The organism is Alcaligenes sp. MMA, from assembly GCF_020907215.1.
In the GTDB taxonomy this organism is placed as follows: domain Bacteria; phylum Pseudomonadota; class Gammaproteobacteria; order Burkholderiales; family Burkholderiaceae_B; genus Alcaligenes; species Alcaligenes aquatilis.
This window is the reverse complement of the sequence record NZ_JAJJPP010000002.1, coordinates 1-57,671: the sequence shown is the minus strand read 5'-3', so window position 1 is coordinate 57,671 and position 57,671 is coordinate 1. Positions and strand designations below refer to the sequence as shown.

Annotated in this window: 51 protein-coding genes (1 of these 51 running past the window's edge); 37 read left to right on the top strand and 14 right to left on the bottom strand. The window is 57.8% G+C overall.

What is annotated here, in order from left to right; translation table 11 throughout:
* Together LNA76_RS08715 and LNA76_RS08710 are read right to left on the bottom strand one after the other, a co-directional pair.
* Positions 1-2,115, bottom strand: the 5' portion of a protein-coding gene (locus tag LNA76_RS08715) for an SUV3 family DEAD/DEAH box RNA helicase (protein WP_230018875.1). 1,086 nt of this gene lie to the left of the window's left edge; only the first 2,115 of its 3,201 coding nucleotides appear in the window; its start codon is at positions 2,113-2,115; its stop codon lies off the left edge, out of view.
* 386 nt (positions 2,116-2,501) lie between these two features.
* Entirely contained in the window at positions 2,502-3,257 is a 756-nt protein-coding gene (locus LNA76_RS08710; RefSeq protein WP_230018874.1) for an alpha/beta hydrolase, read from the bottom strand.
* 143 nt (positions 3,258-3,400) lie between these two features.
* Here LNA76_RS08710 and LNA76_RS08705 point away from each other — a divergent pair, with 143 nt between their 5' ends.
* The 25 genes from LNA76_RS08705 to LNA76_RS08585 all read left to right on the top strand — a co-directional run bounded on the left by LNA76_RS08705 (position 3,401) and on the right by LNA76_RS08585 (position 30,214).
* Positions 3,401-4,453: a FecCD family ABC transporter permease gene (locus tag LNA76_RS08705; protein WP_094195385.1), complete on the top strand. Its 1,053-nt coding sequence runs from the start codon at positions 3,401-3,403 to the stop codon at positions 4,451-4,453.
* Between the two features lie 3 nt (positions 4,454-4,456).
* Complete coding sequence (locus LNA76_RS08700) at positions 4,457-5,242, top strand: ABC transporter ATP-binding protein (RefSeq protein WP_125277331.1); 786 nt, start codon at positions 4,457-4,459, stop codon at positions 5,240-5,242.
* A gap of 14 nt (positions 5,243-5,256) precedes the next feature.
* Entirely contained in the window at positions 5,257-6,390 is a 1,134-nt protein-coding gene (locus tag LNA76_RS08695) for an ABC transporter substrate-binding protein (protein ID WP_230018873.1), read from the top strand.
* Between the two features lie 6 nt (positions 6,391-6,396).
* Positions 6,397-7,176, top strand: coding sequence for an alpha/beta hydrolase (locus tag LNA76_RS08690; RefSeq protein ID WP_230018872.1), 780 nt, complete (start codon positions 6,397-6,399; stop codon positions 7,174-7,176).
* A 164-nt stretch (positions 7,177-7,340) separates the two neighbouring features.
* Positions 7,341-8,423: an NAD/NADP-dependent octopine/nopaline dehydrogenase family protein gene (locus tag LNA76_RS08685; protein ID WP_230018870.1), complete on the top strand. Its 1,083-nt coding sequence runs from the start codon at positions 7,341-7,343 to the stop codon at positions 8,421-8,423.
* On the top strand, positions 8,423-9,439 hold the full coding sequence (locus tag LNA76_RS08680) for a 3-hydroxybutyryl-CoA dehydrogenase (RefSeq protein WP_230018869.1): 1,017 nt from the start codon (positions 8,423-8,425) through the stop codon (positions 9,437-9,439). Before LNA76_RS08685 ends, LNA76_RS08680 begins: the two co-directional genes overlap by 1 nt.
* Positions 9,440-9,513: 74 nt before the next feature.
* Positions 9,514-10,488: an ABC transporter substrate-binding protein gene (locus LNA76_RS08675; RefSeq protein WP_230018868.1), complete on the top strand. Its 975-nt coding sequence runs from the start codon at positions 9,514-9,516 to the stop codon at positions 10,486-10,488.
* On the top strand, positions 10,485-11,249 hold the full coding sequence (locus LNA76_RS08670; RefSeq protein ID WP_094195378.1) for an ABC transporter ATP-binding protein: 765 nt from the start codon (positions 10,485-10,487) through the stop codon (positions 11,247-11,249). Before LNA76_RS08675 ends, LNA76_RS08670 begins: the two co-directional genes overlap by 4 nt.
* Entirely contained in the window at positions 11,246-12,031 is a 786-nt protein-coding gene (locus tag LNA76_RS08665; protein WP_230018867.1) for an ABC transporter permease, read from the top strand. The genes LNA76_RS08670 and LNA76_RS08665 overlap by 4 nt, the downstream gene beginning before the upstream one ends.
* A 40-nt stretch (positions 12,032-12,071) precedes the next feature.
* Entirely contained in the window at positions 12,072-12,848 is a 777-nt protein-coding gene (locus LNA76_RS08660; protein ID WP_230018866.1) for an ABC transporter permease, read from the top strand.
* A gap of 128 nt (positions 12,849-12,976) precedes the next feature.
* The gene (locus tag LNA76_RS08655; RefSeq protein WP_094195376.1) at positions 12,977-13,438 is read left to right on the top strand and encodes a MarR family winged helix-turn-helix transcriptional regulator; all 462 of its coding nucleotides are present in this window, start codon (positions 12,977-12,979) and stop codon (positions 13,436-13,438) included.
* A 252-nt stretch (positions 13,439-13,690) separates the two neighbouring features.
* Positions 13,691-14,893, top strand: a complete 1,203-nt coding sequence (locus tag LNA76_RS08650) for an ABC transporter substrate-binding protein (protein WP_230018865.1) — start codon at positions 13,691-13,693, stop codon at positions 14,891-14,893.
* A complete protein-coding gene (locus LNA76_RS08645) occupies positions 14,890-15,771 on the top strand; it encodes a branched-chain amino acid ABC transporter permease (RefSeq protein ID WP_230018863.1) in 882 nt (293 codons plus the stop codon). Before LNA76_RS08650 ends, LNA76_RS08645 begins: the two co-directional genes overlap by 4 nt.
* Positions 15,772-16,710, top strand: a complete 939-nt coding sequence (locus LNA76_RS08640) for a branched-chain amino acid ABC transporter permease (protein ID WP_125277325.1) — start codon at positions 15,772-15,774, stop codon at positions 16,708-16,710.
* Entirely contained in the window at positions 16,707-17,465 is a 759-nt protein-coding gene (locus LNA76_RS08635) for an ABC transporter ATP-binding protein (RefSeq protein ID WP_230018861.1), read from the top strand. The genes LNA76_RS08640 and LNA76_RS08635 overlap by 4 nt, the downstream gene beginning before the upstream one ends.
* On the top strand, positions 17,462-18,178 hold the full coding sequence (locus LNA76_RS08630) for an ABC transporter ATP-binding protein (protein WP_230018859.1): 717 nt from the start codon (positions 17,462-17,464) through the stop codon (positions 18,176-18,178). The genes LNA76_RS08635 and LNA76_RS08630 overlap by 4 nt, the downstream gene beginning before the upstream one ends.
* Position 18,179: 1 nt before the next feature.
* Positions 18,180-18,857, top strand: a complete 678-nt coding sequence (locus LNA76_RS08625) for a 4'-phosphopantetheinyl transferase family protein (protein ID WP_230018857.1) — start codon at positions 18,180-18,182, stop codon at positions 18,855-18,857.
* A 50-nt stretch (positions 18,858-18,907) separates the two neighbouring features.
* Positions 18,908-20,554 (top strand): (2,3-dihydroxybenzoyl)adenylate synthase, encoded by a 1,647-nt coding sequence (locus tag LNA76_RS08620; RefSeq protein WP_125277321.1) that lies wholly within the window; start codon positions 18,908-18,910, stop codon positions 20,552-20,554.
* The gene (locus LNA76_RS08615; protein WP_108728279.1) at positions 20,551-20,796 is read left to right on the top strand and encodes a phosphopantetheine-binding protein; all 246 of its coding nucleotides are present in this window, start codon (positions 20,551-20,553) and stop codon (positions 20,794-20,796) included. The genes LNA76_RS08620 and LNA76_RS08615 overlap by 4 nt, the downstream gene beginning before the upstream one ends.
* A gap of 21 nt (positions 20,797-20,817) precedes the next feature.
* Positions 20,818-24,741 (top strand): non-ribosomal peptide synthetase, encoded by a 3,924-nt coding sequence (locus LNA76_RS08610; RefSeq protein ID WP_230018856.1) that lies wholly within the window; start codon positions 20,818-20,820, stop codon positions 24,739-24,741.
* Between the two features lie 3 nt (positions 24,742-24,744).
* Positions 24,745-25,995 (top strand): enterobactin transporter EntS, encoded by a 1,251-nt coding sequence (gene entS / locus LNA76_RS08605; protein ID WP_094195366.1) that lies wholly within the window; start codon positions 24,745-24,747, stop codon positions 25,993-25,995.
* Positions 25,996-26,092: 97 nt separating this feature from the next.
* Positions 26,093-27,490 (top strand): Vgb family protein, encoded by a 1,398-nt coding sequence (locus LNA76_RS08600; protein WP_230018855.1) that lies wholly within the window; start codon positions 26,093-26,095, stop codon positions 27,488-27,490.
* A gap of 69 nt (positions 27,491-27,559) precedes the next feature.
* Complete coding sequence (locus tag LNA76_RS08595) at positions 27,560-28,765, top strand: isochorismate synthase (RefSeq protein ID WP_094195364.1); 1,206 nt, start codon at positions 27,560-27,562, stop codon at positions 28,763-28,765.
* Positions 28,766-28,779: 14 nt separating this feature from the next.
* The gene (locus LNA76_RS08590; protein WP_230018854.1) at positions 28,780-29,418 is read left to right on the top strand and encodes an isochorismatase family protein; all 639 of its coding nucleotides are present in this window, start codon (positions 28,780-28,782) and stop codon (positions 29,416-29,418) included.
* A gap of 13 nt (positions 29,419-29,431) precedes the next feature.
* Entirely contained in the window at positions 29,432-30,214 is a 783-nt protein-coding gene (locus LNA76_RS08585) for a 2,3-dihydro-2,3-dihydroxybenzoate dehydrogenase (RefSeq protein ID WP_230018853.1), read from the top strand.
* A 1,014-nt stretch (positions 30,215-31,228) separates the two neighbouring features.
* Here the strand turns inward: LNA76_RS08585 and LNA76_RS08580 are convergent.
* The 7 genes from LNA76_RS08580 to apaG form a co-directional block, all read right to left on the bottom strand.
* Positions 31,229-32,806: an alpha/beta hydrolase gene (locus LNA76_RS08580; protein ID WP_230018852.1), complete on the bottom strand. Its 1,578-nt coding sequence runs from the start codon at positions 32,804-32,806 to the stop codon at positions 31,229-31,231.
* A 109-nt stretch (positions 32,807-32,915) separates the two neighbouring features.
* On the bottom strand, positions 32,916-34,448 hold the full coding sequence (locus LNA76_RS08575) for a methyl-accepting chemotaxis protein (RefSeq protein ID WP_230018851.1): 1,533 nt from the start codon (positions 34,446-34,448) through the stop codon (positions 32,916-32,918).
* A gap of 178 nt (positions 34,449-34,626) precedes the next feature.
* The gene (locus LNA76_RS08570; RefSeq protein WP_230018850.1) at positions 34,627-36,243 is read right to left on the bottom strand and encodes an EAL domain-containing protein; all 1,617 of its coding nucleotides are present in this window, start codon (positions 36,241-36,243) and stop codon (positions 34,627-34,629) included.
* Positions 36,244-36,555: 312 nt separating this feature from the next.
* Entirely contained in the window at positions 36,556-37,287 is a 732-nt protein-coding gene (locus tag LNA76_RS08565; RefSeq protein ID WP_094195358.1) for a DsbC family protein, read from the bottom strand.
* Between the two features lie 39 nt (positions 37,288-37,326).
* On the bottom strand, positions 37,327-38,520 hold the full coding sequence (locus LNA76_RS08560; protein ID WP_230018849.1) for an FAD-dependent monooxygenase: 1,194 nt from the start codon (positions 38,518-38,520) through the stop codon (positions 37,327-37,329).
* Positions 38,517-39,812, bottom strand: coding sequence for a murein transglycosylase A (gene mltA / locus LNA76_RS08555; protein ID WP_230018846.1), 1,296 nt, complete (start codon positions 39,810-39,812; stop codon positions 38,517-38,519). Before mltA ends, LNA76_RS08560 begins: the two co-directional genes overlap by 4 nt.
* Before the next feature lie 15 nt (positions 39,813-39,827).
* Positions 39,828-40,202 (bottom strand): Co2+/Mg2+ efflux protein ApaG, encoded by a 375-nt coding sequence (gene apaG, locus LNA76_RS08550; protein WP_094195355.1) that lies wholly within the window; start codon positions 40,200-40,202, stop codon positions 39,828-39,830.
* Positions 40,203-40,319: 117 nt separating this feature from the next.
* Here apaG and rpe point away from each other — a divergent pair, with 117 nt between their 5' ends.
* Entirely contained in the window at positions 40,320-41,015 is a 696-nt protein-coding gene (rpe, locus tag LNA76_RS08545; protein ID WP_094195354.1) for a ribulose-phosphate 3-epimerase, read from the top strand.
* A 55-nt stretch (positions 41,016-41,070) separates the two neighbouring features.
* Here the strand turns inward: rpe and LNA76_RS08540 are convergent, their stop codons facing one another.
* Entirely contained in the window at positions 41,071-42,873 is a 1,803-nt protein-coding gene (locus tag LNA76_RS08540; protein WP_094195353.1) for a GGDEF domain-containing protein, read from the bottom strand.
* Positions 42,874-43,083: 210 nt separating this feature from the next.
* Between LNA76_RS08540 and LNA76_RS08535 the strand changes: the two genes are divergently transcribed.
* From LNA76_RS08535 to LNA76_RS08495, 9 genes are all read left to right on the top strand, one after another.
* Entirely contained in the window at positions 43,084-43,764 is a 681-nt protein-coding gene (locus tag LNA76_RS08535; RefSeq protein ID WP_230018843.1) for a phosphoglycolate phosphatase, read from the top strand.
* A 216-nt stretch (positions 43,765-43,980) separates the two neighbouring features.
* A complete protein-coding gene (gene trpE / locus LNA76_RS08530) occupies positions 43,981-45,501 on the top strand; it encodes an anthranilate synthase component I (protein WP_108728293.1) in 1,521 nt (506 codons plus the stop codon).
* A gap of 37 nt (positions 45,502-45,538) precedes the next feature.
* Positions 45,539-46,102: an anthranilate synthase component II gene (locus LNA76_RS08525; protein WP_123050834.1), complete on the top strand. Its 564-nt coding sequence runs from the start codon at positions 45,539-45,541 to the stop codon at positions 46,100-46,102.
* Positions 46,103-46,106: 4 nt separating this feature from the next.
* On the top strand, positions 46,107-47,141 hold the full coding sequence (gene trpD / locus LNA76_RS08520) for an anthranilate phosphoribosyltransferase (protein ID WP_094195349.1): 1,035 nt from the start codon (positions 46,107-46,109) through the stop codon (positions 47,139-47,141).
* Entirely contained in the window at positions 47,138-47,938 is an 801-nt protein-coding gene (trpC, locus tag LNA76_RS08515; protein WP_042488673.1) for an indole-3-glycerol phosphate synthase TrpC, read from the top strand. The genes trpD and trpC overlap by 4 nt, the downstream gene beginning before the upstream one ends.
* Positions 47,935-48,393, top strand: coding sequence for an HIT family protein (locus LNA76_RS08510; protein WP_230018842.1), 459 nt, complete (start codon positions 47,935-47,937; stop codon positions 48,391-48,393). Before trpC ends, LNA76_RS08510 begins: the two co-directional genes overlap by 4 nt.
* A gap of 443 nt (positions 48,394-48,836) precedes the next feature.
* On the top strand, positions 48,837-50,681 hold the full coding sequence (locus LNA76_RS08505) for a ribonucleoside triphosphate reductase (RefSeq protein ID WP_230018840.1): 1,845 nt from the start codon (positions 48,837-48,839) through the stop codon (positions 50,679-50,681).
* 180 nt (positions 50,682-50,861) lie between these two features.
* Positions 50,862-51,044, top strand: a complete 183-nt coding sequence (gene nrdD / locus LNA76_RS08500; RefSeq protein WP_094195346.1) for an anaerobic ribonucleoside-triphosphate reductase — start codon at positions 50,862-50,864, stop codon at positions 51,042-51,044.
* 17 nt (positions 51,045-51,061) lie between these two features.
* Positions 51,062-51,811, top strand: a complete 750-nt coding sequence (locus tag LNA76_RS08495; protein WP_230018838.1) for an anaerobic ribonucleoside-triphosphate reductase activating protein — start codon at positions 51,062-51,064, stop codon at positions 51,809-51,811.
* Between the two features lie 7 nt (positions 51,812-51,818).
* On the opposite strand, the gene ubiT is transcribed toward LNA76_RS08495, so the two are convergent.
* From ubiT to ubiU, 3 genes are read right to left on the bottom strand one after another with little or no spacing between them, the layout of a single operon-like run.
* Positions 51,819-52,307, bottom strand: a complete 489-nt coding sequence (gene ubiT, locus LNA76_RS08490; protein ID WP_230018836.1) for a ubiquinone anaerobic biosynthesis accessory factor UbiT — start codon at positions 52,305-52,307, stop codon at positions 51,819-51,821.
* A gap of 24 nt (positions 52,308-52,331) precedes the next feature.
* The gene (ubiV, locus tag LNA76_RS08485) at positions 52,332-53,234 is read right to left on the bottom strand and encodes a ubiquinone anaerobic biosynthesis protein UbiV (RefSeq protein ID WP_094195344.1); all 903 of its coding nucleotides are present in this window, start codon (positions 53,232-53,234) and stop codon (positions 52,332-52,334) included.
* Between the two features lie 18 nt (positions 53,235-53,252).
* Positions 53,253-54,248: a ubiquinone anaerobic biosynthesis protein UbiU gene (gene ubiU, locus LNA76_RS08480; RefSeq protein WP_230019176.1), complete on the bottom strand. Its 996-nt coding sequence runs from the start codon at positions 54,246-54,248 to the stop codon at positions 53,253-53,255.
* A 248-nt stretch (positions 54,249-54,496) separates the two neighbouring features.
* On the opposite strand from ubiU, the gene LNA76_RS08475 reads away from it, so the two are divergent.
* Together LNA76_RS08475 and LNA76_RS08470 are read left to right on the top strand one after the other, a co-directional pair.
* Complete coding sequence (locus LNA76_RS08475; protein ID WP_094195343.1) at positions 54,497-54,718, top strand: DUF2249 domain-containing protein; 222 nt, start codon at positions 54,497-54,499, stop codon at positions 54,716-54,718.
* Between the two features lie 4 nt (positions 54,719-54,722).
* Positions 54,723-56,090 (top strand): hypothetical protein, encoded by a 1,368-nt coding sequence (locus LNA76_RS08470; protein ID WP_230018834.1) that lies wholly within the window; start codon positions 54,723-54,725, stop codon positions 56,088-56,090.
* Here LNA76_RS08470 and LNA76_RS08465 read toward each other — a convergent pair.
* On the bottom strand, positions 56,029-56,799 hold the full coding sequence (locus tag LNA76_RS08465; RefSeq protein WP_094195341.1) for a Crp/Fnr family transcriptional regulator: 771 nt from the start codon (positions 56,797-56,799) through the stop codon (positions 56,029-56,031). The genes LNA76_RS08470 and LNA76_RS08465 overlap by 62 nt on opposite strands.
* Between the last annotated feature and the right edge of the window lie 872 nt (positions 56,800-57,671).

Here is a 57,671-nt window from a genome sequence, read left to right as displayed (position 1 = left end):
GGTAAACTCCAGCTCCATGGTCTCTTGCATGGAGCGCACCAGACGCTCACACGGACGCAAAACCGAAGCGTCACCACAGACAAACAGAGTACGGGCTGGCACACCGACCAAGGCCGCCGTCCAGGCCCAGCCACGTTGCTCGTCTTGCAGCATTTGAATCTCGTCCAGGACGGCCACGCGTACTTCCATCGTGGGGTCCATCATCTCGACCGTGCAGGCAGTGTGCTGGGCACCGGGCACCATCACACGTTCTTCGCCCGTCACCAGATTGCAGGGGATACCGGCATTCATCAAGCGGTCGCGCACTTCCATGGCCAGCAGTCGCAACGGCGCCAAATACACGCCGGACCGGGCTTCCATCAGGGCCTCCAAGGCCTCGTGCGTCTTGCCCGAGTTGGTCGGCCCCAAACGGAACACCAGATGGCGACGGATGCCACGGGCCAGGCTGAACATTTCCGGGAAATCGCCCAGGCGCATCAAATCCTGGGCACGTTGCTGCTCCACGCTTTCCAGAATGCGACGCACCGGGCCATTGAGCAGACGTTTCTCAAAATCTCCAGCTTCAATTTCCTTTTGCTCGATGCCCTCTTCCAGAGCCATGCGCAAGGCTTTGGCCAGTTCCAGAAAGGACGAGCCATCAATCAAGGGGCGCTGGGTTTGCAAAAATGCCTCCAGCGAATCTTCCAAGCGCTGGGACAGACGGTTTTGAGCCGCCGTATTGAACAAGACCGTGACACGGGCGGGTAATCTGTCCAGCTCCGAGCCGGTACGTGGCAAAGGCACGGCAGCCTGCATACGCACATTGGCACGCCAGTGCTGGCGCTCCCCCGCTACGGACACATTCACGGCCAGCCACAAATCCTTGTGCCACCACAGGCGCTGCGGATCTTCCGGATCAATGTCGTAATCGCATGCCTCTTGCGTCTTGATCTGATTCAGCACTTGTTGCTGACGCCATTGCGTGCGAGCACGGTCAGCAGCGCGCTGATACTGCACACGTTCACGATTGCTCAAGGTGCTGGCGTGCTGATCGCGCCATTGCTCAATCTGGTTCTGGTCAATGGCCACCAGCAAATCCGGATGATGGGCAATACGATCACGCCCGCCAGCGGCTGCGCCACGCACTTCCAGCTTGGTGCTGGGCAAGCGGCGATCAGCCAGCCACAGCTCGTATTCCTGACGGGTAATACCCAGCAAGGCCATGGTTTCTTCCGAACCGATGCACTCCTGCTCCCAGGCCCAACGCTGCTGGCGTTGCTCGCGCTGACGTTCCTGACGTTGTGCTTGGGCCTGCAACAGAAACTCCTGCTGCTCGGCATCCAGCTTGAACTCTTGAGTCAAGACAGCGGCACTGGCATTGCGGCCATACACGGTCATGAACCAGTGGGCAGGTTCACCGGCTTGCAGGCCCTCAAAGGCCTCCAGGGTGATGCGCTGCGGCTCGCAACCCTGCTCTTTCAGCCAGGCGGTCAACCGCGCCTGGGCTTGATCGAACTTGCGCTGCTTGTCGTTTTGTTCTTTTTGACGGGCTTGCTCACGTTCTTTCTGAGCCTGCTCCCAGCGCTGGGCACGTTGATCGCGATCGCGCTGTTCGGCCTGTAACTGCCACAAATAGGTTTGCGCCAAAGGCAAGGACTGCCAGGCCTGTACCAAAGCCTGCAAGCGCGGACCGCGTTCGGCGTCGGGCCAGTTCTCGCTTAAAGGTAAAGACTGGGAAGCAATCGCTCCGGCCAATTGGCCGCGCTGTTCAAGCAGTTGCTCGCGCAAGGTTTCATACACATCCGCCTCCAGCTTGTCTGCACTCATTTGATAGAGCAAACGCAGGGTACGAATCACGACCTCAGGCACCCCTTGGGACTGCAGGCGCTGGTCCGCATCCTTCAAACCCAGTTCAGCAGCAATGATCTGATTGAAAAAAGCGGCATCCTGCGGCAAGCGCCAGGCTTTCAGCCACAGGCGTCGTATGCCTGCCCGGTCCTGATAACGCGCTTTTTTGGCGACCTGACGAGCCACACCCTCCAGACGCGGATAATCCAGCCATTGGGGATGGAGCAGCAAACCCGCTTGAGTGGGGACGGGGGAATCGGAAACAGACGAAGCGCAACGCGCAGCCATAGGGCGGGGACCTGAAAATACGGGAAGAGGAGAACGAGAAGGGCAGAAAAGCCGGTTCAAGCCAGCATGAGCAGCATTATACGGGTCTGCTCCGGTACGGTCAGAGGATACATGCCATCACCGTGCTGAACGTCTTGGTGGACAAAAAGAAACCGGGCCATCCCAGCACACGATCAAGAAGGAAGCGAGTCAACGCAGGCAGAACAAGTAAACCAAAGCCGAATCGGATGGCTCAGAGCCAAGCACATACGCGGTCAGCCTCGACGCAACCGCAGCGGCGTGTCCAACCAAGTCGGGATAAAAGGTCGCCCAAGGCGTCAGAGACGGCCCCATCGCCTAGCGCGGTAGCAAAACAGCGACACATCTAAACAAAGCCAGCGATACCACTAATCAGCCAACCATTCCAGACAGCCTTGCGGCAAGGCGACCAAACCGGACTGACTGTGATTGCAGCCCGGCACGATGCGAAAACGCGGTTCACCACCTTGTTGTTGCGCCAAAACCTGCGCCAGTTCGCGTGTGCCATCGACCATGCGGCGCGCTTGCAAACGCAAGCGACGCAGCTCGCGCTTGTCCTCGGGCATGGCTTTCTCTGCCGGGCCCAGGCTTTGCTCGAACTCGCCAACGGAGAACTGCACAGGCATCGTCAAAGCGGCTTTGGGCAAGGGTTGAGCAAGCAGTCGAGCCAGATAGCCCTCCCCCCACCAGACCGAGGGGCTGGACACCACCAGCGCATCGAACAATTCCGGCTGCTGATACAGCAGTTGCAAGGCAAACAGGCCTCCCAGGGAATGACCGCCAAGCAAACGCCGTTGCACATTCAAGGGCGCTTGTGCGTAGGCCCAAGGCAAGAACACGTCTTGCATCATGGCCAGAAAATCCGGCGCGTGGCCCGCTTCTCCATTTAGCGCGGGCGTGAAGTCCTGGTCGCGCCAGACCTGCCCGCCATAACCGATCCCCAACACCGCACAGGCTTGTGGAGCCTGCTTTTCACAGGTGGCCAGCACCGCATCAAATTGCGGTAGATCAAGCACACACAGCAATGGCCAGCCATCCGCAGGCGCTGGCGTGTCCGGCCAGGCCAAAGTCAGACGATACTGTCGGCCCAATGGGGAAAGAAAATCCAGGTGTTCAAGCGGCATAAAAGAATCGCGGTCAGCACGTTAAAGGCATCGGTCTACAAGCACAAACAGCCGGCCCGAAGCGGGCTGCTTTTAGTGTTAACAGACCCTAGCCAATGAACTATACTTTCTTTCTATGTAAACGGTTATCATTCAGACTCTTAATGTCCACATCCGCTGTTCCGGCCCCTGCCCTGGCCGACTATCAACATATCCTCAGACGTCGCTGGCTCCTGGTAGGTGCGCTGGTCCTTGTGATTTTGGCCTCGATTGTGGCCGACTTCATGTTGGGGCCGTCGGGCCTTAGCTTGGGTGAGCTAAGCCACGCTCTGTTCTATCCGGAACAGTCCGACCCAACCACCCGCGTCATCGTCTGGGAAATCCGCCTGCCTTACGCCCTGATGGCCATGGCCATTGGTTTAGCGCTGGGGCTGTCCGGCGCGGAAATGCAGACCATCCTGAATAACCCGCTGGCCAGCCCCTTTACCTTGGGGATTTCCTCGGCGGCGGCCTTTGGCGCGTCCTTGGCCATTGTGCTGGACTTGTCGATTCCTGGCATTCCGCAAGCCTGGACCATTGCCGCCAACGCCTTTATTTTTGCCTTGCTGTCCGCCTTTTTGCTCGATGCAGTGGCCCGCTGGGGCGCCATGAGCACCGCCAACCTGGTGCTGTTTGGCATTGCACTGGTGTTCTCCTTTAACGCGTTGGTCTCGCTGGTGCAGTTTGTGGCCAGCGCCGAGGCCCTGCAGGGGCTGGTGTTCTGGACCATGGGTAGCCTGTCACGCTCGTCCTGGGGCAAGGTCGGTATCATGCTGGCGGTGTTTGCGCTGATCCTGCCGCTGTCCCTGCGTGATACCTGGAAGCTGACCGCTTTGCGTCTGGGTGAAGACCGCGCCACCAGCTTTGGTATCAACGTCTCGCGCCTGCGTCTGGTGTCCCTGCTGCGCATCAGCTTGCTGGCCGCGCTGGCCGTTTCCTTTGTGGGCACCATCGGCTTTGTGGGCCTGATTGCCCCGCATATTGCCCGCCGTCTATTTGGTGAAGATCACCGTTTCTACCTGCCCGGCAGTGCGCTGGTCGGGGGGGTGATTCTGTCGCTGGCCTCGATTGCCTCAAAAAACATTGTGCCGGGCATCATCATCCCGGTCGGCATTGTCACCTCGCTGGTGGGTGTGCCCTTCTTCCTGGGCGTTGTGCTGCGCCGCCAAATAAAGTGAACCATGCTTGAAGTCCACGATCTGAGCCTGTCTTACGGCAAACGCGAAATCCTGTCCAAGCTGACCATCGAGCCTTTGCAGCCCGGTCAGTTGGTGGCTTTGCTGGGCCCCAACGGCAGCGGCAAATCCACTCTGCTCAAGTCCCTGGCAGGGTTGCTCAAGCCCACCACCGGCAAGATCTTGCTGGACGGTCAGGAGCTGAGCGGCATCAGCTTCGAGCAGCGTGCCCAAAAAGTGGTGTACCTGCCCCAGTCCCTACCGGCATCGGTCCACCTGCGGGTATTTGAATCCGTGCTGGTGGCGGCCAATGCCTCAGCCCCCGGCGGGCATGCCCGTGATGTGGACCATGAGCACATCATGCATATCCTACAGCGTCTGGGCATTGCACACCTGTCCATGCACTATCTGGACCAGCTCTCAGGCGGCCAGAAGCAACTGGTGGGCCTGGCACAAGCCTTGATTCGCAAGCCGACTTTGCTGCTGCTCGATGAACCCTTGTCCGCCCTGGACCTGAACTATCAATTCCACGTCATGGATTTGCTGGCCCAGGAGACCCACGACAATAATCTGATCACCCTGATCGTGCTGCATGACCTGAACGTGGCCCTGCGCCATAGCGACTATGCGCTGATGATTGAAGGCGGTGGGCTGCTGGCGCAAGGGGAACCGTCCAAAGTCATTACCCCCACCTCGCTGGCCCAGGCCTATGGCGTACGTGCCCGCGTGGAGAGCTGCTCACAAGGCACCTTGCAAATCATCATCGACGGGCTGCAAGAGCCTGTGCTGTGACCTTCGGAGAACCCATGAACATCCTGCGCCACCTACTGTTGTCGCTGACCTTGCTCTTGCCTTTGGGTGTGCAAGCCCAGCCCATCGAAGTTACCGATGCCATGGGTCGTACCGTTACCCTGCCCGGCCCGGCCAAACGTATTGTGCTGACCCAGGCGCGCCATTTTCCGGTATTGGCTTTGGTCCACCCCGAACCCGCCACGCTGATTGCCGGTTGGTCGGACGAATTCAAGACCTCCTTCTCCAACGAATACAACACCTACCTGAAGCGCTACCCACAACTAGCCAATATCCCTATTGTGGGTCGCCATACGGCAGATACCTTTTCGGTCGAGCAAGCCTTGGCTCTGCGTCCGGATCTGGTGGTGCTGACCGCCGCCTTTGCGGGTCTGACACCCGGCCAGGACACACGCGACTCGGCGCTGATCCAGCGCCTTACTGCCGCCAAAGTGCCCGTCATCGTGATCGACTTCTTTGTCAATCCACTGGAGAACACCGTACCCAGCCTGCGCGCATTGGGCTACGCCGTGGGTGAAAAAGAACGCACCGACGATTTCATCCAGTTTTACGAAGAACACATGCAAGGCGTGGCCCAGCGACTGGCTGATCTGCCCAAGGAAGATCACCCGCCCGTTTTTGTCCATGCCCATGCTGGCAGCACGGACTGCTGCAACTCGCCCGGCGCAGGCACCTTCAACGACATGATCACCTATGCAGGCGGCCACAATATTGGTGCCGATGTCCTGAAAAGCGCCACTGGCAAGCTGAACTTTGAATACATCCATTCCCGTGCCCCGGTGGTCTATGTGGCCACCGGCACAGGCGCAGGCAAGCGCACGACCTCCGGTGGCCTGACCATTGGCACGGGCGTCAGCAAAGAGCAGGCTCGTAAAAGCCTGCAAGCCATTATTGACGGCAACCGTCTGCAGGCCTTGCCTGCCGTACGCAGCGGCAATAGCCACGGTATCTGGCACGCCTTTAACGATTCGCCTTTGCACATGATCTTTATCGAAGCACTGGCAAGCTGGATTCACCCGGATCGTTTTGAAGGTGTCTCGGCCCTGAAAACACTAGAGGAAGTGAATCAGCGTTTCCTGACCGTGCCGATGGAAGGCACCTACATGATTGATCTGAAGCCCGCCTCCTAAGCCTTCATGTCTCGTCTGATTCCACTGGAACTGCCGCCTGCGGGCGGCCATCCACATCACGTCTTGCTGCGCCTGCCGGACGAAAAGCCTGCACAAGGCCCCCTGCCTTTGCTGTGCCTGCTCGATGGTCAGTGGACCTTGCCCTTGCTGGAAGAAAGCGGTCACCCCGCCCTGGAACGCTGCGCCATTTTGTCGCTGGGCTATCAAGGCGAACGCGATCAGATCACCCGCTATCGCGCTCTGGATTACACCCCACCCGGCCCGGATGGCGGCTTATGGGAAGACCCGCGTGTTCCTCAGTGGCAAGCCGGTGGCGCCCCAGCCATGATCGAACAAGTACGCATGGCGCTGGCATTGGCCCAAAGGGTAGAACCCGCACTAACCCGTTCGCGTATCAGCCTGTACGGTCATTCCTACGCCGGCTTGTTCGTGCTGTATACCCTTAGCCAGCACAGCCTACCCATTCATCATTACCTGTGCGCCAGCCCTTCTTTGTGGTGGCACAATCCCCTGATCTGGACCTTGCTGGAGCAATTGGGCAAGCCGGTGCAGGTAGATATTCTGGCCGGTGCCTCAGAGGCCTGGTATCCGCTGAGCGCTCAGGCAGCAGGGCCGGACGGACGCAAAAATGGCGTGCCTACCCTGCCCACCATGCAAAAACTGCAAGCGCACCTGCAAGCCCAAGGCATGCAGGCCAAGTTGCATGTTCTGCCCGGAGCCGGTCACGGCCATGTGCTGGCACAAGCCACCCTGCGTGCGCTGGAACTGGCCTGCGGCGCGGCTTAGCCGATTTTTTCTTGCGGGCACTGGGTGCCTTTTCACTTCGTATCCAAGTTTTCCCGCCCTAGGGTAACTCCCCCCATTCGTCCTCTTGTTTTAGGCCTCAACTTCTTTTAGTCTGTATTTATATGCAAGTGCATAGAAATCAAAAAAAGAGATTGGAGACGAATATGAAGGTAGCGGTATTAGGTGGCGGGCACGGTTGTTATGCAGCAGCGGCAGACTTGAGCGAGCAGGGCCACGAAGTACGTTTGTGGCGCCGTGATACGGCTCAGTTGCAGCCCTTGCTGGACCGCCCAGTCATAACACTGAAAGACGAAGCAGGCGAGCGTGACATCCCCATTGCCAAGGTCTGCGCGGATATTGGCCAGGCGATCGCCGGTGCCGATCTGGTACTGATCCCTTCGCCCGCCATTGCACAAACCGATATTGCCCGCGTCATGGCCCCTCACCTGACAGACGGCCAGGTCGTGTTCCTGCCACCGGGCACCTTTGGCTCCTTCATCATGAGCGAGATCGTGCGCGGCACCGGCAACAAGGCCGATGTCAGTTGGGCCGAAACCGGCACCCTGCCCTGGCTGGCCCGCAAGCATGGCGATACCGTCATCAACATCACCACCCGCGCCACCCGCCTGCCTACCGGCGTGTACCCGGCGCGCAATACCGATCACGCCCTGGAGGTGATTGGCAAAGTGTTCCCCAGCGTGGAGCGCTGCGAAGACGCCCTGTCTGGTGCCTTGATGAATGCCGGCCCCATCATCCACCCCCCGCTGATCATGATGAACGCAGGCCCGCTGGAGCATTTCCCGGCCTGGGATATTCATAACGAAGGCACTCAGCCCTCGGTACGTGCCGTGACCACGCAGTTGGACAACGAGCGCATGCGCATTCGTGAAGCGCTGGGCTACGGTGCCCCGCACTTCCCCCTGTCCGACCACTACGAAAACGACCAGTGGATGTATGGCGACCGTTCCTCGCACTCCAAGCTGGTGAAAAGCGGCGACTGGCGCGAGAAGATCGACCTGCACGAGCACCGCTACATGCGTGAGGACACCATGTTGGGTCTGGCCTTCTTCGCTTCCGTGGCGGACTGGGCCGGTGTGGACGCCCCCGTAACCAAGGGCTTGCTGGCGATTGCCGGTGCCATCGTGGGTGAAGATCTGCGCCAGGGCCAACGTACACTGGCCAGCCTGGGTCTGGACACGATGAGCCGCGAGCAATTGCAAGAGATGCTGCACGCCGGGAGAGCCTGATGAGCACGCCCGCCCCGATCCAACGTATCGTTGCGGTGGGCGCAGGTCGCATGGGGCGGGGCATTGCCCTGGCCTATGCGCTGCGCGGCCAAGCCGTGACCTTACTGGATTTCAAACCCCGGCAGCCTGCCGATAGCGCCCGCCTGGAAGCCGAAATACGTCAGGAGTTACGTGCCACGCTGGAACAGTTGGCCGACCTGGGCATGTTCGCCGCCGAGCAAATCGACGGCTATCTGGCCTGCATCGGCGTCGCTCCCTTGAGCGAAGCGGCGCACGTGTTGGGCCAGGCAGATCTGATTTACGAAGGCGTGCCCGAAACCCTAGCAGCCAAGACCGACGCTCTGGGTCGTATCGGTGAACTGGCCCAGCCCGATGCGCTGATCGCCTCCACCACCTCCACCATGCTGGCCTCGGATCTGGCCCCCATGTTGAGCCATCCCGAGCGTTTCCTGAACGCGCACTGGCTCAACCCGGCCTTCCTGATTCCGCTGGTTGAAATCAGCGCCCACCCCGGCACCAGCGAGCAGACCTTGAACCGTCTGCAAAGCAATCTGGAGTCCATCGGCAAAGTGCCCGTAGTCTGTGGCTGCCACCCCGGTTTCATCGTCCCGCGTCTGCAAACCCTGATCATGAACGAGGCCGCTCGCATGGTGGAAGAAGGCGTGGCCAGCGCGGCGGATATTGATAAAGCCACCCGCTACGGCCTGGGCTTTCGCTTTGCCAGCATCGGCGTGCTGGAGTTCATCGACTACGGCGGCAACGACATTCTGTATCACGCCGGACAGTACTTGTCGCAGAACCTGGACCCGGAACGCTACGCCGTACCCGACATCATCACCCGCTATATGGAAAGTGGACGTAACGGTCTGCGTAGCGGACAGGGCTTTCACGAATACCCAGTGGACCAGCAACAGGCATACCGCCGTGACGTGCTGGCCCGCGTACTGGGAATGCTGGATCACATCGGCCTGGCCCCTGCCCGCGCCGAACACCTTGCCAAGGAGACACAGGAATGAAAAAAGACACCCACGCTGCGCCTTCGGCTTGCTGCCCTCCAAGAGGGCACCTTTCATCTTGGGGCGGCCCGGCGATGAAAAAAACCGCTGCGTTGTTGTTTGCCCTGATGAGTTGTCACGGTCTGAGCCAGGCTCAGGAAGTCCCCACCCTGCGGGTAGGCTGGACCATTCCGGGCGAGGAAGCCAAGTATCTGATGGCCAAGCGCCCCGAGCTGTTCCCGCAATTGGGCAAGAAATATCAAATCCAGTGGACCCAGTTCCAGGGCACCTCGCCCATGGTGCAAGCCATGCGGGCCGGTGTATTGGAGTGCTCCACCATGGCCCCCATGTCGCTGGCCAATGGCGCGATTGAAAGCGGTCTGGAAGCCTATATCGTGGCCCAGCACGTGCACTCGGACGATAAGCACTTCTCCGTCTATTGGGCCGTGAAAGAAGACAGCCCGATCAAGACGGCAGCGGACCTGAAAGGCAAGGTCATCGGCACCAACGCCTACGGTGCCGGGGTGTACTTCGACATGCTGCTGTGGCTGCGTCAAAACGGCATTGACCCGGACAAGGATGTGAAAATCGTTGAAACCGGTTTTCCGCCTGCGGCTGACGCCGTTCGCAGTGGCCGCATTGATGCCGGTCCCATGGCCCAACCCTTTGCCCTGCTGAATGAAAAGAAAGGCGGCTTGCGCAAGCTGTTTTCCCTGTCCGAAGTGGCCAGCCCGTCGGTACAAATTTTCGAGGCCTGCAGCAAATCCTATAGCGATGCCAACCCCGAAGTGGTACGCGCCTACGTACAGGATTTGAAAACTGCCATGAGCATGCTCAGCAAGGATCCAGCATTGGCCGTGGAAGTCACCGCCCAAATCACCCGCGCCCCCAAGGACTTGCTAGCCCAATACCTGTTCACCGACAAGGACTTTGCACGTGTGCCCGACATGCAGCCCGATCTGGAGTCCATTCAAGGCACCTATGACCGCTACCACAAGGCCGGTTTCCTGAAAGAAGCCTTGAACGTGCAGGATTTTTACCGGGCTGATTTACGCGAGGCCAAACCATGATTGAACTGGATGGTGTCGGTAAAACCTTTAACACCCGGCAGGGCCACAGCCATACGGCCCTGCAAGACATCGCCCTGAGCATTCCGGCAGGGCGCTTTGTGTCTATTCTGGGACCCAGCGGTTGCGGCAAAAGCACCCTGCTCTATATGTTAGGGGGCTTTGAGTCCTGCTCCAGCGGCCAGATCCGCGTCAAGGGCAAGCCCATTACTGGCCCAGGTCCAGACCGGGGCCCGGTGTTTCAGGAATATGCTCTGTTTCCCTGGAAAACCGTGTTGGGAAACGTGGCCTACGGCATGCGCGAACAAGGCATGCCTAAAGCCCAGGCCGAACAACGCGCCAGCGAATGGTTGGACAAGGTCAAGCTGGGGCCTTACGCCGCCTTCTATCCTCGTGAACTGTCCGGCGGCATGCGTCAGCGCGCGGCCATTGCCCGCACCCTGGCCTATGAGCCGGACATTCTGCTGATGGACGAACCCTTCGGGGCGCTGGATGCCCATACGCGCGTCACCCTGCAAACGGAACTGCTCAGCTTGTGGGAGCAGTTGCGCAATACCGTGGTCTTTGTGACACACGGCGTGGACGAAGCGGTCTTTCTGTCCGATACCGTGATTGTCATGACTGGCTCGCCTGGCCGCATCAAGGAAGTGGTGGAGATTGACTTGCCCCGCCCCCGCATCCGTAGCGAGCTGTTGCGCAATCCGGTCTATCAGGAAACCATTATTCGTCTGGAGCAATCCTTGATGGCGGAGGCCCACCCATGACGCCACAGCACTGGTATGAACATCGCTGGGCCTCTTTGGTCATGGCGGCCATTCTGGTGCTGCTGGCCTGGGCAGGACTGGCCCGTTGGGTAGAGCTGGACTCCTTCCCCAGCCCCTGGGCGGCTCTGGGTGAACTACCCGCCCTGATCAGCGACCCGATGGCCTGGTCGGCCATCCTGCAGTCAGTAGGCCGCATGTTTACGGGCTATGCCCTGGCGCTGGTCGTGGCCGTACCGCTGGGTTTGGCCATGGGCCGCAGCCGCCTGGTCTATACCGCCTTCTATCCCTTGGTGGCCCTGGCTTATCCCATGCCCAAAGCGGCCTTGATGCCAATCTTGATGCTGTGGTTCGGTCTGGGGGATTTCTCCAAAATTCTGGTCATTGCGCTGGGCGTGTCCCTGCCTTTGCTCTATCACAGCTATCACGGTGCAACCCGTATCGAGCCCAAGCTGATCTGGGTGGCCCAGTCCATGGGTATGGGTCCACTGGCCCGTCTGGGCAAGATCGTACTGCCCGCCTCTTTGCCGGAAGTCATGATTGGCTGCCGCGTCGGCGTGGTCATGGCGCTGATCGTGATGGTCTCCTCCGAGATGATTGCGCGTCAGGAAGGCATCGGCAATCTGCTGTTCACCTCCATGGATATGGCGCAGTACTCCACGGTGTATGCAGTCATCATGCTGCTGGCCGTGCTGGGCATTGCCTGCGATGCGCTGTTCGAGTTTGTCCGCAAACGCTGCACGCACTGGCATGACTCCACCCAGGGCCTGATGGACAAAGGATGACGCGATGACCACTAAAACCTTAGCCTCATCGGGACAAGCTATGCGTTCTACTGAAACCCGCCCGGCCAGGCGCCGGGACCTGTCCGGTCTGTCTTTGTGCATCAGCCCGGCCATCTTGCTGATTATCTGGGAGCTGTGTACCCGCTCGGGCTGGGTCAGCCCGCAGTTGTTGCCTGCCCCTTCTGCCATTTTGATGCGGGTATTGGAGCTGGCCGGTCAGGCTGACTTCTGGCAGAACCTGGGCATCACCGTCTACCGTCTGATCAGCGGTTTGCTGATTGCCTGTGTGGCCGGGGTCGCCCTGGCCCTGATTGCCCAACTGACACGCTGGAGCTCGTTTCTGCTGGATGCACTGATCCGTTTGCTGGCCCCTATCCCCAAGATCGCCCTTTACCCGGCACTGATCCTGATCATGGGGTTTGAAAGCGCATCGAAAATTGCCCTGGTGGTTTCAGACGCCATTTTCCCTGTGCTGATGGCCAGTTGGGTGGCGGCGCAAACGGTGGACCGCAAGCTGATCTGGTCGGCACGTGCCGCAGGCACCTCCCGCAGTGCCTGCCTATGGAAAATCATTTTGCCCGCCATCAGCCCGACGGTGCTGGCCGGTGTGCGGGTGGCCGGCGTGATTGCCTGCGTAGTGGTCTTTCTGGCCGAGATGATTGCCTCCACCGACGGTCTGGGCCATATGCTGACCGCCGCCGCTCGCAGTTACCGCACGCTTGATATGTTTGTACCCTTGGTCTGGATCTGTGTGCTGGGCTTCGCACTGAACCTGACCATTGCCGCTTTGCAACGCAAAGTGGATCATGCAAACTAAGTTCCACTCACCGTAAAAACCACCACTTGCCCGGTCTGCTTACAGCGATGACCGGGCTTTGGCAGGCTATCTCAATCATCTGGAACGAGTAGCCTGCTTTTTTTCTGCATCAAGGAAGCCGCTTCACTATGGCCAGCCCCCCTCTGACCGACGCCTATACCGGGCACGATACCTTTATTCCCTATCTGCTCAATCGCAGTACCTCGGCCTTAAATGCTGACTTTCAAACCTTGCTGCGCAGCCATGAACTGACCCTGCTGCATTGGCGCGTGCTGGCTTTTCTGAATGAAACCGATGGACTGGGCGTCAGCACCCTGGCGCAATATACCGATGTCGACCAAACCACCTTGTCACGCGCCCTGGTGGTGATGGAAAACGCGGGCCACCTGTCCCGCCAGCCCGATCCGCTGGACCAGCGTCGTGTGTTGATCCATCTGCATGAGCAAGGTCGGCAGCACTTTTTGCGCGTCCTGCCCGCCGCGCTGGATATTCATCACCGCGCCATTCAGGGCTTTTCGGCTGAGGAACTGGCCCAGCTACGGCAGTTTTTGAACCGCATTCGCGCCAATATCAACGGGGATGGGCGCTAAGCACCCCGCCCCTGCGCCTTTCCTGCAAAGCGTCCACGTGGCCGCTTTGACCTGCCTCACCCCCTGAATCTGCCCCCAATCGAGGCCTGCTGCCCTTGAAGGCCCACGCTTGAAATGGACATTCAAGGGCGATGAGCCTTTATTTACATCAGGAAAGACCATAAAATGATAATGATTAACATTTAGTAGTGCAGCCTCCTGCCTGAAATGTCTACCCAGGCGAACTTGGCTCTCTTACGGAAACAAGCTCTCGTGACTCTCTCCCCTACCCGTGCTGGACGTCGTCAGCTTTTGCTGGCCGCTGCGGCCAGCCCTTTGCTATTTGGCGTACCCCGCCTGCTTCGTGCCCAAGACGGTCCCCTGAAAATTGCCTTGCTGACATCCTTGTCCGGCCCCTTCGCCTCCTTGGGCGAGAGCATGCGCGCCGGTCTGGAGTTGATGCTGCAACAGTGCAATAACGAGATGGGCGGACGCAAGGTGCAGTTGCTGGTCGAGGACGACCACGGCAAACCGGACGAAGCCATCCGTAAAGTGCGCAAGCTGATCGAGCGCGACAAAATCGATGTGTTGGGCGGCGTTATCAGCGCCAATATCGCGCTGGCCATTCGTGACATCGTCCACGATGCGCAACTGCCTACCTTTATTTCCAATGCCGCTGCCAATGGCCTGGCCCGTGAAGCCGCCAGCCCCTACGTGTTCCGCCCCACCAAAACGAGCTGGATGCTGGGTCATACCGGCGCCTTGTGGACCTTCGAGCACGTCGAAAAATCCGGCGGTATCACGCTGGGTTCGGACTACACCGCAGGCCGTGAATACATTGAGGACTTCGCCAACACCTATCAGGAACAAGGCGGCACACTGGGCGAGCGCATCTGGACTCCTTTGGGTACCCCCGACTTCGCGCCTATCCTGATGAATCTGGCCGCCAGCAACCCCAAGTTTGTCTACACATTCCTGGCTGGTGCCGACGCCGTTCGTTTCCACCAGCAAATGCAGGATTACCAACTGCACGGCAAGATCCAGATCGTGGGCCCCGGTGCCCTGTTCGACCAGGAAGATGTGATCACTGCGGTGGGCGAGGCCGCATTGGGTGGCGTCAGTACCTTCCACCAGTCCCCCGACGCTCCGGCTGCCCAGGACTTTGTGGCCGCCTACCAAGCCAGCCGTGGCCGTTTGCCCGGCGAGGCCAGCACCTCCGGTTACGTGACCGGCCAGGTCATCAAGGCCGGTCTGGATGCGGTTAAGGGCGATCTGTCCAACAAGGCCGCCTTCAAGCAAGCCCTGCTGGACAAGCCTATCGACACCGCCTTTGGCCCCATGGCGTTTGACCCACGCAATAACCAGTCCATTCTGGATATTTACGTCAACCGGGTGGAAAAAGACGCGCAAGGTCGCCCCTTTAACACCGTGGTTCATACTTACCAGCGTATCCAGGACCCCGGCCCGCGTTCTTGAGCCACACCTTGTCTTACTACCTGCTTCAAATCCTCAATGCCCTGTCCTTCTCGGCCCTGCTGATGTTGGCGGGGCTGGGGCTGTCTTTAGTGCTCAGCCTGATGAACTTCATCAACCTGACACACGGCTCTTTTTTCCTGCTGGGCGGCTACATCAGTGTCCAATGGCTGGCATCTGGCGCGCCCTGGTGGCTGGCCTTTCCCGCCGCGTTTGTACTGTGTGGACTGATGGGCTTGTTACTGGACCGCTTTCCCTTTCGCCAGTTCTATCAACGCACTCACCTGATGCAGGTGCTGCTGACCTACGGCCTGTCCGTGATTCTGGCCGATTTGATGCGCTGGGGTTTCAGCGCCGACACGCTCTCGCCCATGCTGCCGCAAGTGCTGCGTGGCGGGGTGTGGATCATGGGCCTGCCTTTCCCCACCTATCGCCTGTTCCTGATCGTCACCGGCCTGACACTGACTTTGTTGTTCTGGTTCCTACTGGATCGCACCCTGTGGGGTGCGGCCATTCGCGCTTGCGTACAAGACGCCCAGATTGTCGAGACCCTGGGCCTGAATTCGCGTCGCCTGTTTGCCATCGGCATGGCGCTGGCCGCCGGTCTGGCCGGTTTGGGTGGCGCCTTGGGCGCAGGCATGTTGTCGGTCTACCCCGGTCTGGATGAAGAAATCCTCTTGCTGGCCTTGCTGGTGGTGGTCATTGGTGGCTTGAACTCAGTGCGCGGGACCTTGCTGTGCGCGCTGATTCTGGGTTTCGTCACCACTTTTGCCCGCGTCTGGGTCCCTGCTTTTGCCAATGCCGCTACCCTGGCCGTCATGCTGGGCCTTCTGCTTTGCTGGCCCAATGGCCTGAGCAAATCCGCTACGCGTCAGGTTTAAATGAACAAGCTCAACACCTGCCTGCTACGCACTGGACTTTGGCCCGCTTTGGCCTGCCTGGTCTTGCTCAGCAGCTATTTCTGGGGCGACGCCTTCTTATGGCGCTTTGGCACCGAAGCCCTGCTGATCGGTTGCGCCGTCCTTAGCATCAACCTCTTGATTGGTTACGGTGGTCTGGTCTCTCTGGGCCACGGTGCCGTCTTTGGCTTTGCCGCGTACGCCACTGCCGTCAGCAGTCAATACTGGGGCGCATCCTTGCCCTTGATGCTGCTGGTCGGCATTGCGGCAGGCACCCTGCTGTCCATGTTGATGGCGCTGATCAGCTTGCGCAGTTCCGAGCTGTTTTTCATGGTGGCCACGCTGGTTGCCGGTCAGTTGATCTGGGAAGTGGCATTTCGCTGGCGTGACGTCACCGGTGGTGCAGACGGCCTGCGCGGTTTCCCGCGTCTGAGCCTGGGCGAGTTGCCCCTGAGCGCCCCCTACACCCTGATGATTCTGGCCCTGGTACTGGCGGTGGTCTGCTGGTTGTTGCTGCGCTCCTTCAGCCGCGCCCCGATCGGGTTGGCCTTGACCGGCCTGCGCGACCAGCCCTTGCGCATGGCCGCCCTGGGTTATCAAGCATGGCGCATTCGCCTTTACACATTCATGATTGCGGGTGCGGTAGCGGGTGCGGCTGGCGGCCTGTATCCCTTTGCAAACCAGTACGTCAGCCCACAACAAGTGCATTGGAGTTTCTCGGCCACGCTCATCATCATGGGTGTGATCGGTGGCATACGCACCTGGCGCGGCGCATTCATCGGCGCTACGTTTTATCTGTTTGCCCAGACCTACCTCAGCTCCTACACAGATCGTTGGCAGTTGTTGGTGGGGTTGATCTTTGTGCTGACGGTTCTGTTCATGCCCAACGGTCTGGCTGAGCGGCGCAAGAGGTCCACATGAGCGTGTTACTAAGCACTCGCGAACTGGCCCTGCATGTGGGTGGCCTGGATATCCTGACAGATGTCAGCCTGGAGCTGCGTGCGGGCGAAACCCTGGGGCTGATTGGCCCCAATGGTGCAGGCAAAACCACGCTGTTCAATATCATCAGCGGTTTGACCACGCCATCCAGCGGCCAGGTTTTTCTGGAAGGCAAGGACCTGCGCAGTCTGGGGCCTATTGAGCGCGCCAGGCAAGGTCTGGTGCGCAGCTTTCAGACCAGCCGCATTTTTCCCGAACTGAGCCTGCTGCAAAACCTGGCCCTGGCCGTGCGCATCAAAAAAGGCTGCGGCTATCACTGGTGGGGCCGCAAGTCTGCCCGCAGCGCCAGTCAACAGGCGGCCGAAGCATTGCTGGAGCACAGCGCCCTGGCCGGTCGCGGGCATTTGCTGGCCCGCTCCCTGTCCTATGGCGAGCAACGCATTCTGGATTTGCTGATTGCCCTGGCGCAGCAACCCCGCGTACTCTTGCTGGACGAGCCAACGGCTGGCCTGTCCGAATCCGAATCCCGTGAAGTCATGGCGCTGGTCCATGCCATGCGCGGCCAATGCGCCGTGCTGCTGATAAGCCACGACATCGATATTGTTTTCCAGGAATGTGACCGGATCGCCGTGCTGTCGTCCGGCACCTTGCTGACCTGCGATACCCCGGACGCCGTGCGCCAGCACGCTGGCGCGCGCCAGGCCTATCTGGGTGAACTGGCTTTGGAGACCGCATGAGCACAGCGCTGAACATCTCAGGCCTGCATGCACACTACGATCGGGCCGACATTTTGCAAGAAATTTCGCTGGATATTCCCGTCGGACAAAGCGTAGCCCTGCTGGGCCGCAACGGTGCCGGAAAAACCAGTCTGCTGCACTGCCTGTTCAATATGGGCCCGCAATGGAGTGGGCAAATCCATGTGCATGGTCAAAACATTACGGGTTGGCCTACCCACAAAATCGCCCTGCTAGGCATGGCGCTGGTGCCACAAGGCCGGGGCCGTTTTCCGACATTGACGGTACAGGAAAGCCTGCGTCTGGCCGGGCTGGCCCGCCGTCCACGCTCGGATGATCGCTGGACGCTGAACAGCATTTATGAATCCATGCCGCGTCTGTACGAGCGCCGCCAGTCCTCCTGCTCCGCCTTGAGTGGTGGCGAACGGCAATTACTGGCACTGGCCCGCGCCCTGCTGACACAGTCCTCCATTATTGTTCTGGACGAACCCAGCGAAGGCCTGGCCCCCATGACGATTCAGGACACCTTGCTGCCGCAGTTGCAAGCACTGAACGAACAAGGCATTACCGTGCTGATTGCCGAACAGAATTTAAGCCTGGCTCTGCAATTGGCGGATCGAGCCTTGTTGCTGGGCAATGGTCAGTTGGTTTACGACGGCCCTGCCGAACAGTTGCGCCAGGACGCCGCCCTTTTGCAACGCCATTTGGGACTTTGACATGCTGGCTGTGTACAGCTTGTCGCTTCCCCTGCCTGTAGGTATGGAATCCTGGTTACGAAGCCAGATCCCGGACAGCACCCTGGCCGTGATTGCCCGCCGCAAGCGTCAGTCAGATCAGCACTTAAGCCTGCTGGCCCACGGTGCCCTGCGCCATTTTCTGGCGCCTTTGCTGGGGTGTACGCCACGCGCCGTCCCCATTACTACGCTGGAACATGGCAAGCCGGTGCTGGATCTGGACGATACCGATCTGCACTTTAGCCTGTCGCACAGCGGCGAGCGCGTGCTGATTGGCATGGCCGACCGAATCATCGGCGTGGACATAGAAGCCATGCGCCTGCCCGTCAAACCAGGGTTGGTCGAACATTGCAGTGTGCCGTCCGAACGCAGTTGGTTAAAATGTGATCTGGATTTTTATGCGCTGTGGTGTGGAAAGGAAGCAGCCCTGAAACAGGCGGGCACCGGTTTTCATATTCAGCCTCAAGAGTTATCCTTGAACGGCCATCCGGATTACGGATGCACCGTACAATCCCCCCATCCCATCTTGCAAGATTTGGTGGTGCACAGTCACCGGCCAGTAGAAAACTATGCCGCTGCGATCTGCCTGAACACCCCTTTTGCTCCGTGGACGGTCAGCTTGCTGGACAGTGTTGAACTGCCTGACACCAAGCTGACTTAGCACGAGTAAATCTGACAAGCCTACTTATTTATGTAATAGTTCTCATTACCATGATGAAATCTATTCCTGTTGAACAAATTTGGCCTGACGCCTTTGCCCAGCGCTATCGCGATGCCGGACACTGGCAAGGGGAAACGTTTGGGGCCTTGTTGCGCACGCGCGCACAAAACCACCCGGAACGTGAAGCCGTTGTTGGCGGCACCCAACGCTGGACCTATGGCGCGCTGGATCAGTACGCCAGCCAAATCGCAGCGGGCCTGCTGCAAGCCGGTCTGCGCAAGGGTGATCGGGTTCTGGTACACCTGCCCAACATCCCTGAATTTGTCAGCGTGATCTTTGGCCTGTTCCGTGCTGGTCTCCTGCCCGTGTATGCCCTGCCAGCGCACCGCATTACCGAAGTCGAGCATTTTGCCAATACCGCCCAGGCACGCGCCTATATCGGTGTCGATACGCATGCCGGTTTTGACTATCTGCCCTTGGTGCGCGAGCTGCGTGAACGCTGCCCGCATGTAGAACAGGTTTACATCGTGGGCGATGCGCAGGAATACACCTCGCTTGCCCAGTTGCAAAGCAGTGCGGCCAATGTGGACGTGCCCGTATCAGCAGCCCAGCCTTCTGACGTGGCTTTCCTGCAAATTTCAGGTGGCAGCACCGGCTTGTCCAAGCTGATTCCCCGCACGCACGACGACTACATCTACACCTTGCGTGAAAGCGCCAAGATTGCCGGTCTGAACGAAAACAGCGTGTTCCTGGGCGCCTTGCCCATTGCACACAACTTCCCCATGAGCTCACCCGGTTTCCTGGGTGCGCTGTACGCCGGTGCCAAAGTGGTGCTCAGTCCCGCCCCCAGCCCGGACGTTTGCTTTGAGCTGATCGAACGCGAAGGCGTGACCGACACCAGCCTGGTCCCCCCACTGCTGATGCTGTGGATGGATGCGGCCACCAAGACCCATGCCAATCTGGAGTCGCTGCAAGTGATTCAGGTGGGCGGTGCCAAGCTGAACGCCGAAGCCGCCAAGCGCGTGCGCCCCACGCTGGGCGTGACCTTGCAGCAGGTGTTTGGCATGGCCGAAGGTCTGGTGAACTACACCCGCCTGGACGACCCCGAGGACATCATCATCAACACTCAGGGCCGCCCTATCAGCCCGGACGATGAAATCCTGATCGTAGACGACAACGGTGACCCGGTCGCCCCTGGCGAAACCGGCTACCTGCTGACTCGTGGCCCCTACACGATCCGCGCCTATCACAACAACCCGTCGGCCAATGCCCGCTCCTTTACCAAGGACGGTTTTTACCGCACAGGCGACGTGGTACGCATGACGCCCGAAGGCTATTTGATGGTTCAGGGCCGTGCCACTGACCACATCAACCGCGCTGGCGAGAAAATCTCCGCCGAGGAAATTGAAGATCATCTGCTGGCCCACCCGCAGGTCTTTGACGCTGCCGTGGTGTCGGTGCCCGACGAGTTCCTGGGCGAGCGCAGTTGCGCCTTCATCATTCCCAAGGATGACAAGCCACGCGCGATTGAACTGAAGAAATGGATACGCAGCCGTGGTCTGGCCGACTTCAAAGTACCGGACCAAATCGTGTTTGTAGATCGTTTCATGGAAACGGCGGCCTTGAAGATCAGCCGCAAAGAACTGCGCGCCCAGTTGCGCGAGCAATTAGAAAACACAACGCAAGAATCATCATGAGTACTCCCCTTACCCTGGAACGCATGCGGCAAGACATTGCCGCCATGTTGCATGAAGACCCGCAGGACATCCTGGACGACGACAATCTGATCGATCTGGGCCTGGATTCCATGCGCGTCATGACCCTGGCCACCCGCTGGCGCGAGGCCGGCGCTCCTATCGAGTTTTCCGAAATGGCCTCGGTTGTCACCCTGGGCCAATGGTGGTCGCTGATCGAGCGTGCCCAACAAAACGGCCGCTGATTTTCTTACTGCAACACGCTTATGTTTAGCTCCCCTTCCGAACTGCCATTGCGCCCCCTGACCGAAGCACAAGAAGGTCTGTGGTACGCCCAGCGTTTGGACCCGCTCAACCCGATTTTCAACACCGGGCATTGCACCCATATCCACTCGGCGCTGGACACCGCGCTGTTTGCACAGGCCATCAATCTGACGCTGACCGAAGCCGATGCCTTGACCTTGCGCATGGTGGACACACCCGATGGCCCGGCCCAGTACTTGCGCCCGCAAGAGCCAATTCAGCTGGAAATTGTGGACCTGTCCGCTCACCCAGACGGTGCCGAACAGGCTCAAACCCAGTTGATGGCGGACCTGCGCACACCGCTGGACCCGACCATTGCACCGCTGGCACGGCACATTCTGTTTGTGTTGGGGCCCAAACACCATCTCTGGTATCAGCGTATCCATCACCTGGCCGCTGACGGCTATGGCATGGCGCTGATCGAGACGCGGGTAGTCAAGCTCTACAAGGCCTTGCTCAATGGCCATGAAGATCATGGCCATAAGCTGGAATCGTTCGCCCTCTTGCAGGATGACGATCAAAGCTATCGGGAGAGCGAGCGCCGCAGCAAAGACAGACAGTTCTGGCTGGACACCTTGAGCGATGCAGAACCCGCCCAAAGCCTGAGCGAATCCCAGGCCTTGAGCGACCATCATTTCCTGCTGGCACGCCGCGCCGTCAAGCCCGAGCTGACAGCCAGCCTGCAAGCATTGGCACAAAGCAGCGATATCAGTTGGCCAGACATTCTGACGGGCCTGACCGCCGCCTATGTGCGCCGTCACACCCGCCAGGACGAATGCACGGTAGGCGTGCCCTGGATGGGACGTCTGGGCCATATCAGCGCCCGTATCGTCTCCACCGTGATGAACGTGGCTCCGCTGCGTTTGCAGATCGACGAATCCCAGCCTTTGAATCAATACCTGGTTCAGGTTTCCAAGGCACTGCGCCAGGCGCGTCGTCATGGCCGCTACCGCAGTGAACAACTACGTCGTGATCTAGGCTTGCTGGGCGGTATGCGCCGCCTGCACGGCCCCATCATCAACGTCCTGCCTTTCGATGCACCCTATGAACAAGCAGGCCTGACCGCCAGCCAGACCGTGCTGTGCGCTGGCCCCGTGGAAGACCTGAACTTCACCTTCCGCGCCCAGCCCGATGCCAGTGGCCTGCGTCTGGAAGTCGAGGCCAACCCACGTCTGTACACCGAAGAGCAGATTCAAACCCATCTGACCCGTCTGGAACAGTTTCTGCTGCGTGCTTTGCAAGCCGACACCCTGTCTGCTGTGCCTACGCTGACGGACGCGGAACACCACCACTGGATTGAGACCGTCAACCAGACTGCTCACCCGGTTCCTGAAACAACGCTGTGGGCACTGATCCACGCCCAGTTGCAGGCTCACCCGGAACAAAGCGGCCTGGAATTTGAAGGCAAGAAGCTCAGCTACGCCCAGATCAACGAGCAAACCGCCAATCTGGCCGCGCAACTGCGTCTGGCCGGTGTGCAGACCGGTGATATCGTCGCCGTGGCCCTGCCCCGCTCGCTGGAACTGGTGCTGTCCTTGCTGGCTATCCACCGTGCCGGTGCCGCCTACTTGCCGCTGGATCTGGACCAGCCTGCCGATCGCCTGAACACCATCTTGCAGGCCGCTCAACCGCGCCTGCTGGTTGGCCAGCCCGATTGCACGCTGAACGCCACCCTGCTGGTTCCTCAGCCTGAACAGGCTTGCAGTGCAGACGCCTGGACAGCCGCTGGTCCGCATGACCCGTCTTACCTGATCTACACCTCCGGCTCTACCGGCACACCCAAAGGCGTGCTGGTCAACCACGACGCCATCGTCAACCGGCTGGTGTGGATGCAAACCCATTACGGCATTGGCACGGGTGACCGCATTCTGCAAAAGACCCCGGCCACCTTTGACGTGTCGGTGTGGGAGTTCTTCCTGCCCTTCCTGTCCGGTGCAACCCTGGTCGTGGCCCCACCACAAGCCCACCGCGACCCCGCCCATATTGCCCGCCTGATGCGCGAACAGTCCATCACCGTGCTGCACTTTGTGCCCTCCATGCTCAGCGCCTTTCTGGATGAGCCTGAGGCTCGTGGGCTAGCGCCGCGTCTGGTGTTTTGCAGTGGTGAGGAACTGTCGGCCACTACCCGCGACCGCTTCCACTGCCTGCTGAACGCCGAACTGCACAATCTGTACGGCCCAACCGAAGCCGCCGTGGACGTGTCCTACTGGCCTGCTTCGCGCGAGGACAAATCCCAGCCTGTGCCCATCGGCTTCCCTGTGTGGAACACCGCTCTGTACATTCTGGACGAGCAATTGCAGCCTGTACCGCCGGGCGTGGCCGGCCACCTGTACCTGGCTGGCAGACAGTTGGCGCAAGGCTACTGGGGCCGCCCGGACCTGACTGAAGAACGCTTTGTACCCGATCCTTACGCCCTACATGGCGACCGCATGTACGCCACTGGCGATGTAGCCCGCTGGCGTGACGATGGCGCAGTTATTTTCCTGGGCCGCTCGGATCACCAGATCAAGCTGCGTGGCCAGCGTATCGAGCTGGGCGAAATTGAAGCCTTGCTGGCGCGCCACCCCGATGTGGCCCACGTCGCCGTGATTGCCCGTGAAGATGTACCCGGTCAAATGGCGATTGTGGCTTACTGGGTGCCGCAAGCAGGCAGCCAGTGCACGGACAACACGCTGGCCGCGTATGTCGGCGAGCACTTGCCGTCCTACATGGTGCCCAGTGCCTGGATCAGTCTGGACGCCTTGCCCGTAACGGCCAACGGCAAGCTGGACCGCAAGGCTCTGCCCGTACCGGCCTTGCAAGCACGCTCTGCTGGTTTGCCACTGGAAGGGGCCACTCAACACCAAATCGCCGCTGCTTTCGCCACCGTGCTGGAAAGCAGCGACGCGTTTTACGCCGACGACGATTTCTTCGCCCTGGGCGGACATTCGCTGCTGGCCGCCAAACTGGCCTTGCTGCTGCGCGAAGCACGCAGCCAGACCGTCTCGATTGGCACTATTTTTGAGTACCCCACCATTGCCCGTCTGGCCAAGCACCTGGATCAGGCAGGCAGCACGACTGCCGATGGTTTTGGCCCCATCATCACCTTGCGTCCAGGGCAGAGCGATCAGCCTGCGCTGTTCGTGATTCACCCAGCCGGTGGCTTGTCCTGGTGCTATGGCGCGCTGGCGCGTCACCTGCCCCCAGGCCGTGCCGTCTACGGCCTGCAAGCCAGTGTGCTATCTGACGCCTCGCTGGGTCTGGATAGCAGCCTGGATGCCATGGCCAAGGTGTATGTGGATCGTATCGAGCACGTTCAGCCACAGGGCCCCTACCATCTGGCCGGCTGGTCCGTGGGCGGCATTATTGCGCAGGCCATGGCCGTCGAACTGCGTCGTCGCGGGCAACTGGTGGGCATGTTGTCCTTGCTAGACGCCTACCCCAGCGATGCGTGGCGTAACGAACCGGCTCCCGAACCCAACGCCATCTACAAGGCGCTGCTGCATATTGCGGGCCATGATCCGGACAGCTTGCCCGACGTTTCCCTGACCCGTCAGGGCGTGGTGGACTTCCTCAAGCGCAGTGCTCACCCGCTGGCCGAACTGCCTGACACGCGTCTGGACAGCGTATTTCAGGTGGTGGAGAACAATAACCGTCTGGTGCGTCTGTACGAGCATCACGTCTATGACGGCCCCATGCTGTATTTCCGTGCGGCTCTGGACCACGCAGGCACACAATTGCATCCCAATTTGTGGCAGCCCTATGCAGAGCAGCTAGATGTGCACGATATTGCCTGCCTGCACGCTCATTTGACCGGTACTGAAGCCGTGGCCGTCATGGCCCCGCTCATGGACTCGGCCATGGCTTTTGCCGAACAGGCACAAGCTCAACCTGAACTCGATGTATAAGCCATGTCTGTAAGACGTTTCTTTCTGGATATCTCGCCGCTGATCGAAAGCCGGGCCTTCCGCTTTGCCTACTTCGCTCGGGCCGCCACGGTGCTGGTCACCGGCATGTTGATGGTGGCTGCCAGCGTACAGCTTTATGATCTGACTAAATCCAGTGTGGCCGTTGCTTTCCTGAACGTGTCCATGGCCACCCCCATGGTGCTGGCACTGATTGCGGGCGGTGTCTTGTCCGACCGCATGGACAGGCGCAGTCTGATGGTCTGGTCGCGCAGTGTCTACATCCTCAGCGTGCTGCTGTTCCTGATCAATACGCTGCTGCCCAACCCGCAGGTCTGGCTGATCTATGTAGCCGCTGCCATTGGTGGCGCGGCGGGCGGCATCAGCGTGCCGGCCATGATGTCGGCCACCCCGGCCCTGGTCGGTCGAGACAAGCTGGCCGCTGCCGCTGCCCTGTCCGGTTTGGCCATGCAGTTGGGCGGCATTATCGGCCCCGCACTGGCAGGCGTTCTGATCTCTGGCCCTGGCCTGATTTTCTGCTACGTGATCGTGCTGTGCGGTGTCATTGTCACCCCTTTGCTCTTGCGCGCTCTGCCGCCCTTGCCTCCGCAAGCGGGCAAGCAGCCCCAGAAAAACGCCTTCCAATCCCTGCGCGATGGCCTTGCCTTTGTAGCCAGCCACCCTTTGCTGCGCGCCCTGTTGCTGATTGATCTGGCCGCCTTGATTTTGGCCACGCCCTTGGCCTTGATGCCCGAGTGGGGCGACACCATTCTGAACATGGGCGCTACCGCCACCGGCTATCTCTACGCCGCCCCGGCGGTAGGTGCCACGCTGGCTGCCCTGTCCAGTGGCTGGTGCCGCCAAGTGTCCCGTCCCGGTGCCGCCATTGTGCTTGCCGTACTGATCTGGGGTCTGGCTGTTGCCGCCCTGTCCCTGCAAACCACCTTATGGTGGGCACTGATCTGCCTGGCCATCATGGGCGCAGCCGACACCATCTCCAAAATCATGCGTATGGCGCTGGTTCAGCACCACACCCCCGATTACCTGCTGGGCCGTGTTTCCAGTCTGTGGATGACGCAATACTCCCTGGGCCAGGCCCTGGGCAATATGCAAATGGGCTATCTGTCCCGCCTGCTTGGACCGGCAGTCGCTGTGGCCGTCGGTGGTCTGGCTTGCGCTGCGGTCGCAGGTGGTTTCGGCGTGTTCAATCAAGGTCTGCGGTCAGCCCGCAAACAGGATGGTCCACCCCATGCCTGACATCTCGATTTTGTTCTATCCACGCCTGCTGCACGCCTGTAGAAAGAGCTCCTACATGGACCGTCTTGTCGACCGAACTTTTATTTAGGATTAAAAGATGCTAATCAATGTCAATTGCATTCGTCGTACCCCCGCTGCCCTGCTACGCAAGGCCGGCCTGAGCGCCGCCGTCCTGTCCCTGTCTCTGGCCAACGCCTTTGCCGCTCCTGCCTTTGACCAGCCTGACGCTGACTTCCGTGGTTCCATGAATGCTGCTGGCGTGGTCTACGCAGGCACCGAAGCTCAACTGGCAGGCCGTGGTTTTACGCCCGGCCAGGAAGTGATTCTGCTGCAAAACGGCCACACCCTGACCCCCAAAGCGCTGGTTGCTGACAAGGAAGGCAATCTGAGCACCACCCTTGCCATTCCAGCCGAAGCCGCCGTTGGCGTGCATCCCGTGGTCATGCAGGTCAGCAAGCCATCGACCGCTGGCATCTTCAACCTGAAGGTTTCCCCTAAAGTTGAGCTGAGCGGTCAGGACAAATTTGAACTGCAATCCCAGCACCTGGTGCCCGGCTTGTACCAAAGCGCCTACAGCCCCAAGAACAAAGTGCTGTTCGTGACTTCTGCCGTGGGCCGTCCACCCGTCAAGCAATCGCAATTGCTCAAAGTTAACCCCAAGACCCTGGCCGTTGAAGCCAGCGTGACCCCCGCCGCTCAACAAAGCCGCAATGATGGCCAGGTTCAAGCTGTTTATGGCGTGGACGTGGACGATGCGCACGGCCATGTTTGGGTCACCAACACCCGCAGTAATACAGTCGCGGTCTACAGTCAAAAAGACCTGAAACTGGTGAAACAGTTTGAGGATGGTGCCGCCAGCCACGCCCGTGACGTTGTAGTGGATCAGAAAAACCAACGCGCCTATGTCTCCTCGCCCGGCTCCAAGCTGATTTCTGTTTTTGACACGAAGAAATTGGCGACACTGGACCCCATCGAACTGAAATCCCAAACTCGCGGCCAGCTCAGCCCCATGAGCCTCGCCCTGGATGACGAGAATGGCCGTCTGTACACCGTCAGCGCCAGCACCAATGAGCTGCTTATCATCGACCTTAAAGACGGCAATGCTCAGACCGTCTATGCCCTGCCAGGCTCACGTGGCGCGGCCGGTGTGGCCGTGGATAGCAAAAACGGACAAATCTACGTGGCCTCCCAGGGCAGCGACAACCTGCTGATCGTCAACGCCAAAGACGGCTCCGTCCAGCACGACATCAAAATCGGCGCTGGCGCTTTGAACGTAGCCTTCGATCCCAAGACATCCTTGGCGTACGTGGCCTCCCGTGGTGCGGGCACCGTGACCGCCGTGAACGGCAAGGGCGAAATCGTTGCCAACCTGGACGGTGGCAGCTTCCCCAACCACGTTTCCCTGGATGGCGACGGCAATGCCTACCTGGTCAACAAATCCAAAGGTAAGGATGACCAGACTGCTGACCGTATCACTCGTATCCACCTGAAGTAAGCCGCCTGACGCGCCCCTTTCATAAAAAGGGGCGCAAAGGCAAAACCCTTGCCCTTAAAAAGGACTCCTATGAACAGCCGTATAGCCGACCAAGTCCGCCCCGCCACCATTGAAGAATGGTTAAGGCATTACCGGGCCGACAGCAGCGTATTTGCCTCTCCCACCGTCAGTTTGATGGCACACGGCACGGCACTGGAGCGGCATACCCATAATGCCCAAGGACAATTGCTGTCAGATGCCCAGACCTTGCTGTCACAAGCCGCACAACAAGGTCTGGACGCCCCCCTGCTACTGGGTGTGATTCCCTTTAACCCGGCCCGCGAAGCCTATTTACGCGTGCCCAAGGAATACCGACGCGATCCCGTCTTGCTGCGCCCGGTCCAGCGCCCACCGCTGGCCAAATCCGGCAACAGCATTGCCAGCCAAAGCCTGCTGCCCAACGGTGCGGGCTACGAAGACAGCGTCAGCCGCATCCTGGCAACGATGCGCGAACAGAACATTTCCAAAACCGTGATGGCCCGTACCGTGACCATCACGCTGAACGAAGCCCTGGACCGTCAGACTGTGTTGAGCAATATGCTCCACAGCAATCCGGCTGGCTACACCTACGCCCTGCCCTTGCCAGGTGGCAAGGCCCAAGACCCGGATCTGTTTTTTGGAGCCAGCCCCGAGCTGCTAGTGCGCCGCCAAGGCGATCTGGTTACCGTCAACCCGCTGGCAGGTACAGCCCCGCGCTTTGCCGATCCGCAACGCGATCAGGCCAGCGCAGAAACCTTGATGGCGTCCAGCAAAGACCTGCGTGAACATGCCTACGTGATCCAGGACGTAGTACGCATCCTGTCCCAGTTCTGCGACTGCCTGGACGTACCCGACGGCCCCAGCCTGACCAGCACCGCCAATCTGTGGCACCTGTCCACGCGTATCAGTGGCCGTTTGCGTGACCCATCCGTCACCTCTCTGGAACTGGCATTGGCCATGCACCCCACACCGGCCGTGTGCGGTTTGCCCACCCAGCCCGCCATGCAGGCCATCGAAGCCACCGAGGTCTTTGATCGCGGCTACTTTGCGGGTGCCATAGGCTGGAACGACCACGAAGGCAACGGCGAATGGGCCGTGGCCATCCGCTGTGGCCACTACACCCAGCAAAATCTGACCTTATCGGCTGGCGCTGGCATTGTGGACGGCTCCGTCCCTGCCCTGGAGCGTCAGGAAACCGGCAATAAACTCATGACCCTGATCAACTCCCTGGGTCTGGCACAAAACATCACTCTTTAACGGAGACACGGTTCATGACCATTCACGCCTTGCCCAGCTACGAGCTGCCTCAAACCCCCGTAGCCAACCGCGTCAATTGGCGGCCTCAGGCCAATCGTGCCGCCCTGCTCATTCACGATATGCAGACCTACTTTCTGCAGAAATACGATATGAGCCAGGCTCCGATCCCCATGTTGATCGAACGCATCGCGGCCCTGCGCGAGGTCTGCCACACGCTGGGCATTCCCGTGTTCTACACCGCCCAGCCTACCGAGCAGCCCGAGAAAGACCGTGCCCTGCTCAACGATTTCTGGGGCCCTGGCCTGACCGCCACCGAATTTCACACTCAACAAGCCGTCGTGCCCGAGCTGGCACCGGCCGAACAGGACATCATGCTGACCAAATGGCGCTACAGCGCCTTTCAGCGCTCCGACCTGCGCGAGCAACTGCGTCACCTGGGCCGCGACCAACTGATCATCACCGGCGTCTACGCCCACATCGGCTGCATGACCACCGCTCTGGAAGCCTTCATGCAAGACGTGCAGCCCTTCCTGGCCATTGACGGCGTTGCCGACTTCTCGCTGCAAGAACACCACATGGCCATCCGTCACGTCTCGCAACGCTGCGGCGTCAGCCTGACCTGCGCCGAAATCCAGGACAGCCTGCAACGCTAAACAGGGAGTACACATGAGCACACAAGAATTTGCAGGTGAATGCGTTGCCGTCACGGGCGCGGCCCGTGGCATCGGCGCCTCTGTGACCAAACTGCTGCTGGAGCGAGGCGCCAGCGTCATCGCCCTGGACCTGGACGTAGAAGGCCTGACCCAACTGAGCCAATCCGAATACAGTGATCGGGTTTCCTGCCACCTGGTCGACATCAGCCAGGCCGATGCCGTTGATGCAGCGCTGGCCCAAGGCCAGGAAAAACTGGGCCCCATCCAGCGCCTGGCCTGTGTCGCGGGCGTCCTGCAAATGGGCCGCATCACCGAACTGAGTAACGAGCAATGGGACCGCACTTTCGCCATCAACACCACCGGTGTCTTTAACGTCTGTCGCAACGTGGCCAAAGGCATGATAGAGCGCAAACAAGGCGCCATTGTCAACGTCAGCTCTAACTCCGCCGCCACTCCCCGCATCGCCATGGGCGCCTACGCCGCCTCCAAAGCTGCCGTCACCCAACTGAGCCGCTGCCTGGGGCTGGAACTGGCCCCACACGGTATCCGGGTGAACATCATCTCTCCCGGCTCCACCGACACCCCCATGCAACAAGCCATGTGGGCGCAAGGTAGCTCGCGCGAAACGGTTATCGCAGGCTCCGGCGAGAACTACCGTCTGGGCATCCCCCTGCAGAAAATTGCCACCCCCGAAGAAATTGCTGAAGCCGTGCTGTTCCTGCTCTCGGACCGCGCCAGCCACATCACCCTGTCTGACTTGCGCGTGGACGGCGGTGCCACACTGGACCAAGGCTAAACAGCCAGACGCAAAAAAGGGCGGATTCTCCGCCCTTTTTTATTACCCTTGACCCGTCCTGAATTAAGTTGACACTTTTTCTCCTTATCGAAGGAGAGTCAATGGAGACAAGGCATTCGACACAGCCAAGGTGATTACAGCTTGGCTTTTAAATTGCGGGGGGTCGAGCAAGTTGGCCTACAAGCAGGCTCAGCAACGCTATGGTACTCAAGGTCACTCAACCGTTTTAGTATAGTGCCGTCAACACGGCTTGCAGGACTGACCCGTCCTGAGCGACATTGACACTTTTTCCCTGTCAAAAAAGCATGAATTGAGACACTGAATCCGAAGTCACCAACGTGATGACTCGTCTGGCTTTTAAATCACCAAACGAAAAACTCCAGATAACAGCATGCCCACATCCACACGAGTGATCACGCCAATAAGAACGGATCACAGCATGCCAAGCCAAAGAAAAACACCAGCAAACCGAATTACGAGGAGTGTGGCCAAGTGGAGCCAGACTCAGTCAGATCAAATCGGATCAGATCAAGTCAGGTCAGGTCAGGTCAGGTCAGGTCAGGTCAGCATCAGATTAGCCCACATTGCCGACAACACCCTACGGCATCATCCCCTAGCCCAGTCAAATCTTCTGCAGTAGATCGAGCCACTCCAGTATTCCAAACGCCCCACCAACGACTGTTGAAAGCCGGTTCACTCAAGAGCACGGCTGCCATGCTGTTCGGGTCGGGGCAGGCTCAGGCGGGGCGGATCAGAGTGCTTGCCGCGGGCCTGAGATTGCGTAGGGATGCAAGGGGCCTGCTGTTCGAGTCGGACGCTTGTACTTGGTCCGGGGACCAAGTACCCGGCGAGTTCAGGCCCCGCCCGTAGCAATCTCATGCCAAGGGTACTGGTGCGCAGCACCAGCAAACGCTCAGCCCAGCCGGAGCCTGCCCCGACCCGAACAGCCCCCGGTCCACTCTCCTGAGCCTGTCTGTATGTAGCCCGTCCCTCACAGCTTAAGTCCAGATGCAGCTACTTCTTCTCCTCAGCCGGAACCTCACCCTGCTCAATCCCAAACAAATGCTCCAGCCCCAACGCCAACGCATCCCGCCAAGCCACAAAATCATGTGCCGTCGCACTTTCCACGTAACGCACGTCATACCCTCGCGCCCGCAGCACATCATCCAAATGGCGATTAGCCTGCACCAGGCTGACATCCCGGCTGGAGCCAGAGGACTCAAATACCCCAGCACTCATGTAAATCTTCACTGGCACAGCAGGCGAGTCCGCCATCTGCCGCGTCAGCCACTGCCCGCGCGCCTGACCGGCGGGAGCCCACCAGAACGAGCCTGACATGCTCAAAACATTGCCAAACAACTGCGGCAATCGCCAGGCCGCATGCATGGCAGCCAAACCACCATAACTGGAACCACCAATCGCCGTCTTGTCTGCTGTCGATTGCACACCCTGAGCATTCAACCAAGGCATCAGCTCCTTTTCCAGAAACTGAATATAAGCCTCATTCGGCGGCAACTCGCGTGCACGCTCCGCCATGCCTGGATTGTCCACCAGGACCAACCACATCGGCGCCACACGCCCCTGCGCAATCAAGGAATCCAGCATGGCAGGCGCGCGCGCCAAATCCCGATAGTCACGGCCATCAAACAAAATCAAGGTGTGATCAATTTCCTGAGCCCGAGTACCAGCAGGCTGATAAATCTGCACCTGCCGCTCCACACCCAGAGCCTCACTGGGCAAGCGTTCCGTACGCCATTGCCCCTGCCCCAACTGCTGCGGCTCCAGATTCACCACCTGGGCCGGTGCCTGCGTCAAACGCAAGACCGAATCGCCATCGAACAGATCCTTGCTGTTCTCCGGCAACACCCTGAAATTGTGAGGATCCCGCTGCAAGGCCGCACGCAACACTTCACGCGCCAGATTCTGGCCTACATAAGGCACATCCGGTGCCATGCGATAGGCAAAGCGGGCATCACGCGGCAAATCGTAGGTGATGTACCAGATATCGGACTGGCCCAAACGATGCATGCGATCGCTATAAGAGAAGGGGCCACCATGCAGACGAACCTCGTTTTGGGCCCCGCGCCAGACAAACGTGACGCGATCATGCGTATTGCTGTAGCGTTCCACCAAAGGCGAGCCGACACGCTGCACATAGTCCCAGAAACCGCGAGACGACTCACCCGCCCGCAAACGCATGCTCCACTGACGGATCACATCACCTTGCAAAGGCTCGGCCTGAACGGGAGCTTGAGGCGCCGTGACGGATGCCACCTGCCACTGGTACTCGCCCTGCCCCAGCACACGCAAACGATACTCGCCCGCCGTGCTGGCAATAAAACCAAAAGAACCACCTCGCTCCGGGGCATCCGCCCAATGACGAATCGCCTTGCCATCCGGGCCGAACAGCTCCAGCATCACATCACCACTGTGCTGCCAACTGCCTTGCACCAGATCATTGTGCTGCAAGCTCAATATGCGTTCATGATGTTCGTGCGGCTGAACCTCACCCTGAGCCGAGGGCAGCGTAGCCGCCCAAGCCGACCCGAGCATTCCCACCATCAATACAGCAACAACAGGTGCGCGCAACATACATCCTCCTAAACGCCGGTTTGCCGCAGGACAATCCCAGTACCAAGAAGCAGTATACGATCAAAAATAATCAGCGCACCCCTTGGCTGACGCGAGATGGCGCCATTGATCACTCCAGGCGGAAAGCCTGAATCAAACGATCCAGCTCTTGCACCTGGTCCTGCAATTCGCTGGAGGTGTGTGCCACCTGGTTCACCATCTCCGCGTTTTGTTGAGTAGCCGAATCCAGTTGCCCCACAGCCACGTTAATCTGCTCGATACCAATCGTTTGCTCGCGGGTAGAAGCGGCAATCTCATGCACAATCGTCATCACTTGCGAACTGCCCGTGACCATCTCATCGATCACCTCACCCACCTGCCCCATCAATCTGGCCCCTTCCCGAGTACTGTCGGAGGATGCTTCCACCAATTGAGCAATCTCCTGAGCAGAGGCCGTGGTACGCTGCGCCAAGGCACGCACCTCACCGGCCACCACCGCAAAGCCTCGACCTTGCTCACCGGCCCGTGCCGCTTCCACAGCCGCATTCAACGCCAGAATATTGGTCTGGAAAGCAATCGAGTTGATCACAGTCGTAATGTCTGCCACCTTGCCGCTGGAGTCACGAATCGCATCCATGCGGTCCACCAGCTCGCTGACCATCTGACCACCATGCTGAGCGGTTTTCTGCACCTGGCTGGAGACTTCCTCGGCACGCATGGCGTTCTCTTCGCTCATACGCACTGTGCCGGTCATCTCTTCCATGGCCGATGCCGTTTCCTGCAAGGCCGCCGCCTGCTGAGTGGTGCGGCTGGACAGCTCCAGATTGCCAGCGGACAGTTGCGAAGTATCGTCCGCAATCACTCCGCTGCTGTGCTGCAAGGTGCGCATGACGTCATTTAGCTTCAAACGCATCTGCTCGATGGACGCCATCACGCTATTGTCCGGAATCGAACGCAGGGAGTGGGCAACCCGCAAATCACCATCGGCAATTGCTTGGGCAGCGCCATGTAAAACGGTGGGTTCGGCACCCAGCTCGGCCAAAATCTGGCGCGCCAGAAACACCGTCACTGCCGACACCAGCACAATAATCAACAAAAACACCACCGAGGAACTGAGCAGGCGGCTTAGAAAACTGTCCTTGATGTTATCGATATACACGCCCGAGGTCAGCACCCAGTCCCACTGGGCCACCCCTTTGCCATAGGCCAGTTTGGGCGCATTGCTTTTGTCAGTGAGTTTGGGCCAGTGATATTCCAGAAACCCTTCACCGCCATTGCTGGCAATACGGCTCATCTCGGCAAAGGGATGTACCCCATTGCTATCGACCACGGCACTGACGTCCTGGCCATCAAGATCTGGTCGCGTGGGGTTCATGATGGACACGACGTCAGTCGATAAAACCGACACATAACCTTCCTGTCCAAAGCGGATACTGGCAATGCGTTGCAGCGCCTGTTTTTGCGCCTCTTCCTTGCTGAGGACGCCTTTGCTGACCAATTGCTGGTAGTCCTGCGTAATGCTCACTGCAATATTGACGATGTGCTGCAAACTGCTTTTTCGCTCTTGCATCTGTGCCTGATAGAGCTGGTAGTTCACAAACGTAAAAACCGCCGCCAACGCCATCAAACACAAGATCAATGGCAACCACAATTTCTGTTTCAAACCCAAACGCATCATATTCCCCGAGCAGCACTGAAAAGACAGGTCCCAGGTATGCAAAAACCGACCGTGTCAAAACGGTCGGCCTGCCAGGAGGCCCCATCGAACAAGCTGGGTAACGGCCTCGGGCTTAAAATACTTAATCAAAGTTACATATAGAGATAATTGATACTAAGGCGGCTTATGAAACACTTCCGCTTACACGTCGGGAAGCGTCATGACCTTGGCCAAAAGAGGGCTCACTGCTGGCTAACGTCAGCAAGAAACCGTCTTCAGACATTAACTCCGAGGTCAGACGGCCTTGGTAATGGCCCAATTCCAGACTCAGCGCCAGATCACGCTGCTCCAGGTTATCGACGCCTTTAATAACCAGTTCAAAACCCTGTTCGCTCAGCAAATGGCACCCGGTTTCCAGCAAAGCCTTGAAGGTGGGCTCACGGCAGGCGCGCTGAATGACCTCGGCTTCCAGCTTGACGCCACTAATCGGCCAGCCCCGCAAGCAGCTAAGCTTGTGGTTTTCAATGTCAGTGCTGGTCAGCCAGACCTGAATGTCCTGCTCTTTCAGGAACTGCAAGGCCTGCATCAGTTCCGGCGTTTCTTCCAGCTCCTGGTCGCTGAACAAATCCAGCTCCACGCAGCAAGGCTGCAACTCAAACTGACGCAACATAGCCGGCATGCGCTTATAGATAGGAAGCACCATATCGATAGGCAGTTTCAGGCCAATATGGCTGGCGCGCAGCGAATAGTCTTGCCACCAGCGACGCACATCGGCCATCAAGGTGCGCAGCATCCACTCACACAAGGCCTGGCGGTGAATCGAGTCCGGCATATGACGCAGCACCAGATCCGAGGACAGGCGCAAGCCGGTGGGCGCTGTCCAAAACACCTGGGCATCCACGCCACTGTACTGGCCAGTACTCGTGGCCACACGCAACTGATAAGAAAAAGACAGCGCGTCGCTAGCCTGGGGATCGAGCACATCCAACGTTTCCAGCGCGTGCAGCAATTCCAGCGGCGTAGGCTGGGACGCTTCCTGCTCGATGCGCGGAGTGTAAAACTCCATAATCTCGGTGTCTTGCAGCTCTTGCTGGGCAATTAATTTACCCGTAAAGGTATACCCCCAACCATGCACCGACTTGATCGGCAAAGCCACGCCCGCCTGACTGGCCTTGCGGCGCAAACGGCTGATCAAAGAATCCACGGCACGGCTGTCGCTAGCCGCCAGACCCTTGTCACGCATCAGGTCTTCACGGCTGAAACGGGCATCCGCATGCCGTATGAATGCATCCATTAATTGACGCTCGCTATGCGTCAGCTCCAGGCCCACACCATTAGGAGCTACCAGGGTCCAGCCCTTGTCACGCAGGATCCACTCCTGCTGCCCGCTATGTTCCTGAACCTCTTGCATCGCCTGGGAGGCACTCACGGCAGCATAAACATTACGGCGGCGCACGGCATGGCACCAGGCCATCAACTCGGGAACTTGCACATCCAGTGCCAGACAAGCATCCGCCCCCGTCAGCAACAACTGTACTCGCGCACTGGCAGACAGGCCGGACTGAACGGCCACAATACCCAAAGAGCCAAAGTCATTGCGCAATTTGGCCACCATCAACGGTACGTAGCCCGCCTCAACGGGGAACAGCAGCAGATCAGCCTGGCTCAGGCGTGCCTCGGCGACCTGCTCCAAGGAGCTGACAACGCTTGTTTTGGTACCGAAAACCCGCAGTTGCTCCAGCCAGTAGTGCAAGCCCTCGCCTTCTTCCAAAACAATCAACACGCAGCGTGCATGTTCCATAAGCGCCTACTATTTAATTATTGCCAGCGCTGCGATGATCCAAGTGCAGGCCGACAATACTATTTTTTATCAATAGTTGGAATTATCACTTCTAGAATACAGAGCACAAAGTAAAGAATGGTCAAATGTGGCGTTTGAAATTTTTTGTCTTCAAAATAACGCCTGCCTTACCCTCTGAACCAGAGCGGGATTATTTTCCAACACTGATTTCTTAAAATACCCATCTCACAAATAATTATAGTTTTCATAACACAAGGGTATAAAAAACCCGCTCGAAAGCGGGTTGCTCTAGCTCAAGACTGGCTGGAATAGTTATTGGGCAGCGGCCTGCAGACGGGACTGCAACTGGTCAACAGGCAACCAGCCATCCACACGACTGCCATCAGCAAAATAAATAGCCGGTGTACCTTGGATGCGCAGTTTCTGCCCAGCGGCCAGTATTTGATCCAGGGGATGTTCACACGAGGCTTTCTCAGGCCGGGCTCCACCCCCCATCCAGTCGCTCAGAGTTTTAGCCGGGTTCTGTGCACACCAGATATCCTCGGCTTTACGGCGGCTATCGGGGCCCAGAATGGGGAACATCAGACTATAAACCGTAATATTGTCGATCTCCTGCAAAGTGGTATGCAGACGTTTGCAATAACCGCAATTGGGATCTTCAAAAACCACCATTTGGCGACTCCCATCGCCTTTCACCAGCTTAATGGCTTTATCCAGCGGTAAGTCATTCAGTGAAACACGGCTGAGCTCCTGCATGCGTCGCTCGGTCAAGTCAATTCGATTTTTACTATCCAGCAAAGAACCCTGCATCACAAAATTGGCCTGCGGATCGGTATAAAGCAAGGTTCCGCCTACCTCCACTTCCAGCAGATTGGGAAACGGTGTGGCACGAATACCATCCACCGTCACGCCCGGAAAAACCGCCTCAAACGCTTGGCGAGTAGCCTCGAAACGCGTGTCTATTTTGGCAGGGCCGGCTGCCTGAGCCAGGCCACACAGCGACAACAGGGCCAGGGCCAAGACAGAACGAAGGTGCAACATCATGACGTACTTCCTTTGCTAATCAACAAGGCTCTAGCGGCCTTAGAACAGGAGAGCGCCTGGTTTGATTCCAGCCGCATGAGCAATCAGGCGGCGTTTGACCCAAGGCAGGCGGTCCACCACTTGCATACCGGCATTACGCAACATGGAGATCGGAGCCCCCGGTGCCGCAAACAGACGGTACAGACCATCGGTGGCAGCGCGCATGGCTGCGATAGGTTCGGCGCGTGCGCGTTTGTAGCGATTAAGCACACGCATATCACCCACCGAATAATGCGGGCCGCGCTCGGACAACACCTTGATCAGAGCTTCGATATCGCCCAGACCCAGATTCAATCCCTGACCGGCCAAAGGATGCACGCGATGCGCCGCATCACCGACCAAGGCCACGCCGGGCGACACCAGGCCACTACGCTCAAAGGTCAAAGGGAAACCGTGTACCGGGCTACGCAAGCTTAACTGCCCCAAACGGCCATTCGATAAGGAGAACAAGCTGTTTTGCAGATATTGCGCCTGCTCCTCTGAGGGCATGGCCAACACTTTGTCGGCCTGCGCTTGCGGCACAGACCAGACCATGGAGACTTGCGGCTTGCCATCCACATCCGGCATAGGCAACAGGGCAAGAATCGAATCGCCGGTAAACCACTGCAAGGCAACTTGCTGATGTGGCCGCTCTACATTGAAGTGGGCCACCAAACCGGCATCGCCATATTCACGTCCGTGGTGCTCAATTCCGGCTGCAGTACGCAGTCCCGATCGAGCCCCATCCGCACCTACAAACAAGTCCGCAGTGATGCGTTTTTGCCCGGCAGTCAAAATGGTATTGCCTTCCAGACGCTCGAAGCGGTCTTCAATCCAGGGCACTCCAAATACTTGCAATGCCTGATACAGCGCCTGCTCCATCTGACCGGACTCAACAATCCAGGCCAAATAGTCCTGCGCATCCTGCCAGGCATGCAAATTCAGACAAGCACCGCCATCACCATGCACTTCCATGGCCTGCACCGGCGAAATGCGCTGGGCTGACATCAAGTTCCAGACACCCAGTTGCGCCAAAAAACGCTGACTGGCCACCGAGACAGCATAGACACGGGGGTGATACTGCCCGCCCGCCAGCTCCATAGGCTTGTAGGCGGGGGACAAGATGCTGACATCAAACCCGGCCTTGCGTAAACCCAGGGCGCTGGCCATACCGGCCAAGGCCCCACCACACACCACAATCCGTTCTTTATTCATCGCGCGCTCGGTTCTCCTGCCTGACGTGGCCACAGCAGCCACATTTGCCCCTGCTGCTTCATGCGTCCGGCCTGTGCACCCGCCTGATCGCCCGTACCCCAGTACAAGTCGGTACGTGCAGGCCCCTTGATGGCCGCACCCGTGTCCTGGGCAAAGACCAGCCGCTGCAAAGGCTGCTTAGTTGCAGGTTGCGAAGTGGCCAGATACACCGGCGTACCCAAGGGCACATAAGTGGGGTCAATAGCAACGGAGCGAAGGCCAATCAAAGGAATGCCATAAGCGCCTTTAGGCCCCAGTTCCGGGTCCACAATGGCCTCTTCACGAAAGAAAACCATGGCCGTATTTACATTCATCATTTCCTGAACACGGTGCGGATTGCGCTTGGCCCAGGCTTTGATGTTTTGCATGGAGGTCTGGGCCAAAGGCATCTCGCCCTGCTTGGCCAGCCATTGACCTACTGAAGCGTAAGGACGTCCGTTATGATCGGCATAGGCCAGGCGTACGGCACTGCCATCAGGCAGTACGGCACGGCCCGAACCTTGAATCTGCAAGAAAAAACCTTCTACCGGGTCTTTCGCGTACACAATCACGGGCGGCTGGCGCTCCGACTGGGCCATGATCTGTTCGCGCGTATCGTACGGCACAATGCGTTTGCCCACTTGCTTGCCACGAATACGCTTGCCAGCCAGCTCGGGATATAAACTGCCCAGATCAATCGTCAACAAATCATCCGGCGCGGCGAACAGCGGCCACTGATAGCCAGCGCTGCGAGTACGGGAAGCCTGGAGCAAAGGCTCGTAATAGCCTGTGACGGTGTTTTGAGCCACCTTGCCATCGCCTGTCAACAAGCGCCAGGGCTGCAACTGTTGCTGTAGAAAATTGCGTACAGCCGCCGTATCTTTGGTGTCAGCGTTCAGGCCCGCAGCCGCCGCAGCTTGGCAGACAGGCTGCCAGGCACGAGGGTTGGCACGAGCAGGCATAGCCAATGATCCACTGACCGGACGCATCAAACCCTTGCAGTTATTGATAAAGCCTTTCCAGACATGATCCAGCGAATCGGCCTGCCAGCCTGGCAAGGTTGACCAGTTCACGGCCTGATAGCGCCCCGCCAGCGCCCGCGCCGGAGTTTCCGGCAGAGCCGACAAGGACGGCACCTGCAAAGGCTGCAAGGCGATATCAGGACCACTGTCTGCGGTGCCCGGAGCCGTTGACGAAGAGCCCTGATCCACAGGCGTGGTTGAACAGGCGCTTAATGCCAGCAGTACGGCTGGCACGCAATAAATTAACTTCATGGCTGGATTTGGCCCTTAGTGCAAGGTACGGGGGGAGGAAAGGATGAACTCCTGGATGAGGACCTCAAAGGGCACACCATTTTCACCTACACATTGATAGCTGCCACGCATGGTGCCAAACGGTGTATTTAAGGGACAGCCACTGGTGTACTCGAAGGTCTCGCCGGGAGCGAGCACCGGCTGTTGTCCCACAACACCCAGGCCACGCACTTCCTGAACCTGCTGATTGTCGTCCGTAATGATCCAGTGACGACTGATAATCTGGGCCGTCTGCTGTCCATTGTTGGTAATCCGTACGGTATAGGCAAACACGTATTGATTACTCTCGGGCTCGGATTGCTCAGGCAGGTACTGGGGCGTGATTTGCACCTCAATATCGTCAGGCTTCATGATGGATTCCAGGTTACGGCTGTACAAATACGGGGCGCTGCACAGCCCCCCGCTTGAAACTATAATGATGACATATGGTCACGATTTTCGTGATGTCTAATCTTTACGGCACCTATTATGTCCCAAGCCAGCACTACACGTATCGCTCCCAGTATTTTATCGGCTGACTTCGCCCGTCTGGGAGAAGAAGTCCGCAATGTCATTGCCGCCGGAGCCGACTGGGTTCATTGCGACATCATGGACAACCACTTTGTACCCAACCTGACTTTCGGTCCCATGGTCTGTGCTGCGCTGCGCCCCCACACCACCGCTCCCATCGACGTACACCTGATGGTAGAACCCGTAGACGCACTTATCCCTGAATTTGCCAAGGCGGGTGCCGACTACATCAGTTTTCACCCCGAAGCCTCGCGCCACGTGGATCGCACGTTATCGCTGATCCGTGACCACGGCTGTAAGGCCGGCCTGGTGTTCAACCCGGCCACCCCGCTGAACTGGATGGATCACCTGATGGACAAGTTGGATCTGGTCTTGCTGATGTCCGTTAACCCTGGCTTTGGTGGCCAGGCTTTCATCCCCAGCGCCATGGACAAGCTGCGCCAGGCCCGCGCCCGCATTGATGCCTGGACGGCAGAAGGTGGCCAACCCATCCTGCTGCAAATCGACGGCGGTGTGAAAGTGGACAATATCGGGGCCATTCGTGCTGCCGGTGCTGACACCTTTGTGGCCGGTTCCGCTATTTTTGGCCAGCCCGACTACGCTCAGGTCATCCGCGACATGCGTGCTCAAATCGCTTTGGCAGAGCAAGCTTAAGTGCAATGCCCGGCCCGCCAACAGGCAGGGCCGCTGCAAATCCCAGCCACCTTATCTACTGCAGCATCGTACTGCGGTTGTAGCAGCCTTGCTGCATCGTATTGTCTGGCCGACGGCGCTCCACAAACAAGGCATTACCCTGCACCCGTTTGGCCTGCGCCTTGGCTGAACTGGCCAGCTCCGCAATTAAAGAGCCCGAATACAATTCGGGCTCTTCAACAGTAACGACACCTAAAGACAGGCTCACAAGCGGGTGAAACACCAGCACACCCTGGCGGTTCTCAGCCAAATAACCGCCTGCTTGCCGGTGCTCCATTCGATACAAGGACTCCAGCTCTTTTTCCAGCTCGTCCAAAATACCTTGGCAGCGCTCAGCCCAATCCGGGCTGGTAAACACCAAAATAAAATCATCTCCCCCCACATGACCCACAAAGTCCATGCGCGCAACGGCATATCGAGTAAAGAGCTCTGCCATGGAACGCAGTAACTCATCTCCTTTGCGATAGCCGTATAAGTCGTTATAGGGTTTGAAATGGTCCAGGTCCGCATAACATACGGCAAAGCTCTGTCGATTACGCAACAAACCCTCTATATGCTCATCAATGGGCACATTGCCCGGCAATTGCGTCAGTGGATTGGCATAGCGGGCCGTCATGATCTGAATCTGCGTAATTTCACGCATGAGCTCCACACTGGAGCCCAGGCCCAAATATTCATCCGCACCGGTGATGATGAACCCATCACTCAGGGCCTCGCCCTCGCCCTGCGTCATCAAGGTGCCCAGCTCCAGCAGACTGGTATCGCAGTCCACAATCAATGGCGGCGTTTCAATAAACAAGGAGCATGGCTTATTACCATACAGTTCGCGGTGATAAGGACGTGCCAATTGGTCGTAAAGCTGACTACGACGCAAAATCCCCGTTGGCCTGTCGCCCCGCAACAAAGCCACCGCACTCAAATCAGGGCGGCTTTGAAAGAGTTCATAAACGCGATTGGTCGGAGTGTGGTCCGGAACAGCCGGCGCCGCACGCAGCAAACGCCGCACACTCATCGAATCCCGGCCCTGCACTTGGCGCTGGGCCCGCACGGTGGAAGGGCCAAACAAAGCAGCCTGGGCCGGTTCCAATTGAGGGGGAGGGTTGGGTTGGGGCCGACACAGCAAATAACCTTGGCCGCAGGTCACACCCAAATAACGCAAGGTGCGCAATTCCGCCCCAGTTTCAATTCCTTCGGCAATCACAATAGAGTGCGCGTGATTGGCAATATCGCAAATGGAGCGCACCAACTGCTGCTTGAGCACATCGGTATCAATATCGCGCACAAAATATTTGTCGATTTTGACGTATTCGGGCCGCAACTCGGACCACAAACGCAGCGAGGCATAACCTTCGCCCAGATCATCAATCGCAAACTGCAGGCCTTCTTTTCGATATAGCTCAATTGCCTGATTCAAATAATCGTAGCTGTCGGTGCGCTCGGACTCGGTCAGCTCGACCACCACGCGGCTCCAATCAATACCATCGAGTTGTGGCATGCCTGTACGCGGTTCAATGCGGGCCGAGGGCAACAGCCCCATCACGACATCCGGACTGGAGTTCAGAAACAGTTTGCCGGCCAAACCCTGCTGGTTAAAGCTATTGACCAAAGTATGGCAACATAGCTCTTCCAGATCCCATAAGCGCCCGCACTGTCGAGCAGCGTCAAACAAGGCTAGGGGCGAATAAAAACTGGTGTCCTTCGGACCTCGAATCAAACCCTCGTAACCCAGAATCAAGCCAGACTGCAGATCCACAATAGGCTGAAACACGGGCGTAACTTGTTTTTCTAAGAGAATCTGATGAAATGTCTCGAACATCATTCTTCCGCTCCTAGGGCCTTTCTGAACAGACCATCGAAAGCCAATCTTGTACCAAAATACGGTTTGCTCACTAAATTGATAAGCCCGCGCGCAGTAAGGAGCTTTAACATGATGAATCAAACGAAATGAAAACTCGATTTTCCGGAAACTATTTCTGCTCGACCTTAACAGGAATTTGACAATATTTTGTCACAAGCTCGCTACAAAAAGATGAATATTTGCTCTGTACTGTTTGATTTGGATGGCACCCTTCTGGACACCATTCCTGATTTGGCCTCGGCATGTAATGCCATGCGCATTGACCTGGGTTTGCCTGCGCTCCCAGAGGAGCGTATCGCCACGTTCGTGGGTAAAGGCTCGGAAAATCTGGTCCGGCGCGCCTTGACAGACCTGCCAAATCCCCCCGCCCACTACACCCAGGCATTGGAATCATTTTATTACCATTACCAATTGTGTAATGGCCAACACAGCCGCCTGTATCCCGGTGTACTAGAAGGATTGAACGACTTTAAAAGCCAGGAGTTGCGTCTGGCCGTCGTCACCAACAAGCCTGAACAATTTGCGCGCCCCTTGCTGGAACAAACTGGCTTAAGTCCCTATTTCGAGCTGATTGTGGGCGGCGATACCTGCCCGCGCAAAAAGCCCGATCCCATGCCTTTTCTATACGCCTGCGAGCAAATGAAACTCGCTGCTGAACAAGCTTTGGTCATTGGGGACTCCATGAATGATGCCCAGGCAGCACGCGCAGCGCATATCCCCGTACTGTTGGTGCCCTACGGCTATAACGAAGGCAAGGATGTGCAAACCCTGGATTCCGATGGTATAGTTGCCTCTATTGCCGACGCCGCCATTTGGCTGCGCAACAAAAGCAACCCCATATTTACGTCATAAAATTCATGTCTACTCGCACTCACGCATCCACAATCTACGGCGCTTATTGGCGCTGGTGGCGTTCGTGTATCGGGTAGATATAACCTTGAAGTCTGGCGTCCCTGCAAAGTAGTACACAGCGGACCGCCTCCAGGAAAATAAGCCCGGTAATCACAACGACCGGGCTTTTTTTTGTTTCTGTCCGGCTCGTCGTACCCACTGACCCTCGAGATCCCAATGACAGAAATAGAATTCAATGCCCTAGCAGCAGAAGGCTTTAACCGCATTCCCCTAATTGCGGAAACCTACGCCGACCTGGATACGCCCCTGTCGATTTATCTGAAACTGGCGCACAACGGCCCTGAAGGGGGGCGTTACAGTTGCCTGATGGAATCGGTTGTGGGCGGCGAGCAATTCGGTCGCTATTCCTTTATTGGCTTGCCCGCCCGTACCGTGATCCGCAGCTATGGCCGCCATACCCAAGTGCTGCACGATGGCAAGGTTGTCGAAACAGCCGAAGGCGATCCACTGGAATTTATCGAGCAATTTCAGGCTCGTTTCAAAGTCGCCCTGCGCCCTGGCCTGCCCCGCTTTGCAGGTGGCCTGGCCGGTTACTTCGGCTACGACACCGTGCGCCACATCGAACCGTCTCTGGGCCCGAACCATAAACCCTTCCCTGCCGATCAGGAAGAAGGCGTGCCGGACATCATGTTGCTGCAAGTGGACGAGCTGGTGATTGTGGATAATCTGGCTGGCCGCACTTACCTGCTGGTCTACGCGGACCCGGCCCAGCCCGAAGCCTACGTACTGGCCAAGCGCCGTCTGAAAGAGCTGCGTGAAAAGCTGCGCTCACCCGTGGTGATCCCTTACGCCTACGCCAGCATGCAAACCGAATGCGAGCGCGACTTCAACAAAGAGGATTACCTGAAGGCTGTCGCCCGCGCCAAGGACTACATTGCGGCAGGGGATCTGATGCAAGTGCAGATCGGCCAGGTCATCACCAAGCCTTTCCGCGACTCGCCCCTGTCCCTGTATCGCGCCCTGCGTTCGCTGAACCCATCGCCCTACATGTACTTCTGGAACTTCGACGACTTCCAGGTTGTGGGTGCATCGCCAGAAATCCTGGTGCGTCAGGAAGAACACCGCCAGGATGGTCGCAACCATGAGCGCGTCACGATTCGTCCTCTGGCCGGCACCCGCAAGCGCGGAGCCACACCTGAAGCCGATGCCGCGCTGGCCGCCGAGCTCAAGTCCGATCCCAAAGAGCGCGCTGAACACCTGATGCTGATCGATCTGGCCCGTAACGATATTGGCCGCATCGCCAAAACCGGCACGGTTCAAGTAACGGACACCATGGCGATCGAACGTTACTCGCACGTGCAGCACTTGGTCTCCAACGTCTGCGGCGAACTGCAAGACGGCATGAGCCAAATGGATGTACTGCGTGCCTCCTTTCCCGCAGGCACCCTGACCGGTGCCCCCAAGGTGCGTGCCATGGAAGTGATTGATGAACTGGAGCCCGTACGCCGTGGTGTATACGGTGGTGCGGCCGGCTACTTGAGCTACTCAGGCGAGATGGATCTGGCTATTGCGATCCGCACCGGCGTCATCAAGGACGGCATGCTCTATGTGCAAGCCGCTGCCGGTGTTGTAGCCGACTCCGATCCCGAAAAAGAATGGCAAGAGACCGAGGCCAAGGCACGTGCGGTTATCCGCGCGGCCGAACAAGTGCAATTCGGTCTAGACGAACCTATTTAATCGCCTGACTGCCCCCCTTTCTTGCCGGAGTATTCCCATGCTGTTCATGCTCGATAACTATGACTCGTTTACCTACAACCTGGTCCAGTATTTTGGAGAACTGGGTCAGGAGGTAGTGGTACGACGCAACGACCAAGTCACTCTTGAAGAAATTGAAGCCCTGAATCCCAGCCATCTGTGCGTCTCGCCCGGCCCCAAATCCCCTGCGGATGCGGGCCTGTCGGTTGCACTGATCCAGCACTTTGCCGGCAAGCTACCGATTCTGGGCGTCTGCCTGGGTCACCAAGCAATCGGGCATGCTTTTGGTGCCCGCATTATTCGTGCGCAGCAAATCATGCATGGGAAAGTCTCCCCGATTACCCACCAGGGCACGGACGTATTTGGCAACTTGCCCTCGCCCTTTAACGTCACCCGCTACCACTCCCTGGCCATCGAGCGCGACAGCCTGCCGGATTGCCTGGAAGTCACCGCACAAACCGAAGACGGCGAAATCATGGGCATACGTCACCGCCAATTGCCTATCTATGGCGTGCAGTTTCACCCTGAATCGGTGCTCAGCGAGCATGGCCACGCCTTACTGAAGAACTTTCTGGACCTCTAATATCATGAACACCATCACTCCTACCGAAGCACTGGTGCGCTGTATCGAACACCGGGAAATCTTCCACGACGAAATGCTGCATCTGATGCGCATGCTGATGCGCGGCGAAATGTCGCCCCAGATCTCGGCTGCCTTGCTGATGGGCCTGCGCGTAAAAAAAGAAAGCGTCGGTGAGATTTCTGCCGCCGCCCAGGTGATGCGCGAATTTGCCACCCCCGTCATTACACCGAACCCAGACGAACTGCTGGACATGTGCGGGACAGGTGGCGACGGCTCCAATACCTTCAATATCTCCACTGCCGCTATGTTTGTGGCCGCCTCCGTCGGGGTGAAAGTGGCCAAACACGGCAACCGCAGCGCGTCCTCCTCCTCGGGTAGTGCTGACGTGCTGGAGGCCTTGGGGGTGAACCTGACTTTCTCGCCCGAGCAAGTGGCGCAAAGTATTGCCGACACCAATATCGGCTTTATGTTTGCCCCTGCTCACCACGGAGCCATGAAAAACGTGGCCGCCGTGCGCAAAGAACTGGGCGTGCGCACCATTTTCAATATTCTGGGGCCGTTAACCAACCCAGCCGGAGCAACCAACCAGCTGATGGGTGTCTTTCATCCCGACCTGGTGGGGATTCAGGTCCGCGTCATGCAACGCCTGGGCGCCAAACACGTATTGATCGTACACGGCAAGGACGGCATGGATGAAGCCTCTCTGGGTGCGGCCACCCTGGTAGGCGAACTGAAAGACGGCCAAGTGAGTGAATACGAAATTCACCCCGAAGACTTTGGTATGGCGATGACCTCCAACCGCAGCATTCGCGTCTCCAGCAAAGAGGAATCCGCCGTCATGATTATGGAAGCCCTCAATAACCAAGAGGGGACGGCTCGTGATATCGTGGGCCTCAACGCTGGTTTGGCCATCTATGCCGCCAACCACGCTGACTCCATTGAACAAGGCCTGCGCATGGCTTTTGAGGCCATTGCCAACGGTGCCGCACGCGAAAAACTCGAACAATTCCGTGCCTATACAAGGAATTTACATCCATGAACGACATTCTGGCCAAGATCCTCGACACCAAAAGAGCTGAAGTCGTCACCGCCCGCCAACTGCGTAGCGAGTCCGATCTGCTGCGCGAAGCGAAGAACCGGAACGACCTGCGCGGCTTTGCCAGCGCCATTGAAGACAAAATTGCTCAAGGCAAGCCTGCCATTATTGCGGAAGTCAAAAAAGCCTCCCCGTCCAAGGGTGTGATCCGTGCCGACTTCAACCCCACGGAAATTGCTTCCAGCTACGCCGCCCACGGCGCGGCCTGCCTGTCGGTGCTGACCGATATTCAATATTTCCAGGGTTCTTACGACCACCTGCGTCAGGCCCGTGCCGTGTGCGCGCTGCCCGTACTACGCAAAGATTTCATTATTGACCCCTACCAGATCATCCATGCCCGTGCCATGGGTGCCGACTGCATCTTGCTGATCGTCGCCGCACTGGAGCAGGATCAACTGATGGAATACGAAGAAATGGCCCACGAACTGGGCATGGACGTACTGGTTGAAGTGCATGACCGCGCCGAGCTGGATATTGCCTTGCAAATGAAGACCAGCCTGCTGGGTATCAATAACCGTAATCTGCGCACCTTTGAAACCAGCACCCAGAACACCTTGGACCTGCTGCCCTTCATTCCTAGCGAAAAACGCGTTGTGACCGAAAGCGGTATCCATACCATTGAAGATGTGGCCCTGATGCGTGAAAACCAGGTGCAAGCCTTCCTGGTGGGCGAAGCTTTCATGCGTGAACCTGATCCGGGCGTCGCCCTGCAAAACCTGTTCTTCGGTCAACCTGCATGAGCTCCACCGCTTGCCCTCTGTGCGCCTTGAAACCCGATCAATTGTTATGGTCGGGTGCAGGGCTGCAGGTGCTGGCTGTCTCAGACAGCCCGTTTCCCGGCTATACACGGGTGATCTGGCAAGATCACGTGGCTGAAATGACAGATCTGTCTAAAGCGCAGCGGCAGCACCTTATGGCGGCGGTCTATATAGTTGAACAGACACAACGCGAGCAGTTGGGAGTCACCAAGATCAATCTGGCCCAATTCGGGAATCAGGTGCCGCATCTGCACTGGCACATCATCCCACGCTGGACGGACGACCCTTTCTTTCCGGACTCGGCCTGGTCGCCCGCCCCCGCACGCACAGAAGAACAAAAACAAGGCTGGGCTTCCCACGAAGAACGCCTGCTTGAGCAAGTCAGCCAGTATCAGCAGGCACTGTGTACTGCGCTAAAAGCACGATTCAAGCACTAAACCCGCTATTCAAGAAGTACCCGCTGGCCTATGAAAAGGCAGCGGGTATTTTTGTGCCTCCCAAAAAAAGAGACGGCGCACAATAACTGGCAAGCACGCCACCCATCCATAAGGCGCACTGACGCGTTATTGCACCGACAAGAGCAAGCCTGCTCTTGCGCTACTTACTCGCAAACCACATAAACTGCTTGCTTGGCATGGTCATAGCCACCTCTTTGCGCTTGAGAGCCCGGCCTTCTCGCCGTCACACACCCTCCACATCAGAACGATACGGGCAAGCCGCGTCCTGCAACCTCCTTCCGACAAGATCGCTGCTCTTGTCACTTCAAGCACAGAATTAACCTAGATCAAGCCTAGGCGACAATCGTCTGGCCCCACCAAAAACCACCATATATAGTGTCGTAAATCCTAAAAATCACTATATATAGTTTTTTGCGAAAAATATGGCTACCCAGGAAACCGCATCGCGTCCAGCTGCTCAGCTGGATATCATCCGCTCCATTACTGAATATCTGGACCGCCAGGACTGGCGCGTCCAGGCCAATGCCAACCAGGGTTACTCGCTGGGCGGACTGATTCTGAACAGCTCGGGCAAGATGATTGCCAACTACTGGCTCAGCCATGTGTACCCCGAAGCCATCGGCCAGGCACACCGTCAGGCCGACCTGCATATCCACGATCTGGACATGCTCTCGGGCTACTGCGCCGGCTGGTCCTTGCGCACCTTCCTGAATGAAGGGCTCAATGGCGTGCCCGGCAAAATCGAATCCGGCCCACCGCGACATCTAAGCAGTGCAGTAGGCCAGGTCGTCAATTTTCTGGGCACCCTGCAAAACGAATGGGCCGGTGCTCAAGCCTTCAGCTCTTTTGACACCTATATGGCTCCCTTCATCCGCAAGGACGGCCTGAGCTACAAGCAGGTGCGCCAATGCATGCAGGAGCTGATCTACAACCTGAACGTACCCTCACGCTGGGGTACGCAGACGCCCTTTACCAATCTGACCTTTGACTGGGTATGTCCGGACGACCTGCGCGAGCAAGTGCCGCAAATCGGTGGCGTAGAAATGCCGTTTTGCTACGGGGATCTGCAAGCCGAAATGGACATGATCAACCAGGCCTATATCGAAGTCATGAGCGAGGGCGATGCCCGTGGCCGTGCCTTCACCTTCCCGATCCCCACCTACAACATCACCCGGGATTTTGACTGGCACAGCCCCAATGCCGAGCGCCTGTTTGCCATGACAGCCAAATATGGCCTGCCCTACTTCCAGAACTTCATTAACTCTGAACTGGAACCCAATATGATCCGCTCCATGTGCTGCCGCCTGCAACTGGATCTGCGTGAGCTGCTCAAACGCGGCAATGGTTTGTTTGGCTCTGCCGAACAGACCGGCTCCCTGGGAGTGGTCACCCTGAACTGCGCCCGCCTGGGGTATCAGTATCAAGGTGATGAAGCAGGCCTGTTTGCCCGCTTGGATGAACTGCTGGAAATGGGCCGCGACAGCCTGGAGATCAAGCGTACCGTGATTCAGCAACATATGGACCAAGGGCTGTTTCCCTACACGCGCCGTTACCTGGGCACCTTGCGCAATCACTTCTCCACGCTGGGAGTTAACGGCATTAACGAGATGATCCGCAACTTTACCCAGGACAAGCAGAATTTATGCACCCCGTGGGGACACCGCTTTGCCCTGCGTTTGCTGGATCACATTCGGGCGCGCATGGTGGAATTTCAGGAAAGTACCGGCCACCTGTACAACCTGGAAGCCACCCCTGCCGAGGGCACCACCTACCGCTTTGCCAAAGAGGACCGCGCCCGCTGGCCCGACATTCTGCAAGCAGGCACCGAGCACATGCCCTACTACACCAACTCCTCACAGTTGCCGGTAGGCTTTACCGAAGACCCCTTCGAGGCATTGGAACGACAAGACGAGTTGCAAGGCAAATACACCGGCGGCACCGTGCTGCACCTGTACATGACCGAGGCCCTGTCCAGCACCGATGCCTGCCGTAATCTGGTGCAACGAGCCTTGAACCGCTTTTCCTTACCCTACATCACCGTCACACCTACTTTTTCCATCTGCCCTAAACATGGCTATCTGTCTGGAAAACATGAGTTTTGCCCGCATTGCGACAGCGAATTGCTGGCTAACAAGATAGCTCAGGCCAGGGTCGAAACTGACGCTCAAAACGACGCGGGCGCGGAAACCTCAATGCGGTCGCAGGCAGCAACACCGACACCGACACCGACACCGACACCGACACCGACACCGACACCAATCCATTAAATCCGATCTCTTCGAACAGATCCTTTTTGCCAAGACCAGCTAAACCCAACCCACTTAGCTCAGCGAAAGCCAAATTCTTCACTTTCCTCAGCATGTATCTACACAACCCGCCTCTTGGCACACACCTCGGCTAGTCACATCCGCTTAGCGTGACGGCCCTTTTTATCCAGGGAGTTACTCATGAACACCGACACCATCACTCTTGAAGATTGCGAACGCCAGCCCTGCGAAATCTGGACTCGCGTCATGGGCTATCACCGCCCCATGTCATCCTTCAATATTGGCAAGCAAGGCGAATTTCATGAGCGCCGCTACTTCACCGAAGCCAGCGCCTCTGTAAGCAGCACTGGCCCCAATCTGTAGAAATCTGGTTAAGTGACATGACTTACGCCACGCGCCATCTTTACCCGGCCAAACCTGCTCGCAAAGAGGCATTGAAAGTGGGCGGCTGTACCCCTTTCTCGGCTACGGATTACCCCGGCCAGTTAGCCGCTGTCATCTTTGTGCAAGGCTGTCCCTGGCGCTGTGGCTACTGCCATAACCCTCACCTGCAAGACCGCAGGCCAAACAGTGCTATTGATTGGAACGCCTTGCTGGATTTTCTGACTCGTCGCGTCGGCCTGCTGGATGCTGTGGTCTTTAGCGGTGGCGAACCCACACTGGACCCAGCCCTGGGTTCCGCCATACGCGCAGTGCGTAGACTAGGTTTCAAAATCGGTTTACACACAGCAGGCACACATCCAGCCAGGTTGCTGGAAGTCCTGCCATGGGTAGACTGGATAGGTCTGGATATCAAAGCCGAGTTTCAACACTACGACACCATCACGCAACGCAGTAATAGTGCGGCGGCGCCGCTACGCAGCTTGCAGTTGCTGCTAAACGAGGATGTCCTGTTTGAATGCCGCAGCACCATTCACCCCCAACTGCATAGTCCAGTATCGGTACTGGCTTTGGGGCAACACTTGCATGATTTGGGCGTACAGCGCTATGCCGTACAGATTTTCCGCAAGCAAGGCTGTAATGATGATTTCCTGAATGAAACTGGGCAGGCCTCGCAGGCCTACCCAGGAACAGAGGTCTTGCAAAACCTGCAGAAGCTGTTTCCGCATTTTGAAGTGCGGCGCTCTTAAGAGAGAGTTATGAAGAGGCAGGCGTACGAATCGGGCGGCGCAGCACATCCTGTAAAGCCGCTTTCCCCTGCTTAATCACCGCACGCGGATGCAGAATGTCGGGGTCCAAGGCGTCCAGAGTGTTTTTCACCATCAGGCCCAGCTCCGTATCACCTTCAATCGATAAACGTCGATTGAAGAACAAGGTATCCGGATCTTCCTGCCGCTGTAAAAGCTGATAAAACGCCCAAAGATCTGCTTTCAGAATCAGGTCCGGACTCTGCGCGCACGCAGACAAAGGGTAAAAAGCGCCCTGACGCCAGGTGTAGTCAAACGCCAAACCAGCATCCGCCACTTGTATGCGTAAAGCCCGGCCTTCCAGTCGCTCCGCAATATCAGCAGGCAAGTGCGGACGCATCAGCACGTTCAAACCCGTACAAAACAAGCGGGAGCCGGGCCAAGGGGGCAAGCGGCTTAAAACACCAGCCACCACAGCGGGCAAACGAGGAGTCGTCATTTCATTCACTCTTGCATCCTTCCCTTAAAAACGCTCGGACACCGGCGCCACCCATTCAAGACCGGGACGACCATGCCAGAAACCGTTGCAGGCTTTAGCGGGCAGTAAAGGCAGCATGTCCTCGTGGGCATCCGCCGCTTGGATACGTCCTTGCACGACATCCTTAAACAAATGCACCACCGCATCCATATGTTGAGACTGCGGACTCAAGCGCAGCATGTCCACACCCAAGTCGCGCAAATCCTGTATCTGCTCCAGCAAGGTGTACACCCAGGCAGATTGAGTCTGAATACCGTTGATCGTCAAGAATCCCTGCCCTTCACGGGTTTCCAGCAACAGGCCATCGGGATAGTCCATGCACACGTACTGGCAATTATCCTTAGGCAAGTTGCGGTTACGTGCGGCAAAGCAACGAGCCGAAAAAGCCAGAGGTAAACGCCCGAAGGCGAAGACTTCGGTTTCCAAACCAGCAGGCCTGTCTTGCTGCAGTTGTGCCAATCCCGCACGCCCCATTTCCAGGGGCATCACCCAGCGCACAGCGCCTTGAGAGGCAATCAAATCCAGCACCGGCCCGTTATAAACATTCAAAAAAGGGCCGGCGACAAAGTCCCGGCCCTGCATCAAACGTACTGCACCCATATCATTGGCTTCGACCAGATAATCGGCCTGCTCGGTGACCTTGCGTAGCGTATTCACGTCCCGCCCGGACTCCAGCAGAACCTGGCTGGACAGAACCGGCACTTTGCCGGCCTGGGCCAGCATCTGGGCAATATCCAGCCAATCATCCAGTCGTAGCTCGTGACGGCGTGAACATACGGTTTCGCCCAGATACACCACCTCTACCGGCCAATCGCAGGCCGACTCATAAAACTGCATGGTGGCAACGCGGGACCAGTAGTACTGCAAGGGGCCTAAAGATAATTTCATGTTTGAGCCTCCCATGCTCTACTTCCAGGGCCGAGAATAGGCACCCAGCGTATGTTGCTGCCCTTCGGCCAATTTGTTCAAAGCCCCCATCCAGGCTGGATGGACGGAATAACGGGCTGGCGTGGATTTGGCCGAGTCAATGGCTTGACGCCAAACCTGGGTAACTTGAGCCACATAAGCCGGGCTGCGCTGTCGGCCTTCAATCTTGATTGCGCTAACACCCGCCGCCAGCAACTGTGGCAACAAGGACAAGGTATTCAGACTGGTGGGCTCTTCCAGGGCGTAATAGTTTTCGCCCGCCACATCAAAGCGCCCTTTGCATAAAGTAGGGTAAGCCGCGTTCTCGTCATCCTGATAACGGTCGATCAACACACCATTCAAACGTGATTCCAGGCCCTGATCAGTTTGTTCCCAACGCACATGCCCGGCGGGAGAACAGACTCCATGCGTATTGGGCGATTCACCGGTGGCATAGGAGGACAAGGCACAACGGCCCTCCACCATCACGCACAAGCTGCCAAAACCAAAAACTTCAACTTGAACAGGGACCTGCTCACAGACCTGTTCCACTTGGGCCATGGACAAGACACGCGGCAAGACTACACGCTGAATACCAAAGTTCTGGTGGTAATACTTGATGGCTTCCGGGTTGGTGGCTGAGCCTTGCACCGACAAGTGCAAGCGCAAATTAGGATGTGTCTGGCTGGCATACGCCATCAAACCAGGGTCTGCCATGATGACTGCATCGACCTGAGCCTGGGCAGCCCGGTCCACCGCGTCGCGCCACTGCTGCCAGGCATTGGGTTGCGGATAGGTATTAAGAGCCAGCAAAACCTTGCGGCCGCGCTGATGCGCGTAATCGATCCCTTGTTCAATCGCCTGCGCATCAAAATTAAGCCCGGCGAAGTTCCGGGCATTGGTGGCATCCCGAAACCCCAAGTAAACACTATCGGCGCCGTTATCAATCGCCGCTTTCAAGGCAGGCAGGCTGCCTGCAGGACAAACCAATTCCATCTGCGGGTTATCGGACGCGGCTAAAGCCGTGGACGCAGTATTCATGACATTCCCCGATCAGCAATCTGGCCAGGGCGAATCCTGGCTCGACAAGACCACCACTATGCCTGCTCTGAAATGAAGGGGCCTTAACGCATATCAAATTCTTCCCACCTCCTGACCCTCGGCAAACAAGTCCCACTTTGCCTGCGCCATCGGCGGTCAGAATAGTCCACAATGCTTTTCAAGCCTTTCGTGCTGGAGTTTTGATGACACAGACTGAGATCACACTGGATACTCGCGGCCTGCCCGCACCCGAGCCCATGGAGCATTGCCTGGAAGCCCTAGCCGAACTGGCCCCCACCCAGGCTTTGCTCATGTGGCTGGATAGAGAGCCCTTCCCTTTATATGAAATTCTGCGGCGCAGTGGCTTCAAGTATCAAGGCACACACCAAGAAAACGGCTTTCGGCTCATCATCCGCAGGAACTAAATCTATGCAACGCGCTTTATCGCTGGATCAATCGCCCTCTTTGTCCCTGACCTTGCCCCTGTTTGCGAACGTCCCTTTTTTTGGACTGCTGGCTGCCTTGCTGGCGCTCTATAGCGGACCGGAATTGTTCAACTCCCGCTGGCACCCGGCTACCTTGGCCTTGACCCACGCCTGGACCTTGGGGATCGTGGGCAGCGCCATGTTTGCCTCTTTGACGCATATTTTGGCGGTGGCCTGTAATGTGCGTATTCAGGTATCAAGCGGTCGGGCTCTGGTTTTCTGGAGCTTGCTCAGCGTCGGCACACTGCTCCTGATGACAGGCTTCCTTAGCTGGCAAAGCTGGACATACACGCTGGCGGGCATTTTCCTGGCTCTTGCTCTGGGAGGCTATCTGCTGACGGTCATGCTGGCCTTGTGGCACTCTCGGCGCGACGTCTTTCGCGGAGCCAAAGAGATCGTCGCCCCTATCCGACTGGCGTTGCTGGGGCTGTTGCTGACTGTCTTGACCGGACTGGCCATGCTGGTTGCGCTGGCAAGCGAACAAGCCGTCGCCAATCTACTGAACCTGCACATGATGATGGGTCTGGCCGCCTGGGCAGGCTTACTACTGCTTGCCATGTCATTCCAGTTGCTGCCCATTTTTCAAATCACCGAGCTTTACCCTGCCCCCTTGGTGCGTTGGCTACCTTGGGTTGTCAGCGCGTTGCTGATCGCGCAGTGGGCCTTGGCCTCTTTGCCTGGCTCCTGGCTACCTGTGCGTGATCTGGTCACCTACCTGATCTTCCTAAGCTACGGTTTATGGGCAGTGATCACTTGGGCGCGGCTCTGGCAACGCAAGCGTCCAACAGCAGGAGCCAGCACCTTGTTCTGGTATAGCTCCTTAAGCAGCCTGTTGATTGCTGTACTTCTGAACTTCTGGACTCACAACCCCGCCGCTTCCAACACAGAACTGGCGATAGGAGTGTTGCTTATTATGGGAGCCTTAGGTTCCGTAGTGTGTGGAATGCTCTATACCATCGTGCCCTTTCTGCTTTGGCGCGAGGCACAAAAGCATGTCAGCTTGGACACCGATAATACCGAGCACACACGCGCCCTCTTGCGCTTCATCCCCAAGACTGCCAACTACATCCCCGCATCCACCGCCCGAGCTCACTGGGCTTTGCATAGCCTAAGCCTGGCGCTTTGGACCGGTGCCAGCTTGGGTATCGAATCTTTCACGTGGATAGCCGCACCTGCCTTGCTACTGTCCTTTGCGATCTTGTCGTGGAATCTCTGGACAGCCTGGCAGCGCTATCGCAATAGCCTACATGCTATCCGCGCATATCAGGCAGAGCACCATATTGCCGCAAAGCCGCACTGTCCAGAATCGTAAAATTACGCCGCTGAACCCGAATCAGATCCCGGTCCATCAAATCACGCAAAGTACGTGACAAATGCTCCGGGGTTAGATTCAGGCGGGAAGCAATCACAGACTTGCCTACCTCTATCTTGAAAGGCACACCTTCTTCGCCCGGCCACTCTTGCAAAAGATAACTGACTAAACGCTGCACACCATTTTGCAAGGTATAAGCCTCCAGCTCTCCCATCAAACGGTAAAGTCGCTCACTTAAGCCAGCCAGCATCAGACGAGCAACGTCACTGCCTTTGCCCAACTGCTCCATCAGAGTGTCGCGGTTGATATGCAATAACAGAGAATCCACCAATGTCTGGGCCGTCACAATGTAATTGCGCCCCATGAACATCAACGCCTCTCCAAATCCCTCACCTGGGCCTACCAAACGTACAACACGCTCGGCCCCCGTGGACGAGACAAATACTAGTTTCACCCGACCATAGACCAGCATATGAAAGCCCAAACAAGGGTCGCCGCTGTGAAATAAAGTCGTTCCACGCAAAGCGTGCACTTCCTGAGTGCCTTTAGCGATAGGCTCCAACTGCTCTGGGGGCAACTCCTTGAATATGGGCAGATGAGCCAATTGAGCCTGTATGCGTTTCCAACGGCCAGGCCCTTCCCCCTGCGCTAGCTTGGTGTCTGATAAATCTTCATTGCTTGCCGGTGAAGCTGTGTCTTGAGCCGCCATATCTTTTCCATAGACCAATAGAACCATCGCTAGACTGACACACTCCTTTCCTTCTTGTTCAGATTCGCTCGGCGCCTGATTGATACACGTCAAACGGATAAATCGAGGCATTCAGGAGAAAGTAAAAGGCTGTCAGAACGGTTAGTTCAACATGACTTAAGAACAGATCCAAGCAAGAAGCGGTCAAATTTGACCATGTTAGAGGTAAGGAATATGAGATGGCAGAATTGATTGAAACAAGCGCGTTACCCACATCTTCTTAAATGCTGAATAAACGCAATCCACCTAACAGGCCTGACAGCTCCGAGACCAGAGGAGGATCGGTAACCGAAACGGGCTGATGGTGATGCAGGTGTGCAGAGCTATCAACAATAGACGCTCCACGCAGCTAGAGTCAGGCAAGCACCATGACGATGGAAGCGACGGCGGGTCACCGAACAGAAAAAGGAAGGTAGGTTAAGAAGCGCCCGGAATAAGCTTTTACGGGTGGGATGGAGAGGTGTTGTAGAAGAAGAATGGGGAAGATCCAGCGTCCCCCCAGCCGATAGGCCATCAGCTCGATTAAACCAAAGGCTTTCTTGGCTCACTGGATGCCAATCCACGTAACTACCCGAGGCAAGCCGAGAAGAAGGGGCGGACAACAGCCATACAGAAGAAGGAAGGAAGGTGAGGCTGAAGGCTCCGGCCTGTATTGGCAGCACCGGATGCTACGCGGGGGAGTTACCCGAGGGAAGCAGAAGCCGAAGCAGACACGAGTAAGCCGTACAGAACAAGGCAGACAAGGTGCCCAGAACGGGCCAGGAGGAAGGAAGGGACGCCCGAGCCTGATGATCGCGAGGATCCGGTCCTTATGCCGCCAGACCACGGCTGCC

Bases quoted from the DNA above. Each gene is read 5' to 3' on its own strand.
- LNA76_RS08630 (WP_230018859.1), top strand. From the start codon at position 17,462: ATGAGCACAGCGCTGAACATCTCAGGCCTGCATGCACACTACGATCGG.
- LNA76_RS08660 (WP_230018866.1), top strand. From the start codon at position 12,072: ATGCGTTCTACTGAAACCCGCCCGGCCAGGCGCCGGGACCTGTCCGGT.
- LNA76_RS08585 (WP_230018853.1), top strand. From the start codon at position 29,432: ATGAGCACACAAGAATTTGCAGGTGAATGCGTTGCCGTCACGGGCGCG.
- LNA76_RS08495 (WP_230018838.1), top strand. From the start codon at position 51,062: ATGACTTACGCCACGCGCCATCTTTACCCGGCCAAACCTGCTCGCAAA.
- ubiV (WP_094195344.1), bottom strand. From the start codon at position 53,234: ATGAAATTATCTTTAGGCCCCTTGCAGTACTACTGGTCCCGCGTTGCC.
- LNA76_RS08510 (WP_230018842.1), top strand. From the start codon at position 47,935: ATGAGCTCCACCGCTTGCCCTCTGTGCGCCTTGAAACCCGATCAATTG.
- LNA76_RS08535 (WP_230018843.1), top strand. From the start codon at position 43,084: ATGAATATTTGCTCTGTACTGTTTGATTTGGATGGCACCCTTCTGGAC.
- LNA76_RS08580 (WP_230018852.1), bottom strand. From the start codon at position 32,806: ATGTTGCGCGCACCTGTTGTTGCTGTATTGATGGTGGGAATGCTCGGG.
- rpe (WP_094195354.1), top strand. From the start codon at position 40,320: ATGTCCCAAGCCAGCACTACACGTATCGCTCCCAGTATTTTATCGGCT.
- LNA76_RS08635 (WP_230018861.1), top strand. From the start codon at position 16,707: ATGAGCGTGTTACTAAGCACTCGCGAACTGGCCCTGCATGTGGGTGGC.
- LNA76_RS08465 (WP_094195341.1), bottom strand. From the start codon at position 56,799: ATGGCGGCTCAAGACACAGCTTCACCGGCAAGCAATGAAGATTTATCA.
- nrdD (WP_094195346.1), top strand. From the start codon at position 50,862: ATGAACACCGACACCATCACTCTTGAAGATTGCGAACGCCAGCCCTGC.
- LNA76_RS08710 (WP_230018874.1), bottom strand. From the start codon at position 3,257: ATGCCGCTTGAACACCTGGATTTTCTTTCCCCATTGGGCCGACAGTAT.
- LNA76_RS08565 (WP_094195358.1), bottom strand. From the start codon at position 37,287: ATGATGTTGCACCTTCGTTCTGTCTTGGCCCTGGCCCTGTTGTCGCTG.
- LNA76_RS08610 (WP_230018856.1), top strand. From the start codon at position 20,818: ATGTTTAGCTCCCCTTCCGAACTGCCATTGCGCCCCCTGACCGAAGCA.
- LNA76_RS08640 (WP_125277325.1), top strand. From the start codon at position 15,772: ATGAACAAGCTCAACACCTGCCTGCTACGCACTGGACTTTGGCCCGCT.
- LNA76_RS08675 (WP_230018868.1), top strand. From the start codon at position 9,514: ATGAAAAAAACCGCTGCGTTGTTGTTTGCCCTGATGAGTTGTCACGGT.
- LNA76_RS08700 (WP_125277331.1), top strand. From the start codon at position 4,457: ATGCTTGAAGTCCACGATCTGAGCCTGTCTTACGGCAAACGCGAAATC.
- LNA76_RS08670 (WP_094195378.1), top strand. From the start codon at position 10,485: ATGATTGAACTGGATGGTGTCGGTAAAACCTTTAACACCCGGCAGGGC.
- LNA76_RS08690 (WP_230018872.1), top strand. From the start codon at position 6,397: ATGTCTCGTCTGATTCCACTGGAACTGCCGCCTGCGGGCGGCCATCCA.
- LNA76_RS08470 (WP_230018834.1), top strand. From the start codon at position 54,723: ATGCAACGCGCTTTATCGCTGGATCAATCGCCCTCTTTGTCCCTGACC.
- LNA76_RS08685 (WP_230018870.1), top strand. From the start codon at position 7,341: ATGAAGGTAGCGGTATTAGGTGGCGGGCACGGTTGTTATGCAGCAGCG.
- mltA (WP_230018846.1), bottom strand. From the start codon at position 39,812: ATGAAGTTAATTTATTGCGTGCCAGCCGTACTGCTGGCATTAAGCGCC.
- LNA76_RS08600 (WP_230018855.1), top strand. From the start codon at position 26,093: ATGCTAATCAATGTCAATTGCATTCGTCGTACCCCCGCTGCCCTGCTA.
- ubiU (WP_230019176.1), bottom strand. From the start codon at position 54,248: ATGGAATTGGTTTGTCCTGCAGGCAGCCTGCCTGCCTTGAAAGCGGCG.
- LNA76_RS08560 (WP_230018849.1), bottom strand. From the start codon at position 38,520: ATGAATAAAGAACGGATTGTGGTGTGTGGTGGGGCCTTGGCCGGTATG.
- LNA76_RS08615 (WP_108728279.1), top strand. From the start codon at position 20,551: ATGAGTACTCCCCTTACCCTGGAACGCATGCGGCAAGACATTGCCGCC.
- LNA76_RS08505 (WP_230018840.1), top strand. From the start codon at position 48,837: ATGGCTACCCAGGAAACCGCATCGCGTCCAGCTGCTCAGCTGGATATC.
- trpE (WP_108728293.1), top strand. From the start codon at position 43,981: ATGACAGAAATAGAATTCAATGCCCTAGCAGCAGAAGGCTTTAACCGC.
- entS (WP_094195366.1), top strand. From the start codon at position 24,745: ATGTCTGTAAGACGTTTCTTTCTGGATATCTCGCCGCTGATCGAAAGC.
- LNA76_RS08595 (WP_094195364.1), top strand. From the start codon at position 27,560: ATGAACAGCCGTATAGCCGACCAAGTCCGCCCCGCCACCATTGAAGAA.
- trpD (WP_094195349.1), top strand. From the start codon at position 46,107: ATGAACACCATCACTCCTACCGAAGCACTGGTGCGCTGTATCGAACAC.
- apaG (WP_094195355.1), bottom strand. From the start codon at position 40,202: ATGAAGCCTGACGATATTGAGGTGCAAATCACGCCCCAGTACCTGCCT.
- LNA76_RS08665 (WP_230018867.1), top strand. From the start codon at position 11,246: ATGACGCCACAGCACTGGTATGAACATCGCTGGGCCTCTTTGGTCATG.
- LNA76_RS08705 (WP_094195385.1), top strand. From the start codon at position 3,401: ATGTCCACATCCGCTGTTCCGGCCCCTGCCCTGGCCGACTATCAACAT.
- LNA76_RS08695 (WP_230018873.1), top strand. From the start codon at position 5,257: ATGAACATCCTGCGCCACCTACTGTTGTCGCTGACCTTGCTCTTGCCT.
- LNA76_RS08540 (WP_094195353.1), bottom strand. From the start codon at position 42,873: ATGATGTTCGAGACATTTCATCAGATTCTCTTAGAAAAACAAGTTACG.
- LNA76_RS08570 (WP_230018850.1), bottom strand. From the start codon at position 36,243: ATGGAACATGCACGCTGCGTGTTGATTGTTTTGGAAGAAGGCGAGGGC.
- LNA76_RS08655 (WP_094195376.1), top strand. From the start codon at position 12,977: ATGGCCAGCCCCCCTCTGACCGACGCCTATACCGGGCACGATACCTTT.
- LNA76_RS08525 (WP_123050834.1), top strand. From the start codon at position 45,539: ATGCTGTTCATGCTCGATAACTATGACTCGTTTACCTACAACCTGGTC.
- LNA76_RS08475 (WP_094195343.1), top strand. From the start codon at position 54,497: ATGACACAGACTGAGATCACACTGGATACTCGCGGCCTGCCCGCACCC.
- LNA76_RS08625 (WP_230018857.1), top strand. From the start codon at position 18,180: ATGCTGGCTGTGTACAGCTTGTCGCTTCCCCTGCCTGTAGGTATGGAA.
- trpC (WP_042488673.1), top strand. From the start codon at position 47,138: ATGAACGACATTCTGGCCAAGATCCTCGACACCAAAAGAGCTGAAGTC.
- ubiT (WP_230018836.1), bottom strand. From the start codon at position 52,307: ATGACGACTCCTCGTTTGCCCGCTGTGGTGGCTGGTGTTTTAAGCCGC.
- LNA76_RS08590 (WP_230018854.1), top strand. From the start codon at position 28,780: ATGACCATTCACGCCTTGCCCAGCTACGAGCTGCCTCAAACCCCCGTA.
- LNA76_RS08680 (WP_230018869.1), top strand. From the start codon at position 8,423: ATGAGCACGCCCGCCCCGATCCAACGTATCGTTGCGGTGGGCGCAGGT.
- LNA76_RS08620 (WP_125277321.1), top strand. From the start codon at position 18,908: ATGATGAAATCTATTCCTGTTGAACAAATTTGGCCTGACGCCTTTGCC.